The sequence below is a fragment of the Pseudomonas sp. FG86 genome, assembly GCF_057808775.1.
The window spans coordinates 57,672-115,342 of sequence record NZ_JBMDIS010000014.1 but is presented as its reverse complement, the minus strand read 5'-3'; the positions used below and the strand labels follow the sequence as shown (position 1 = coordinate 115,342).

Genomic DNA, 57,671 nt, shown 5'->3' with positions numbered 1-57,671 from the left:
AACAGACCGACAACACGAGACAGAGCGCCGGGTTCGTTCTCCAGAAGCAGGGAGATAATATGCCGCATGATTAAGTACGCTCCGTCTTGTTCAGCCACATGTCGCGCATAGAGCCGTCTTTGATCTGCATCGGGTAGACGTGCTCACTGGTATCCACCTGAATATCGATGAACACCAGACGATCTTTCATGGCGAACGCCTCTTCCATTTTCGGCTTCAGATCTTTCAAGTCAGTGATGCGCATGCCGACGTGGCCATAGGCTTCAACCAATTTGACAAAATCCGGCAGCGATTCCATGTAGGAATGGGAGTGACGGCTGTTGTAACTCATGTCCTGCCACTGACGAACCATGCCCAGCACGCCGTTGTTCAGGCAGACAATCTTCACCGGAAGACCATACTGCAGGCACGTCGACAGTTCCTGAATGTTCATCTGGATACTGCCTTCACCGGTGACGCACGCGACGTCAGTCTCCGGGAAGCTCAGTTTCACACCCATGGCCGCAGGAAAACCAAAGCCCATCGTGCCCAGGCCACCGGAGTTGATCCAACGATTGGGCTTGTCGAACTTGTAGTACTGCGCGGCGAACATCTGGTGCTGGCCCACATCGGAGGTCACAAAGGCGTCGCCCTTGGTCACTTCGCACAGGGTCTCGATCACGGTTTGTGGCTTGATGATGCTGCCGTCGCCCTTGTCGTAAGGGAACAAGCCGCGATCACCGCGCCATTCGTCGATCTGCTTCCACCAGCTGGCAACCGACTCCTTGTTTGGCGTTTCGCCGATGTCCTTGAGCGCGGCGACCATTTCGGTCAACACGCTCTCTACAGGTCCCACGATCGGCACGTCGGCCTTGATGGTCTTGGAGATGGACGCCGGATCGATGTCGATATGGATGATCTTGGCGTTCGGGCAGAATTTGCTCGCGCCATTGATCACACGGTCATCGAACCGCGCGCCCACGGCCAGGATCACGTCGGCGTGGTGCATGGCAAGGTTGGCGGTGTAGCTGCCGTGCATGCCGAGCATACCGACGAACTGACGGTCCGTCCCCGGGAATGCGCCGAGGCCCATCAGGGTGTTGGTGACCGGCAGGTTAAGCAGCTTGGCCAGTTCGGTCAGCGGTGCAGAACCGCCGCCCAGGATCACGCCACCGCCCGAGTAAAGCACAGGGCGCTTGGCCGCCAGGAGCATTTCTGCCGCCTTGCGAATTTGCCCCGAGTGCCCACGAACAGCCGGGCTGTAGGAGCGCAGCTTGGCTTTCTTGGGGAATACGTATTCGAATTTCTCAGCCGGGTTGGTCATGTCTTTCGGGATATCGACCACCACAGGACCCGGGCGACCGGACTGCGCGAGGTAGAAGGCCTTCTTCATGACTTCCGGGATTTCCGAGGCATGCTTGATCATGAAGCTGTGTTTCACGATCGGCCGGGAGATACCGATCATGTCGGTTTCCTGGAATGCATCGGTACCAACCATGGTGCTAGCGACCTGGCCGGAAATGATCACCATCGGGATGGAGTCCATATAAGCAGTCGCAATGCCGGTAATGGCATTGGTTGCGCCTGGGCCGGACGTGACCAGTACCACGCCGGCTTTACCGGTGGCACGGGCATAACCGTCAGCCATATGGGTCGCAGCCTGTTCGTGGCGGACCAGGATGTGGGTAACAGCCGGCTCCTTGAACAGTGCGTCGTAGACATGCAGCAGAGCACCACCTGGGTACCCGTAGATATAGTCGACGCCTTCGTCACGCAAAAAGCGGACGAGCATCTCACCGCCAGATAAAAGCTCCACGTTGTTCACCTCTAAAACGCCAGAATACCGTCCGTTGAAAACCGACGGGTCTTAATAGGTTTACTTCTCAACAGAGCATGAGCGACGGTGGTCGCCGACTACGTCAGCACTGACTGAGCAAGTATTGGGATCGTCCCAAGTGTTGCGGGCTTTTCCCACCCAGCGCGAGGTAACGCGTTGCGGGTGTAACAGGTCGGCGCGGATGTGCGCCTCATGATCTGCTGAGCGGGCCTGCTTCTGGCAGTCCCGATACAGCGGACTTTGGATTCTTCTGTTTCAGGCCCTTCAAGTCAAGCAATAATTGCGCTTTTTTCCAACTAAGCGCATGAGAACGCAGAAGAAAGGCCTTTGAGGAGGGATAAAACTCGCCTGAATGTCGTCAAGCGGTAGAAATGTGCGCAAGACTGCCGGAAAAGCCGGCAGCCATGCAATTAACGAGCGTCGACGATCAATTGGTCGAACTTTTTCAGCGCATTGCGCAAGCCAAGGCTCTCAAGCGGGCGATCGGCGTAAACCATCTCCGCCATCTCCAGGATCCCTGATGCATTGGGCAATGGCAGATCCTGCTCGAGGATCTGCTTCATGCGCACCAGGAAGATCCATTGCAGCCACTGGTGAAAGTCCAGCGTATCCACCGAAAAGGGCTCGACACTGCTCAGAGCCTCAGCACTGGGGGACTTTTCGTCCCACCATCCCTGCGTGCGCAATTCGCGCTCAATCAGCAATAACTGTTCGGCAATTGCTGGAAAACGCGCATCCATCAGAGGCTGACCTTGGCTTTTTGCCGAGCCTGCGCAGCGCCGGCAGCATCACCTTGTGCGGCACGAGCATCACCGATCAAGGCCCACAGGCTGGCTTGCAGGTCAGGACGACCGTTCGCCAGGGTGAGGCCACGACGGGCGAACTGCTCGGCTTGCGGTGCATCGCCCTGGGCCATGCGTACCTGGGCCAGGCGATACAGCACTTGCGGTTCGCGTGGCGCTACGCGCTGGGCACGCTCGAGGCTCGACGATGCGCCATTCAGGTCGCCACCGGCCTGTTGCTGTTGCGCGGTGGTCAGCAACGCCAGCACCGGGCCATCCAGTTGCTCGTCAGCGGACAGGCCGCCAGCGCTCGAGGACGACGGAATACCGCTTGGCGTCGAGGGCATGTTGTAGGTGCCTTGGTTGATCGGTGCCGTTTGGATCGGCGTGGAATCAATCGGCCCCGACGTACTTGGGCCAGGCGTCCAAGGTTCCGCGCTGATCGGTGCCGCCGTTGCCGCGCCGGCACCTGGCACCATCACCACCACGCCCGAATCCTGTGGGACGGCCTGGGTTGCGGCTTGTACCGGGCGCTTGGTCACGGTCTGACGGAACCCGCCATTGGCCGAGATCCGGTCGTTATTGGAAACGGCCGTGCTCGAGTCCACCACGGGAATGGAACCGCGCTGCACGCTGGAGCAGCCGCCGAGCAAAGCCAGAGCTGTAATAGCTGGAATCCACCACTTGTTCACTTGAAACCCTCTTTGCTTAATTCATCCAGCCCTTGACCCAATCCATCACCGATTCCGCGTCAGCAGGGGCACTGCCACCGCACGCAGCACCGGGTGGTGGTTCGCTGCCGCGAATATACGGCATCTGCACCGCGCCCGGACAGTTGGCATCGGAGCCCTGGCCGGTATGCGGATCAATCCAGGCCTGCACGATATTGTCCGGCTGCGGCATATTCAGCGGCAGCGGATCAGCCTTGCGCATGAAACTGGTCCAGACTTGCAGCGCACCGGTCGCACCAGTAAACGGCGTCTTGCCATTATCATCACGCCCCAGCCACACCACGGCCAGCACATCCTGGCCAAAACCGGCGAACCAGCTGTCACGGGAGTCGTTACTGGTACCGGTCTTGCCGGCCAGCGTCAGGTTCGACGGCAGCACTTTATAGACAGAGCTGCCGGTACCTTCACGCATCACACGTTGCATACCGTTCTGGATCAGGTAGATGGAGCCCGCATCGAAACGCTGCTGTATCTGGAATGGATAGCGCTTGAGCGGCTCGCCTTCGGCTGTCAGCACACTGCGAATGCCGCGCATCGGCGTATTGAAACCACCGTTGGCGAGGGTCTGGTACATGGTCGCCACTTCCATCGGCGTCATTGCACCGGCCCCCAGCAGCATCGATGGGAAGGCCGGGAATTCACGGGTAATGCCCAGGCGTGCCAGTGTCTTGAGAACATTCGGCACCCCCACTTCAAGGCCCAGCCGCGACGTGGAAATGTTGTAGGAATGCGCCAAGCCCTGGTACAGGAAGATCGTGCCATGGGAGCGGCGATCGAAGTTCTGCGGCGTCCACACCTGGCCATCGGCACCTTTGACAGACAGCGGGTCATCCGACAGCCAACTGGTCAGCGTGTATTTGCTCGGTTTTTCCAACGCTGTCAGGTAGACCGCCGGCTTGACCAGCGAGCCGATGGGGCGCACGGCATCGAGGGCGCGGTTGAAACCAGCGAAACTGGCCTGGCGACTGCCGATCATCGCCTGGACTTCGCCGGTTTCCGGGTTAGTCACGACCATGGCCGCTTCGACTTCGTCGGAGCCTTTACGGCCTGTCAGGCGTTTGAAGGTGTCGTTGACCGACGCTTCGGCCTTCATCTGCAGGATCGGATCGAAACTGGTGAAGATCCGCAGGCCCTCTTCGGTCAAGTCTTCGTCGCGGTAGTCTTCACGCAGTTGACGCTTGACCAGGTCGATAAAGCCAGGGAAGGAGCTGTCGGCCAGCTTGCCGCGAGTGGTCACACCCAGTGGCATTTTCTTCGCTGCGGCGACTTGTTCGGCCGTGGCCACGCCCTGCTGCTCCAATACATCGAGCACCAGGTTGCGGCGTTCGAGCGCGCGCTCAGGATTACGACGTGGGTTGTAGTAGGAAGGCCCCTTGACCATCCCCACCAACAACGCAACCTGATGCAGCTTCAGCTCGGAGAGTGGCTGGCCGAAAAAGAACTGGCTGGCCAGACCGAAACCGTGCACCGCGCGCTGGCCATCCTGGCCGACGAATACCTCGTTGAGGTAAGCCTCGAGGATTTCCTGCTTGCTGTAGTGCAGCTCCAGCAGCATTGCCATCATGGCTTCGGTCAGTTTGCGGGTAAGGCTGCGCTCGTTGGTCAGGTAGAAGTTCTTCACCAACTGCTGGGTCAGCGTACTGCCGCCCTGGGTCATTTTGCCGCCGGAGGTGTTGACCCAGATGGCACGGGCAATCGACTTCGGCGAGACGCCCCAGTGGCTGTAGAAATCGCGGTCCTCCACAGCGACCAGGGTTTCCAGCAGGTACGGCGGCACCTGATCAAGCTTGATCAGGATACGATCTTCAAGGTTCTTCGGGTAAATCCCGCCGATCATCAGGGGTTCCAGGCGAACCACCGGCAGTTTGGAACCATTGAGTGACGACAGCTCGGCCACGTAGTCGCCGGAAAAACGCACCCGCACCGGCTGGGCTTTTTCCAGGCCCTCATAGAACTGGAAGCCACGGGTATTCAAATCGACAGTGTTACCGCTGACGGCTGCCGCGCCAGGCCCGTTACTCACGGGTTCGCGGCGGTAGCCCAAGGCGTCGAGTTCGGTAAGGAAGTCATCCTTGCTCAGCTTCTGGCCGGTGAACAGCTCCAAGGGACGGGCATACACCTTGGCCGGGATAGTCCAACGCTTGCCGGAGAATTTCTCCTGGACCACAGCGTCGAGATACACCGCGAAGCCGGCGAGCACGACAAGGCCCACAAGGCTGAGCTTGAGCGCCCAGCCCAGCCATGGGCGCAGGCCGCGGGAAGGAGGTTTTTTACGGGAACGGGGAGATCGGGATCGAGTCATGGCGGCGGATTATACGCACTTTATTGATGATCAACATGAGCCGGACAGCGGTTTGCACGACCGTGCGTAGCGGCCATAATGCCTGCCATGAATTTCCCAAGACTCTGAAGGATCGCCCGTGAGCCAGTCCCTGATCACCGCCCTGCAAAACCCGGCCCTATACCCCCATCCAGTCGAAGCGTTTCAAGTCATCGAGACCCACATTTCATGGGTGATACTGACCGGCCCCTACGCCTACAAACTGAAGAAGCCAATGAACTTCGGCTTTCTGGACTTCACCGACCTGAAGGATCGCGGTCATTTCTGCCGGGAAGAGCTGCGCCTCAACCAGCGCCTTACCCAAGATTTGTATCTTGAAGTGTTGCCAATTACCGGCACTGCCGAAGCACCGCAATTGGGCGGTGAAGGCCCGGTGATCGAATACGCGCTGAAAATGCGCCAGTTCCCACAGAGCCAGCTGCTCAGCACCCTGCAAGCCAACGGCGAGTTGACCAGCGCGCACATCGATGAAATGGCCAAGCAAATCGCGCACTTTCATCTCACGGCCCCCAAAGTCCCCCAAGATCACCCGGCCGGCACCCCAGACGAAGTAATGGCGCCCGTACGGCAAAACTTTGAACAGATCCGCCCATTCCTCAGCGACAAGGCCGACCTGGTGCAACTTGAAGCCCTTCAAGCCTGGGCCGAAAGCAGCTTCGAGCGCCTCAAGCCCCTACTTGCACAACGCAAGCTCGATGGTTTCACCCGCGAGTGCCACGGTGATATCCACCTCGGCAACGCCACCTTGATCGATGGCCATGTGGTGATCTTCGACTGCATCGAGTTCAACGAGCCGTTCCGCTTCACCGATGTGTATGCCGACACCGCCTTCCTGGCCATGGACTTGGAAGACCGCGGCCTCAAATCCCTGGCGCGCCGTTTTATCAGCCAATATCTGGAACTGACCGGCGACTATCGCGGCCTTGAAGTGCTGAACTTCTATAAAGCGTACCGTGCACTGGTACGCGCCAAGGTTTCGCTGTTCAGCATGCCAAGCGAAGCAGACCCGGTGCGCCGCGCCACCACCCTGCGCCAGTACCGCAACTATGCCAACCTGGCAGAAAGCTATAGCACCATTCCCTCACGTTTCCTGGCCATTACCCATGGCGTGTCAGCGGTCGGCAAAAGCCATGTAGCAATGCGCCTGGTGGAAGCGCTGGGTGCCATTCGCCTGCGCTCGGACGTGGAACGCAAGCGCTTGTTTGGCGAGCAACAAGTGGAAAACACCCCACAGGCCGGCATCTATGCCGCCGATGCGAGTGCAAAAACCTACGCGCGCCTGAACGAGATGGCCGATACCATCCTGCGGGCCGGCTTCCCGGTGGTGCTGGATGCCACCTTCTTGAAGCGCGACCAGCGCGACGCCGCGGCCAAGGTCGCCGAAGCGACCGGCGCGCCCTTCCTGATCCTGGACTGCAACGCACCACAAGCCGTCATCACCAGTTGGCTGGCTCAACGTCTGGCCGATAAAAACGACCCTTCCGACGCCACCCTGGCTGTTATCGAAGAACAGCAAGCCCATCGCGACCCACTCACGGCCGAGGAGCTACTCCTGAGCAAGCGCGTCGAAACCAATGAAAGTGGGACACTGGACGCATTGGTAGCGCACATCCGTCAGCGCCTGCCGGGTTTGTAAGAAAAAATTCTTGGCTGCGTCGTCGTCTTCGGCGCGCAACCAGGGAATAGTGGCACTATAATGGCGTCATAAATCCAACAGGTATCGACATCATGAGTCAGCCGAAGCTTCTCGATACACCGCTCTACTCGCTCCTGCATAAAGACGATATCCGAGGCTTCAATCAGGAACGTCCCAAAGACGGCGTTATCGACATGCGTGGTGGCGACTTCCGAGGTTTGGACCTGCGTGACCTGAACGCCGCAGGGGTAGATTTCACCGACGCGTACTTCCGCTCTGCCGACTTGCGCGGCCTGGACTTGCGCGACTGCTCACTGGAGGGCGCCAGCCTGGCCCATGCGCAGATTTCGGGGACCTACTTTCCGCCTGAATTGACTGCCGATGAGATCCTCATGTCGGTCAACTTTGGCACGCGCCTGCGCTACCGCACCAAGTAATCCCCTGCCCCAACCCCGGCTGCGCATACAGCGTGCCGGGGCTTCACGCCTGCCCGCCGTCAAAAACCTCGCCCCATTCTTATAAGCTTTTGCGCCGTTCCTGGCCAAAGAACTACGCTTTTCCTACTGAACGCTACACTCCTTTCAGACTTGCCTGGTCACGATACCCACCGCACCATTCGGCCGTCGCAAGGAGGCTTGATGAACGATGAGCTGCAACACCTTAAAAACCTTGGCAAGACGTCGGCGCAGTGGCTGCATGCGGTGGGTATCCACAGCGCATCCGACTTGCGCCGCCTGGGAGCTGTGGATGCTTATCGAGCGGTACGCACCCGAGGGTTCCGCGCATCCAAAGTATTGCTGTATGCAATCGAAGGGGCATTGATGGATGTGCACTGGAACGACCTCCCTGCCGAGCGCAAGGAAGCGTTGAACCGTCAATTGGACGCTATTTCCACACGCCAGAAAAATTAGACCGGCAAGCCCATACAGTATCTACAGGCTTTTCGAACGCGTGTTTGAGAAAAGCACGAGAGCCAGAAAAAACAAATGTTGACTCTCAAATGAGAATCGTTATGATTATCACAACTGGTCGCGAGATCAGCCGATAACTGAAAGACCATTGGTTCGGACTCTCAGATTATCTCCTCATCAGGCTAATCACGGTTATTTGACCCGGCTTTTGCCGGGTCTTTTTTTGCCTGCGAAAAGACGCTGCCCCCCCCCGACTTCAACGCGCGATAATCAACGGATGCCCACGCTCCGGGTGGAGCTGCACCAATACATCCAAACCGAATACCGCTTTAAGCGGCTCAGGTCGCATCACCCGTGCTGGCGAGTCCAGTGCATGCGGACGCCCTTGGGACAGCAACAAGATCCGGTCACAGTAACGCGCCGCCAGATTCAGATCATGGAGAATCACCAGCACAGCCGCGCCCCGATCAGCGAATGTCCGTATCGCCTGCAAGGTCGTGTGTTGGTGCAAGGGGTCCAGCATCGACGTCGGCTCATCCAACAACAACGTCTGCCCCTCCTCGCCCGGCCATAATTGCGCCATTACTCGCGCCAAATGCACACGCTGGCGTTCGCCGCCCGACAAGGCAAGGTAGCTGCGGCCGCTCAAATGCCCGACATCCGCGGCCTGCAGCGCTGCCTGGATAATCTCCTCATCACGCACCCGTCCGGTCTGATGGGGCAAGCGCCCCATGCCTACCACCTCTTCGACGCGGAAGGCGAAGTCCAAGGTAGAACTTTGCGGCAATACCGCCAGGCGCTGGGCGCGCTGCGATCCGCTCCAGCCCTTCAGCTCCTGCTGATCCAGCCATACCTTGCCCTGGTCCGGCGGCAGTTCACCACACAACGCCCCCAGCAATGTGCTCTTGCCAGCACCATTAGGCCCCAGCACACCGAGCACCTGACCCGGCAACAGGTCCAGGCTGACGTCCGCCAGCACGATTTTGCGACCACGCCGTATCTGCAGCGCCTCCACCCGCAACATCAGGCGCGCCCTCGCAATAACAGATAAAGAAAGAACGGCGCGCCAATAAACGCCGTCACGATGCCGATCGGCAATTCAGCCGGCGCCAACGCCAAGCGGGCGACCAGATCCGCCAACAGCAGCAGGCTCGCACCTGCCAATATCGAGGCTGGCAACAACACCCGATGATCCGGCCCCGCCAGCAATCGCACCAAGTGCGGCACGACCAGCCCGACAAACCCAATCATTCCCGCTGCCGCCACGGCCGCTCCCACGCCGAGGGCCGTGCAAAACACCAATTCGCGCTTGAGGCGCTCTACATCAACGCCCAAGTGACTGGCTTCGGACTCACCAAGCAACAGCGCATTCAACGCCTTCGCCCGGCGCGGCAACCACAGCGCCACACCGGCGCTCACCAGCAGCAACGGCCACAGGCGCGAGTAGCTGGCGCCATTGAGACTGCCGAGGTTCCAGAAGGTCAGGGTCCGCAGGGTGGCGTCATCCGCCAGGTAGGTGAACAAACCCACCGCCGAGCTGGCGAGGGCTGTCAGCGCGATGCCGGCGAGCAGCATCGTCGCGACGTTAGTCTGGCCGTTGCGCCGCCCCAGCCGGTAGACCAGCGCCGTGACGCCAAGCCCACCGAGAAATGCACACAGCGATAATAGATAGGGGCCGAACGCGTCCGGCAAACCGCCGAAGAACGAACCACCGACAATGGCGATGGCCGCCCCCAGCGCGGCACCGCTGGAGACCCCGACCAAACCCGGATCCGCCAACGGGTTGCGAAACAAGCCCTGCATCGCCACGCCTGACAATGCCAGCACGCCCCCCACTGCCAGGCCCAGCAACGTCCGCGGCAAGCGAATTTGCCCCAGGATCAACTCCGCCTGCTCCAATCCCTGTGCCTCGATCGGCACGCCTACCAAGCGCAACGCCGCCTTGAGCGTATCCAACAGGGGCAAGCTGACCGGCCCCAGGGCCAATGAAAGCCAGATCGCCAGTGCACACAGCAGCGCCAGCCCGATAAACAGGGCTCGCGGCTTGACCAGGGTGGTCATGGGGCCGGTTTAGCCTGGGATGGATAGAAGCCGGCGGACAACGCCGACAGGCTTTGCGGTAAACGCGGCCCGAGCCCGCCCACCAGCAGCGTCGGGTCCAGCTCAATTACCCGCCCATTCCTGGCCGCCGGGGTGGAAGCCAGTATCGGGTTCTCCTTGAACAGCGCAGCCCGTGCCGCATCGCCGCTGAGGGCGCGATCAGCGAACACCAGCACTTGCGGGCTCAGCCCCGCCAGCGACTCCACGGAAAACGGCTTATAGCCAATATGGGTTGCCAGGTTGCGCCCACCGGCCTGCCGCAGCATCCAATCAGCGGCAGTGTCCTTGCCGGCGATCAACGGCTTGCCACCCGCATTACCGAGCAGCAGCAACACACCCGGCGCCTTTTGCGTGGCCTGCGCCTTGGCAACCCAACTTTTCTGCCGACCAAGGGCCTGCTCGTATGCGATAAACAACTCGCGGCCCTTGGCCTCAGTGCCCAGCAACGTGCCCAGGTGCTCAAGGTTAGCCTTCAAGGCAGGCAAATCCGGTTGCGCCGAGAACATCTCCACCTGCACACCCGCACCGCGAATCTGCGCCAGCACCGGCGGCGGCCCCATCTCTTCAGTGCCCACCAGGATCTGCGGACGCAGGCTGAGAATGCCTTCAGCCGACAATTGCCGCTGATAGCCAATGCTTGGCAATGCCTTGAGGGACGCCGGATGCTGGCTGGTCGTATCGACGCCCACCAACTTCGATTCACCGCCCAGGGCCACGACCCACTCAGACAAGGCCCCACCGGCACTCACCCAGCGCTGGGGCAGTTCAACGGCGCATGCCACGTGATTGACCAGCAGTCCGACAACAAGCGCAATAGCGCTGGCACTCAGTCGCATAACAGGGTTTCCTTCCAAGGGCGCGGCCACTGAGCCACTCATCGATGTGACAGGTCATCTCTGCCAGGCATCGTACTGAGCGCCCAGCCAGTCATCGTGCGAAGCTGGCATTTGATAATTGTTTGCATTTGAACGTCAAGGCACTTAAGGATTGAAATGAAGTTTCTCTGCCCTTCCGACACCCTCGCCCCCAACAGCAGCCTCGGTTTTGATATCGACGGCTGCAAGCTGTTGGCCGTGCGTCGGGACGGCGTTGCCTACTTCTACATCAACCGCTGCCCCCATCGCGGCATTCCACTGGAATGGCAGCCCGACCATTTCCTCGACGCCAGCGCCAGCCTGATCCAGTGCGCTACCCACGGCGCGCTGTTCCTGATCGAGAGCGGCGAGTGCATCGCCGGCCCCTGCGCCGGTCAAAGCCTCAAGGCCCTGGCCGGTCGAGAGGACGCACAAGGTTTGTGGGTAGAACTCTAGTCGCCAAGCAGCACGTCCAGCCGGCGGTCCACGCAAATTTCCTCGGATGTAACACGTACGCCATACGCCAGCACCTCCACGCCCGCCGCCTTGGCTTCTCGCAGGGCGGCAGCATAGGCGGCGTCGATTTCAGCGGCCGGGCGCACGGCCTCAATGCCCGAGAGATTGACGCAATACAACTGCACCGCGCGTACACCGTCCCGGGCCAAGTAGGCCAACTCCCGCAGGTGTTTCGCGCCACGCTGGGTCACTGCATCGGGAAAAGCCGCAATCGCCGAGCCGTCAAAACCCAGCGTCACGCTTTTGACTTCGACATAGGCCGCGCCATCGGGGTAATCCAGGCGAAAGTCGATACGGCTTTTCTCCTGACCGTAAGGCACCTCACGCTTCAACGCAGTAAAGCCGTTCAGTTCAGTAATTACCCCCGCACGCAGCGCCTCCTCGACCAACTGGTTGGCGCGGGCGGTATTGACGCAGGCCAGGCGGCCCTGTGGCGTTTCGGCGATTTCCCAAGTCCCGGGCAGCTTGCGCTTCGGATCATTGGAACGACTGAACCAAACCTGCCCGCCTTCCACCATGCAATTGAGCATCGAACCGGTATTGGGGCAGTGAATGGTGAGCAACTCACCGGTAACGGTTTCGATATCGGTTAGGAAACGTTTGTAACGCCGGATCAACCGAGCTTCTTCAAGGGGAGGATGAAAGCGCATCAGCCTTGCCAACTCTGCAAGCCGCGGGCGATCCGTTCGACAGCTTCCTGTAGTCGATCAAGATTTTGCGTGTAGGCAAAGCGCACATGATGGATGGCTTTATAACGGCCGAAATCCAAACCGGGCGTAAACGCGACATGCTGGGTTTCCAGGAAATGACGGCAGAACGCGAAGGCATCGCCGCCGAACGCGCTGATATCCGCGTACAAATAGAACGCACCTTCCGGTTCTATCGCAATGCCGAACCCCAACTCACGCAGTGCCGGCAGCAGAAAGTCCCGACGTCGACCGAATTCGGCGCGCCGCTCTTCCAGAATGCTCAGGGTTTGCGGGGTGAAACAAGCCAAGGCAGCGTACTGCGCCATGCTCGGTGCACTGATGTAGAGGTTCTGCGCCAGCTTCTCCAACTCGCCCACCGCATCGGGCGGCGCCACCAGCCACCCCAGGCGCCACCCGGTCATGCCAAAGTATTTCGAAAAACTATTGAGGACGAAGGCATCGTCGTCGACCTCCAGCACGCTGGCGGCATCGGTGCCATAGGTGAGGCCATGGTAGATCTCGTCCACTACCAGGTGGCCGTTACGTGCCTTGATCGCATTCGACAACCCGGACAATTCGTCACGCGTGAGGAGAGTGCCTGTCGGGTTGGCCGGAGACGCGACCAGTGCACCCACGCTGTCCTCGCTCCAGTGCCTGGCCACCAACTCGGCGGTCAATTGATAGCGAACATCGGGGCCCACCGGTACCAACTGCGCCGCGCCCTCGACCAGGCGCAGGAAGTGCCGGTTGCATGGATAGCCGGGGTCTGCCAACAGCCAGTGCTTGCCTGGATCCACCAGCAGGCTGCTGGCCAGCAACAATGCGCCGGAGCCACCAGGCGTGATCAGGATGCGCTCGGGATCGACGCTCAAGCCATAGCGTTGCTGGTAGAAGCCACTGATGGCCTGGCGCAGCTCCGGCAGGCCGCGGGCGGCGGTGTAGCGGGTCTTGCCACTGGCCAGTGCGGCTTGGCCAGCCTGGATGATCGGTTCGGCAGTGGTGAAGTCCGGCTCGCCGATTTCCAGGTGGATCACATCATGGCCAGCCGCCTGCAACTCGTTGGCTCGCGCCAGCAACGCCATGACATGAAAAGGTTCGATGGCGCGACTGCGCGCACTGTAGGGCTGAGCCATTAGCCTTCCTTAACGTTAAGAACAAAATCAGGATTCTACCGAACCCCCACGCTAAAACATGCTCTATTGCCTGCTCGGCCATTCAAGAAGAGCCCGGCAAGCGCTTGCAGAACGACTAAAATCAATATCCGAGGCGATGCACACCCAACCACGGCGGGCTGCTGCAATTTGCAACCCCTGCGCGATGGGCCTCGACAACCGGGAGTGGCGCACCCTGAATCTATCTGGTAAGTTCGCCCGCTTGCAGCCGCAGGGCCGGCAGGTGTCGGTGACGTTGCAATCCTGCGCAATGGATTAGAAGAGTGAGAGGCGGTCTATTCATGTCCACCCAAGCAAAGCAACAGAGCATCAGCGGCTTCGAACCATACGTAGAGAAGAAAGGTGAAGAGTACATGGGCGAGCCCATGCGCGAGCATTTCACCAAGATCCTTAACAAGTGGAAACAGGACTTGATGCAAGAGGTCGACCGCACCGTCGACCATATGAAGGACGAAGCAGCCAACTTCCCTGATCCGGCCGACCGTGCGAGCCAGGAAGAAGAGTTCGCCCTTGAACTGCGCGCCCGGGATCGTGAGCGCAAGCTGATCAAGAAGATCGACAAGACCCTGCAGTTGATCAAGGACGAAGAATACGGCTGGTGCGAATCCTGCGGCGTCGAGATCGGAATTCGCCGCCTGGAAGCTCGTCCAACCGCGGACCTGTGCGTAGACTGCAAGACCTTGGCTGAAATCAAGGAGAAACAGGTCGGCAAGTAATCCCTGCCGAACTGGACGAATGGGGCGTACAAACGCCCCATTTTTGTTTCTGGCGTTTACCGGTTTTCCAGTAGTATCCGGCCCATGACAGCCTCTACCTATATTGGGCGTTTCGCCCCTACGCCCAGCGGCCATTTGCACTTCGGCTCGCTGGTCGCCGCCCTCGCTTCCTACCTCGACGCTCGCGCCAATCACGGCCGTTGGCTGATGCGCATGGAAGACCTCGACCCTCCCCGCGAAGAACCCGGCGCCCAGGCGGCCATTCTCCAGGCCCTTGAAAGCTATGGTTTCGAGTGGGACGGCGAACTGGTCCGACAAAGCGATCGACATGATGCCTACGCCAAAGTGCTGAACGATCTGTTCAATCATGGCCTGGCCTACGCCTGCACCTGCTCGCGCAAACAACTGGAGCCTTACAACGGCATTTACCCCGGCCTCTGCCGCAATGCCGGGCACGACCAGCAAGATGCCGCCATTCGGTTGCGCGTCCCCGAGTTGGAATACCACTTTATCGACCGAGTACAGGGCGAATTCCGACAACACCTGGGCCGCGATGTAGGCGATTTCGTCATCCGCCGCCGCGACGGCCTCTACGCCTATCAGCTGGCGGTTGTCCTCGACGATGCCTGGCAGGGTGTTACCGATATCGTGCGCGGCGCCGACCTGCTGGACTCCACGCCGCGCCAGTTGTACCTGCAAGAGTTGCTGGGCCTGCGCCAGCCGCGCTATCTGCATGTACCGCTGGTCGTCCAGCCGGACGGTAACAAGCTGGGCAAGTCCTACCGTTCCCCGCCATTGACGAAAGACCAGGCCACGCCTTTGCTGTTAAGAGCCTTGCGTGCCCTCGGCCAGCAACCCGGCGACGAACTGCTCCACGCCAGCCCACGGGAGCTGCTGGATTGGGGCATTCAACAGTGGGATGCCTCGCTGATTCCACGCACACTCACGCTGGCAGAATCGCAGTTGCGCTGAAGGCGCTTGCAGCTTGCCAGCCATCCGTTACCATCGCCGCAGTTTTTCAATCAGAGGCCAACATGTACATCTATCGATTGGTCCTGCTGCTGGTCGTCGGGATCTACCTGTTTTCCCCCGCCATCATGGATTGGTGGATCGACGCCACGGGCGCCTGGTATCGGCCTTATCTACTGTGGCTGATCCTGATCGTCGTGACCTTTATCCTGCAGAGCCAAAAAGATGCCGATGAGCTTTAGCCTCACCCAGATGCTGCTGATCAGCGCCGCCTACCTGGCTGCCTTGTTCGCAGTGGCCTGGATCAGTGAGCGCGGAATGATTCCGCGGGCGATCATTCGCCATCCATTGACCTACACCTTGTCCTTGGGCGTCTACGCCAGCGCCTGGGCGTTCTATGGCACCGTGGGCCTGGCCTATCAGTACGGCTATGGCTTCCTCTCCAGCTACCTCGGGGTGTCCGGGGCATTTCTGCTGGCGCCGGTGCTGCTGTACCCGATCCTGAAGATCACCCGCACCTACCAGTTGTCATCCCTGGCCGATCTCTTCGCCTTCCGCTTTCGCAGTACCTGGGCCGGCGCACTGACCACCATTTTCATGCTGATCGGCGTGTTGCCCCTATTGGCCCTGCAGATGCAGGCAGTGGCCGACTCCATCAGCATCCTCACTCGCGAGCCGGTGCAACATCGCGTCGCCTTGGCGTTCTGCGCGTTGATCACCCTGTTCACGATTTTCTTCGGCTCACGCCATATCGCCACGCGCGAGAAACACGAAGGCCTGGTATTTGCGATCGCCTTCGAGTCGGTGATCAAGCTGATCGCCATCGGCGGCGTTGGCCTCTACGCGCTCTACGGCGTATTCGACGGCCCGCAACAGCTGGAACTGTGGCTGCTGCAAAACCAGACCGCTCTCGCCGCCCTGCACACGCCCTTGCAGGAAGGCCCGTGGCGCACGCTATTGCTGGTGTTCTTCGCCTCGGCGATCGTGATGCCGCACATGTATCACATGACCTTCACCGAGAACCTCAACCCGCGTTCGCTGGTCAGCGCCAGCTGGGGTTTGCCACTGTTCCTGCTGTTGATGAGCCTGGCCGTGCCGCTGATCCTGTGGGCTGGCCTGAAGCTGGGGGCCACTACCAACCCTGAGTATTTCACCCTCGGTATCGGCATCGCCGCCAACAGCCCGGCCCTGGCGCTGCTGGCCTATGTCGGCGGCTTATCGGCAGCCAGCGGGCTGATCATCGTCACGACGCTGGCACTCTCCGGCATGGCGCTGAACCACCTGGTGCTACCGCTGTACCAGCCCCCCGCAGAAGGCAATATCTACCGCTGGCTGAAATGGACACGCCGCGCACTGATCGTCGCGATCATCATGGCCGGTTACGGTTTCTACCTGCTGCTGGGTGCGGGGCAGGACCTGGCCAATCTCGGCATCGTCGCGTTTGTGGCCACCTTGCAGTTCTTGCCGGGCGTGTTGTCGGTGCTGTACTGGCCGACCGCCAATCGCCGTGGGTTTATCGCCGGGCTGCTGGCGGGGATCCTGGTATGGCTCGTCACCATGCTGCTACCGCTGGTCGGCAACTTGCAGGGTTTCTACATCCCGCTGCTGAACATGATCTACGTGCTGGATGACACCAGCTGGCACATGGCGGCGATTGCCTCGCTGGCCGCCAACGTATTGATGTTCACCCTGATCTCGCTGTTCACCAACGCCAGCCCGGAAGAAACCAGCGCCGCCGAGGCCTGCGCGGTGGACAATGTGCGGCGCCCGCAACGCCGCGAGCTGCATGCGGCTTCGCCCCAGGAGTTCGCCACACAACTGGCCAAACCGCTGGGGGCCAAGGCCGCGCAGAAGGAGGTCGAACAGGCGCTGCGCGATCTTTACCTGCCGTTCGACGAGCGGCGCCCCTATGCCCTGCGCCGACTGCGCGATCGCATCGAGGCCAACCTGTCCGGGTTGATGGGGCCCAGCGTATCCCAGGACATGGTGGAAACCTTCCTGCCCTACAAGGCGGGTGGCGAAAACTACGTCACCGAAGACATCCATTTCATCGAGAGCCGGCTGGAGGATTACCACTCACGCCTCACCGGCCTTGCCGCCGAACTCGATGCCCTGCGCCGCTACCACCGCCAGACCCTGCAGGAACTGCCCATGGGCGTCTGCTCCCTGGCCAAGGACCAAGAGATCCTGATGTGGAACAAGGCCATGGAAGAACTCACCGGTATCGCCGCACAACGTGTAGTAGGTTCGCGCCTCAATACCCTGGGTGATCCGTGGAAAGAACTGCTGCAGGGGTTTATCAACCTGCCCGACGAGCACCTGCACAAACAGCACCTGGCCCTCGACGGCCAGACCCGCTGGCTCAACCTGCACAAAGCCGCCATCGACGAACCCCTGGCCCCCGGCAATAGTGGCCTGGTGCTGCTGGTGGAAGACTTGACCGACACCCAGATGCTCGAAGACAAGCTGGTGCACTCCGAGCGCCTGGCTAGCATTGGCCGCCTGGCTGCGGGCGTTGCCCATGAAATCGGCAACCCGATTACCGGTATCGCATGCCTCGCGCAGAACCTGCGGGAAGAGCGCGAAGAAGACGGTGAAATCATCGAGATCAGCGGGCAAATCCTCGAACAGACCAAGCGCGTATCGCGCATCGTGCAGTCGCTGATGAGCTTTGCCCATGCCGGCGCCCACCAGAACCAGGACGAGGCGGTGTGCCTGGCCGAAGTGGCGCAGGATGCCATTGGGCTGCTGGCGTTGAACCGGCGTAATTTCGAAGTACAGTTCTTCAATTTGTGCGACCCGGACCACTGGGTTGACGGTGACTCCCAGCGCCTGGCGCAGGTGTTGATCAATCTACTGTCCAACGCCCGCGATGCGTCCCCTCCCCACAGTGCGGTACGCGTCAAGAGCGAGGCTTTCGAGCACACGGTCGACCTGATCGTGGAGGACGAAGGCAGCGGCATTCCACAGAACATCATGGACCGATTGTTCGAACCCTTCTTCACCACCAAGGACCCAGGTGAAGGTACCGGTCTGGGCCTTGCACTGGTCTATTCCATCGTTGAAGAGCATTATGGACAAATCACCATCGACAGCCCGGCTGACACCGAAAGCCAACGCGGCACCCGTATTCGGGTGACCTTGCCGCGTCATGTCGAAGCGACGTCCGCTGTGAACTGAGACCGTCGAGAGAATTGAATCAATGCCGCACATTTTGATCGTCGAAGACGAAACCATTATCCGCTCTGCCTTGCGTCGCCTGCTTGAACGTAATCAGTACCAAGTCAGCGAAGCCGGCTCGGTGCAGGAAGCCCAAGAGCGGTTCAGCATTCCAACGTTCGACCTGATTGTCAGCGACCTGCGCCTGCCCGGCGCGCCCGGTACAGAGCTGATCAAGCTTGGCCAGGGCACCCCGGTGCTGATCATGACCAGCTATGCCAGCCTGCGCTCGGCAGTGGATTCCATGAAAATGGGCGCGGTGGACTACATCGCCAAGCCTTTCGACCATGATGAGATGCTCCAGGCCGTGGCGCGCATCCTGCGTGACCGGCAGTCGGCCAGCAGCGCACCGACCGAACAGCGCCCCACCGGCAAGGCCGGCGGCGGTGCCGACAAGCCAGGCATCGATAACAGCAATGGCGAGATCGGCATCATCGGCTCCTGCCCACCGATGCAGGACCTGTACAGCAAGATCCGCAAAGTGGCGCCTACCGACTCCAATGTTTTGATCCAGGGGGAGTCGGGTACCGGTAAGGAACTGGTGGCCCGCGCCCTGCACAACCTCTCCAAGCGCGCCAAGGCACCGATGATTTCGGTGAACTGCGCAGCGATCCCCGAATCGCTGATCGAATCCGAACTGTTCGGCCACGAGAAAGGCGCCTTCACGGGCGCCAGCGCCGGGCGTGCGGGCCTGGTGGAAGCGGCGGACGGCGGCACACTGTTCCTCGACGAAATCGGCGAACTGCCCCTGGAAGCCCAGGCGCGTTTACTGCGCGTGCTACAGGAAGGCGAAATCCGCCGCGTCGGCTCGGTACAGTCGCAGAAGGTCGACGTGCGCCTGATCGCGGCAACCCACCGCGACCTGAAGAGCCTGGCCAAGATCGGCCAGTTCCGCGAAGACTTGTATTACCGCCTGCACGTCATCGCTCTCAAGCTGCCGCCGCTGCGTGAGCGTGGTGCCGACGTCAACGAGATCGCCAATGCGTTCCTGCTACGCCAGAGCGCGCGCATCAACCGTACGGACCTGAAGTTTGCCCCGGACGCCGAGCAAGCAATCCGTCATTACTCGTGGCCGGGCAACGTACGTGAGCTGGAAAATGCGGTTGAGCGTGCGGTGATCCTGTCGGAGAGCCCGGAAATTTCCGCCGAGCTGCTGGGCATCGACATCGAACTGAGCGATCTGGACGATGACGACTTCATTGGCCTGGCCCCGCAACAGGGCGGCGGTGGCAATACCAGCCATGAGCCGACTGAAGATTTGTCACTGGAAGATTACTTCCAGCACTTTGTCCTGGAGCATCAGGACCACATGACCGAGACCGAACTGGCCCGCAAATTGGGCGTAAGCCGCAAGTGCCTGTGGGAACGGCGCCAGCGCCTGGGCATTCCACGGCGCAAGACCGGCGTAGCCAGCGAGAGTTGAGTTGAGGGTGCGCGCCCACAGGTAACACCCTCAGATGTGAAAAAACTGTTACCGCGGATTTTTTGCGTAACAAAAGCCGGGGCTTACGGTAACGAAGCCCCGGCTTTTTTTTGCCCGCAGAAATCAAAAATCAGCTCAACCCCCCGGTTTTGCTGGTCGGTGCAAAAGTTGGCACGCACCCTGCTATATGCTTAGTACAAAAACAATAACAAGCTTTGTACAAGACAATAAAAATAAGACGAATCGACTCACGCACAATAAAAACAACACGGCGGAGGCGCAGCTAACTGATTCTTTTGGAGAGGCGTTGCATTGGGGCTTGCCCCGCAACCAGGCCGAGAACAACAAAAACTGCCCTAAGGCAGAGCCTGAACTGGTTGGATCGTAGATCAGCAACACAGCGACCAAAGCAATCCGTTTGCTCTTGACTCCCGATTGGGAGTGTCATGAAGGTGAAGCTTCATGGCGAGGGCGATCAACAAAAACAAGAAGCCCGAAATCAATAATAAAAATAGAGCACGCAACTACTTCTGGGGGAGCTTCGGCTCCCCTTGTAGTTTCTGGCATTTGGCATTTTCAAGGCTTATGGCGCAAGGCCTGTAGCTTGTTCCTACACCATCCCCTGACTAAATGCTAGAATCCCCGCCCATCATGCGGTCATTCTTCGTTATGGCCGAACATTCCTTCAAACAGTGCATCCCATGCTGAAGAAGTTGTTCCAGTCATTCCGTTCTCCCTTGCGTCGTACGCAACACAAACGCAGCACGCCTGAAGTGCTCAACAGCAGCCAACATTCGCTGCAACGCGCTCAGTTCAGCCGTTATGCAGTGAACATCGTCGAACGTTTGCAGAACGCCGGCTACCAGGCTTATCTGGTGGGCGGGTGCGTACGCGACATGTTGCTCAACATCACGCCCAAGGATTTCGACGTCGCCACCAGTGCCACGCCAGAGCAAGTGCGCGCCGAGTTTCGCAATGCGCGCATCATCGGCCGCCGTTTCAAGTTGGTGCACATCCACTTTGGTCGCGAAATCATCGAGGTCGCGACCTTCCGTGCAGGCCATCCGCAAAACGATGAAGAGGAGGACGCCAATCAGTCTTCCCGCAACGAGAGCGGGCGCATCCTGCGCGACAACGTCTATGGCACCTTGGAAGAAGACGCGCAGCGTCGCGACTTCACCATCAACGCCCTCTATTACGACCCGGTCAGTGAGCGCATTCTTGATTACGCCAACGGCGTACACGACATCCGTAACAACCTGGTCCGCCTGATCGGCGACCCGGTGCAGCGCTACCAGGAGGACCCGGTTCGTATGCTGCGGGCCGTGCGCTTTGCGGCCAAGCTGAACTTCGGTATCGAGCGACACACCGCTGCGCCGATTCGTGAACTGGCCCCCATGCTGCAGGAGATTCCCTCGGCGCGCCTGTTCGAAGAAGTGCTCAAGCTGTTCCTCTCGGGCTACGCCGCCGACACCTTCGAAATGCTCGTCGACCTGCAGTTGTTCGACCCCTTGTTCCCGGCCAGCGCCGAGGCCCTGGAATACAACCCGACGTATACCCACACATTGATCAGCGAAGCGTTGATCAATACCGATCTGCGCATCAAACAGAACAAACCGGTAACCCCGGCGTTCCTGTTTGCTGCCCTGCTGTGGCCAGCCCTGCCAAAACGCGTACTGCGCCTGCAAGAACGTGGCATGCCGCCGATTCCAGCCATGCAGGAAGCCGCTCACGAACTGATCACCGAGCAATGCCAGCGCATCGCTATCCCAAAACGTTTCACCATGCCGATCCGCGAAATCTGGGATATGCAGGAGCGCCTGCCCCGCCGCAGCGGCAAGCGTGCCGACCTGTTGCTGGACAACCCGCGCTTCCGCGCTGGCTACGACTTCCTGCTGCTGCGTGAAAGCGCTGGCGAGCAGACCGACGGCCTGGGCGAATGGTGGACCGACTACCAGGACGCCAATGACAGCGAACGCCGCGAGATGATTCGTGAGCTCGGCAGCAAAGGCGAAGGCGCCAGCGAGGGGCCCAAGAAGCGTCGTCGCAGCGGCACCAAGCGTAAACGCAGCGCCGCCGATGCCTCGGGCGCCGCGGGCGAATAAACGTGGAACGCATCTACATCGGCATGGGCAGCAACCTGGCCGCCCCGGATCAGCAATTGCGCAGCGCTATCGAGGCGCTGGCACAATTGCCCGGCACCCGCCTCGTCGGTGTGTCCTCCTTCTATCAAAGTGATTCCCTACTCCCGGGCCAACCGCGCTATACCAACGCGGTTGCGGCCCTGGACAGCAGCCTTGCACCGCTGGACCTGCTTGACGCACTGCAAGCCATCGAGAATGACCAGGGCCGCGAGCGCCTCGAGCGTTGGGGGCCGCGCACGCTTGACCTGGATATCCTGCTGTTTGGTGATCGCCTGATCGACGAACCACGCCTCAAGGTGCCGCACTACCAGATGCACGTGCGCGCGTTTGTGTTGTACCCCTTGGCCGAACTGGCCCCTGCCGACCTGCAACTGCCTGACGGCCAGACACTCAGCAAACTGCTGGCGGCCTGCCCGTTTGTCGGCTTGGAACGCTTACCCTTGTAGGCGCGGGCTTGCTCGCGAAAATCGTCAACGATAACGCGCACGCCCTGATTAAACGTGGTGCCTGCGTGTTCTTCACGAGCACCCTCGCACCTGCAATCGCGTCAGTAACAGCGGTAACATCGCGGTCGTAACAATGCGGTAACACATCCAATTGACTTCCCGTGTCCTCCTCACGACTATAGGCGTCCCGCTGCCGCCAACCCGGCGCTAAAGGGCGCAATCCAGGCCATATAAGCACTGCTTTCAAGACAGTGCGCCTGTATAAACAAAGACTCACGCGCGTTACTCGCTGTTTCCAAGCGCCTGAACGAGGACCCTTTTCATGCCAGACATTACCCTGACCACCTTGCAGAGCCTCAAGCTCAAAGGTGAAAAAATCACCATGCTGACCTGCTATGACGCTACCTTCGCCCACGCCAGCTGCCAGGCAGGTGTCGAAGTGTTATTGGTGGGCGACTCCCTGGGCATGGTTCTTCAAGGGAATGACAGCACCCTGCCCGTTACCACCGATGAGCTCGCCTACCACACCGCCAGCGTCAAGCGCGGTAACGACGGCGCCTTCATCATCGCCGACCTGCCGTTCATGGGTTACGCCACCCTCGAACAGACCTTCCAGAACGCCGGCAAACTGATGCAAGCCGGCGCGCACATGATCAAGGTGGAAGGGGCCGTCTGGCTCGCCGAATCGATCCGCCTGCTGGCTGAACGGGGTGTTCCTGTGTGCGCACACATGGGCCTGACGCCGCAGTCCGTGAATATCCTGGGTGGCTATAAGGTACAAGGCCGTAATGAGGCCCAGGCGCGCCAGATGCGTGCCGATGCCATCGCCCTGGAGCAAGCGGGCGCCGCAATGATCCTGCTCGAATGCATTCCCAGCGAATTGGCGGCGGAAATCACCCACGCCGTTAAAGTCCCGGTGATCGGCATTGGTGCCGGTTCCGCCACCGACGGTCAGGTCCTGGTGCTGCACGACATGCTCGGCCTGTCGATGACTGGCCGTGTGCCGAAGTTCGTGAAGAACTTCATGATTGGCCAGGACAGTATCCACGCCGCTTTGAGCGCCTACGTCGCTGAAGTCAAGGGCGTGACCTTCCCAGGTGCCGAACACGGGTTTTCTGCATGAACACGGTAAAAACCATACGTGAACTGCGGGCCGCCGTGGCCCATGCCCGCAACGCCGGCAAACGCATCGGCTTCGTGCCCACCATGGGCAACCTGCACAGCGGCCACGCCACCCTGGTGGCCAAGGCCGCCCAGCAGGCGGACTTCGTGGTCGCCAGCATCTTCGTCAATCCGCTGCAGTTCGGCGCCGGCGAAGACCTCGACAAGTACCCGCGCACCCTCGCCGCAGACCAGGAAAAGCTCCTGCAAGCCGGCTGCAACCTGCTGTTCGCCCCCACTGTCGAGGAAATGTACCCCGACGGCATGGCCGGCCAGACCCGCGTCAGTGTCCCGCAACTGTCTGAAGGCCTGTGCGGTGCCAGCCGTCCCGGTCACTTTGAAGGAGTGGCCACGGTAGTCAGCAAGCTGTTCAACATGGTCCAGCCGGACATGGCTGTGTTCGGGCAGAAGGACTATCAGCAACTGGCCGTGATCCGCGCCATGGTCCATGACCTGAACATGCCGATCCAGATCATCGGCGAGCCTACCGTCCGCGCCGAAGATGGCCTGGCGCTGTCCTCGCGCAACGGCTACCTCACCGAAGCCCAACGCGCGGTCGCGCCGGTGTTGTACCGCAGCCTCAGCCAGATTGCCGCCGCCATCAAAGGCGGTGACCGCGACTTCGCCAAACTGCGTGCCGAACAGGTCCAGCAGATCGAAGCCGCCGGGTTGCGCCTGGATTACCTCGAAGTGCGCCAAGGCGTGCACCTGCGCCCGGCCACGGCCGAAGATCGCGACGTGGTGATCCTGGTAGCGGCTTATCTGGGGGCCACGCGCCTCATCGATAACCTGCACCTGAACCTCGCCTGACCCCCTCTCGACACCCCGCCTGCGACCCTGCCTGATGTGCCGGTATAAAAAAGTACCGGCCACAGCGCAGACAAAGCCAAGACATATCGACACGCTAGGTTTAATGTAATCGCCCTGCGCTATGGTTAGCGCTGTCCGGCACCCAGCCCTTGATAAAAGACTGGACGTTCCGGGCTTTGAAATGTCCTAAAGGCAGTCCCCGTAATAAAAGGAAACCCGCAGCGATGGCGTACTACCGCACTCCTCATGACGTTACCGCTCTGCCCGCCTGGCAAGCGCTCAATCAACACCGCCAAGCCATGCAGGATTTCAGCATGCGCGAAGCGTTCAATGCCGATCCTCAGCGTTTTTCCCAGTTCACCTTGAGCAGCTGCGGACTTTTCCTCGATTACTCGAAAAACCTGATCACCAGCGAAACCCGCGACCTGCTCGTGGCGCTGGCCAAGGAAGTCGACCTCAAGGCCGCCATTGACGCGCTGTACGCTGGCGAGCCGGTCAACTCCTCGGAAGGTCGCCCTGCCCTGCACACGGCACTGCGCCGCCCGGTGGGTGACAAGTTGTCGGTCAACGGTGTGAACATCATGCCGGACGTGCACAAGGTGCTGAACCAGATCACTGACCTGGTTGGCCGCATCCATGACGGCCTATGGCGTGGCTACACCGAGAAGCCGATCACCGACGTGGTGAACATCGGCATCGGCGGCTCCTTCCTCGGCCCGGAGCTGGTCTCCGAGGCACTGTTGTCCTATGCCCATAAAGGCGTGCGCTGCCATTACCTGGCGAACATCGACGGCAGCGAGTTCCATGAGCTGACCATGAAGCTGCGCGCCGAGACCACGTTGTTCATCGTCTCGTCGAAATCGTTCAACACCCTGGAAACCCTGAAGAACGCCCAGGCCGCCCGTGCCTGGTACCTGGCCCAGGGTGGCTCGGAAGCGGAGCTGTACCGCCACTTTATCGCCGTATCAAGCAACAACGCGGCAGCCGTGGCCTTCGGTATCCGCGAAGAAAACATCTTCCCGATGTGGGACTGGGTCGGCGGTCGCTACTCGCTGTGGTCGGCCATCGGCTTGCCAATCGCATTGGCCATCGGCATGTCCAACTTCAAGGAGCTGCTGTCCGGTGCCTACACCATGGACCAGCATTTCCAGAACGCGCCGTTCGAGGCCAACATGCCAGTGCTGCTGGGCTTGCTCGGCGTGTGGTATGGCAACTTCTGGGGTGCGCAGAGCCATGCGATCCTGCCGTACGACCATTACCTGCGCAATATCACCAAACACTTGCAACAGTTGGACATGGAATCCAACGGCAAGAGCGTGCGCCAGGACGGCACGCCCGTGTCCACCGATACCGGCCCCGTCATCTGGGGCGGCGTCGGCTGCAACGGTCAGCACGCCTATCACCAGTTGCTGCACCAAGGGACCCAACTGATCCCGGCCGACTTCATCGTGCCGATCGTCAGCTTCAACCCTGTGTCCGACCACCATCAGTGGCTGTATGCCAACTGCCTGTCCCAGAGCCAGGCGCTGATGCTCGGCAAGACCCGCAGCGAAGCCGAAGCCGAGCTGCGCGACAAGGGCATCCCGGAAGACGACGTGCAGAAGCTGGCCCCGCACAAGGTGATCCCCGGGAACCGTCCGAGCAACACCTTGGTGGTCGAGCGCATTAGCCCCCGTCGCTTGGGCGCGCTGGTGGCGATGTATGAACACAAGGTGTTCGTGCAGAGCGTGATCTGGGGCATCAACGCCTTTGACCAATGGGGCGTTGAGCTGGGCAAGGAGCTGGGCAAAGGCGTCTACAACCGCCTGACCGGTGCCGAAGAAACCAGCGCCGAAGATGCTTCGACCCAGGGCCTGATCAACTATTTCCGCGGTCGTCACCGCGGCTGATACCGGTACGACAGGGTCAACGTCCGTTTGGACGTTGGCCTTGAACCCTCCCCCCACAGGGTGCATCTTTATGACTTGTCGCCAAAACAAGAATAAGGAGCGCTCATGTTCGATATCAGCACCTTTCCCAGCGCCGATGCCGTCCGCCAGGCTGCGCAACTCAGTCAAGAGGACTACCAACGCCTCTATCGCCAATCCATCGAACAGCCAGACACCTTCTGGGCCGAGCAGGCCAAGGCGTTTCTCGACTGGATGAAGCCGTGGCACACGGTCCAGCACTGCGATATCAACACCGGCGCCGCCCAATGGTTTGCCGGCGGCCAACTGAACGTGAGCTATAACTGCATCGACCGTCACTTGGCGCAACGCGCCGAGCAGCCCGCCTTTATCTGGGAAGGCGATGACCCGACCAAGTCCGTCAAGATCACCTACCGTCAACTGCATCAACACGTCTGCCGCCTGGCCAATGTGCTGAAAAGCCGTGGCGTGAAGAAAGGCGACCGCGTGTGCATCTACATGCCCATGATTCCGGAAGCGGCCTACGCCATGCTGGCCTGTACGCGCATCGGGGCGGTGCATTCGGTGGTGTTTGGTGGTTTCTCGCCGGATGCCCTGCGCGACCGTATTCTCGACGCCGATTGCCGCACGGTCATCACCGCCGATGAAGGCGTGCGCGGCGGCAAGCCCGTGGCACTGAAACAGAATGTCGACAAAGCCCTGGCCAATTGCCCGAATGTCAGCACGGTACTGGTGGTGGAGCGTACCGGGGCTGCCGTGAACTGGAGCGAAGGCCGCGACCTCAAGTACCGGCAAGCCCTGGACACCGCGAGCGATGATTGCCCGCCCGAGCCGATGGACGCCGAGGCCCCGCTGTTTATCCTCTACACCTCCGGCAGCACCGGCAAACCCAAGGGCGTGCTGCACACCACCGGCGGCTACCTGCTGCAAGCGGCAATGACCTTCAAGTACGTGCTCGATTATCGCGATGGCGAGGTGTTCTGGTGCACCGCGGATGTGGGCTGGGTCACCGGTCATAGCTATATCGTGTATGGCCCGTTGGCCAATGGCGCCACCTCGCTGATGTTCGAAGGTGTGCCGAGTTACCCGGACAGCTCACGCTTCTGGCAGGTGATCGACAAGCACCAGGTCAATATCTTCTACACCGCGCCAACCGCGCTGCGCGCCTTGATGCGTGAAGGCCATGGCCCGCTTGAGAATACCTCCCGCGCCAGCCTGCGCCTGTTGGGCAGCGTCGGGGAACCGATCAACCCGGAAGCCTGGGACTGGTACTTCAATGCAGTCGGCGAGCAGCGCTGCCCCATTGTGGATACCTGGTGGCAGACCGAAACCGGCGGCATCATGCTCAGCCCGTTGGTCAGCGCCCAGCGGATCAAACCCGGGTGTGCCACCCAGCCGATGTTTGGCGTACAACCCGTGCTGCTCGATGAACAAGGCAAGGCATTCAGCGGTGCCGGCAGCGGCGTGCTCGCGATCAAGGCCAGTTGGCCGGGGCAGATTCGCAGTGTCTACGGTGACCCACAGCGCATGATCGACACTTATTTCAAACCCTACCCCGGCTATTACTTCACCGGTGATGGCGCACGCCGCGATGAAGACGGTGACTACTGGATCACCGGGCGCATCGACGACGTGATCAACGTCTCCGGCCACCGCATCGGCACAGCCGAAGTAGAAAGCGCGCTGGTGCTGCATGACCAGGTCGCCGAAGCGGCCGTGGTGGGCTACCCACATGACGTCAAAGGCCAAGGTATCTATGCCTTTGTGACCCCGATGAATGGTGTCGAACCCAGCGATGCGCTGAAAAAGCACCTGCTGGACCTGGTCAGCAAAGAAATCGGCAGCTTTGCCAAGCCAGAGCTGATCCAATGGGCGCCTGCCCTGCCGAAAACCCGTTCCGGCAAGATCATGCGGCGGATTCTGCGTAAGATCGCCTGCAATGAACTGGACAGCCTGGGCGATACATCGACCCTGGCCGACCCGAGCGTGGTCGACGGTTTGATCGACAAACGCCTGAACCGCTAGGAAATCCGAGTCGCCATGGAATTTATCCGCAGCCGTATAGAAACCCAGTTGATGAGCCTCACCGGCTTGTCGCTGGGCCAACTGGACCTGGAAAACCCCAAGGGCGATCCCGGCCTGTTCGGCCCGGACTCGGTCAGTTGGCAAGTCCATGGCGACTTCAGCAGCATGCTCATCGGCGGCATCAGCGCCTTGATGCTGCAAGCCCTGCACCCCCTGGCCCTGGCCGGCGTGTGGGACCATTCGAATTTTCGCCAGGACATGCTCGGGCGTTTACGCCGTACTTCGCAATTCATCTCCGGCACCACATTCGGCTCGCGCAAAGACGCCGAGTGGCTGATCGAGAAAGTGCGCACCATTCACCTGCAGGTCGTCGGGCACGCCCCGGACGGACGGCCTTACGCGGCCAGCGATCCGGAGTTGCTGACCTGGGTACACGTAGCGGAAGTCAGCAACTTTCTCGCCGCCCACTTGCGGTATCGCAATCCGCAGCTGTCGGGGCGGGACCAGGATCGCTACTACAGCGAAATCGCCCTGGTGGCCGAACGCCTGGGTGCCCGGCAGGTTCCGCGCTCCCGGCAGGAAGTCTCGGATTATCTGGCACGTGTTCGCCCACAACTGCTGTGCGACGAGCGCAGCCGCGAAGTGCTGCGCCTGCTGCTCAATGCGCCCGCACCCAGCCACCTGGCCAAACCCTTTGGCGCGTTGATGATGCAGGCCGGGATCGACCTGTTGCCGGACTGGGCCAGCGCCATGCTCGAACACCACCAAAGTCCGCTGCAGCGCCAGATGATCCGCGCCGGGGTCAAGCGTAGCGCGCCCTTGTTGCGTTGGGCGATGCGCAATGGTTCGGTCCAACGCGCCCATCGGCGGATGGGGCTGATGTAGCCCGCGGCCCATAGCTGTTAGACTCCGCGCCCTCATTGCCCACAATTACCTAAAGCAAGGCGCGCTCCATGTCTCCCCTGAACCAGGCGCTGCGCGCCGCCCTCGATCGACGCCAGGACCTGATCAACGAACTGCATGCCCAGGGCACCGATTGCTATCGGCTGTTCCATGGTAGCCAGGAAGGCGCCGGCGGCCTGACGATCGACCGCTACGGCCCGCAGTTGCTGGTACAAAGCTTCCACCAGGCGCTGGACACCCACGACCTGCTGGACCTGCACCGGCTGATCAACCAGTACATGGGCCTGGAATTGCTGCTGGTGTACAACGACCGCTCGCGTGGCAACTCGCGCATCGACCGCGAAGACACGGTATACCGCGCCGAGCCTGCGGCGCTGGAAGACCTGGTCGGCCACGAATGGGGCCTCAACTACCGCGTGCGCGGGCGCCATGTCGGGCAGGACCCTCTGCTGTTCCTCGACCTGCGCAACACTCGCGGTTGGGTCAAGGCCCACAGCGCCGGCAAAAGTGTACTGAACCTGTTTGCCTATACGTGTGGGGTCGGCCTGAGTGCCGCCGCCGGTGGCGCACGTGAGGTGTGCAACCTGGACTTTGCCGAAGGTAACCTGGCGGTCGGTCGTGAGAACGGCCTGTTGAATCCGCAATTACCCACCATGGAATTTGTGCAGTCCGATTACTTCCCGGCGATTCGCCAACTGGCCGGCCTGCCGATCGCTCAGCGTCGCGGGCAAAAGCTGCCGAGCTATCCGCGCCTGGAGCAACGTCAATACGACCTGGTGTTACTCGACCCGCCCGCCTGGGCCAAGAGCGCCTTCGGCACCGTCGACCTGCTGCGTGACTACCAGAGCCTGCTCAAGCCGGCATTGCTGGCAACCGCCGACAACGGCGTACTGATCTGCTGTAACAACCTGGCAAAAGTGAGCATGGACGATTGGCGTGACCAGGTACTGCGTTGCGCCGAGAAAGCGGGGCGCCCGGTACGCGACTGGCGCATCATGGCGCCCGGCGCCGATTTTCCTTCGCAAGACCAACAGCCACCGCTGAAGACAATGATCCTGCAGTTATAGGACTTATCGCAAAAGGACTGGCTCTTCGGAACCGAAAACCCGTGCCATACTCCAAGGCACTCCTGTTCGACATAGATGGCGCCGCCCCCATGCCCAAAGGATTGATTCGCGCCGCTGGCGCCTTGTTGACTGCCGTAGCCCTGTACAGCTTGCTGGGCTTTCTGATTTTGCCCGGCATCGCCCTCCGCATAGCCAATCAACAACTGGCCAACTACGCCACGGTGCCAGCCCGCATCGAACGCATCGAGCTCAACCCGTTCAGCCTGGAGCTGACCGTGTGGGGCCTGCAAATCGGCGATCCAGGCAAGGAACAGGTCGGTTTCGAGCGGCTGTATGCCAACCTGCAGCTCGACAGCCTGTGGACCCGCGCCGTGCACTTGGCGGATGTGCAACTCGACAAGCCCAAGACCGAGCTGCTGTTCGACAAATCCGGCCAACTGAACCTCGCGCAACTGTTCAAGTTGCCGCCCAGCGAGCCAACCCCGGCCGATCCCAACGCCAAACCGTTCCCGTTGCGTATCGACAACATCAAGCTGGCCGGCGGCTATTTACATTTCGAAGACCTGCGCCCCAGCGAGCCCATCGAGTTCCTCTATGACAAACTCGACTTCGAGCTGAAAAACCTCAGCACGCTGCCGGAAGACAACGCCGACATGACCCTCGTGGCCGCGGGCCCCCAGGGTGGGCAGATCGACTGGAAAGGCAATTTCAGCCTGGTGCCGATCACCTCCAAAGGCACATTGAAGGTCACCGACGGCAAGATGAAAGCCTGGTGGCCGTATGTGCGGGATGCACTGCCACTGGTGCTTGAGGACGGTGTGCTCAACTTCAGTACCGACTACACATTCAGCCTGGCCAATGAGACTGCGCTGAACCTGAACAACACGGCCGCGAGCATCGCGCCTTTTGCCATCAAGGCGCCGGATGGCCGCCCACTGGTACGCTTGGAGCGCCTGGACATCAGCGAAACAACAGTGGACCTGGCCAAGCAGCAAGTGGTGGTCGGCAAGATCCGCAGCAACAAGCTGGAAACCTGGGCCGCCCGCGAAGCCGATGGGCAATTGGACTGGCAAAAACTATTCGCCAGCCAACCAGGCAAACCGGCCAAGGCACCGGAACAGGCCAGCGCACCGGCCACTGCCGACTCGCCAAAACCTGCACCGGCAGCGCCCAGCAAACCCTGGCAAGTGCTGCTCAAGGATATGCAACTGCGCAACTACCAGGTGCACCTGGCTGACCGGCAGGCTAAACCGGTCGTCGCGCTGGAGCTGGGGCCGTTGAATGTCGATATGCAGAACTTCGATAGCCTCAACCAAAGCCCCTTCACCCTCAAGATCGAAAGCGGCCTGGGCAAACAGGGCAAGATCCAGGCAACCGGCGAGGTCAACCTCAACCCCGTCAGTGCCAAGCTGAAAGTGAATACCCAGGACATCGACCTGCGGGTCGCCCAATCCTATATCAGCCCGTTTATTCGTCTGGAACTGCGTAGCGGCATGCTCGGCAGTAACCTGGATGTGAACCTCAAAAGCACAGACCCACTTAAGCTCCAGGTAACCGGCCGGGCCCAGGTGGACCAGTTGCACACCCTGGACACCCTCAAGACCCGTGACTTCCTCAAGTGGCAACGCCTGGTGCTGGAAGGCCTGAACTACCAGCATGGCGACAGCCTGTCGATCGACAAGGTCAACCTGCAGCAGCCGTATGCACGCTTCATGATCAACGATGACCGCACCACCAACGTGGACGACCTGTTGATTCCCCAGCCAGCCGACAGCGGCGCCAAAGCGGCGGCCAAGCCTGCGGCCAGCCAAGATAAGCCCCTGGGTATCCATATCGGGCAGATTGCGATCAACGACGGCTCGGCCAACTTCGCCGACTTCAGCCTCACGCCCAACTTTGCGACCGCAATACAACAGCTCAACGGGCAGATCGGCACCATCGACAGTCGCCAGGCCAAACCGGCCAACGTCGACATCAAGGGCAAGGTGGACCGCTACGCGCCAGTGACCATCAAAGGCAGCGTGAACCCATTCGACCCCATGGCAGCGCTGGATATCGCCACCAGTTTCAAACGTGTCGAGCTGACCACCCTGACCCCCTACTCGGGCAAGTTCGCCGGTTTCCGGATCCGCAAGGGCCGTCTCAACCTCGACCTGCATTACGTGATCACCAAGGGCCAGTTGAAGGCCGAGAACAAAGTGGTGGTCGAGCAATTGCAGCTGGGTGAAAAGGTCGACAGCGCCGATGCCGTGGATTTGCCGATTCGCCTGGCGATTGCCTTGCTTAAAGACAGCGATGGCAAGATCTCCATCGAACTGCCCATCAGTGGTGACTTGAACAACCCGCAATTCAGCGTGATGCCGATCGTGTGGCAGACCCTGCGTAACCTGGTGGTGCGCGCGGCGAGTGCACCGTTCAAATTCATCGGCGGATTGATTACCGGTGGAGGTTCGGAAGACTTGGGTAACGTGTCGTTCGCCGCCGGCTCGAGTGAATTGAGCAAAGAGGCTGAGGGCGCATTGAACAATCTGGCCAAGGCGCTGAAGGAACGCCCAGCCCTGCGCCTGGAAATCGAAGGCACAGCGGCGGCCAGCAGTGACGGCCCCTTACTGGCCCAGGAGCGACTGGAACGTGAATACCAGTACAACTACTACAAGATGCTGCAGCGTCGCGGCGAGAAGGTTCCAGCCCAGGCCTCCCTGCTGGAGGTTCCGGAAAGCGAGAAAGCCCCGCTGCTCGAAGGTATCTATCGCACTCGCTTGAAACAGCAGCCACCTGCGGAATGGAAAGACCTCAGCCGCGATGAGCGCACGGCGAAGCTGAAGGACGGCTTGATCAAGTTCTGGAGCGGCAGTGATGTATTGCTACGTCAGCTGGGCCAGGACCGGGCCAGCACCATCAAGGATTACCTGGTAGACAAAGGGCAACTGGAAGATGACCGGGTGTACTTCATCGACGCCAATCTGGGCCAGGCCGAGAAAGACGGTCGAGTGATCACACCAATGCATCTGGATGCCGAGTAACCCTCCACAATAGAACAGGCCCCGACACGAATGCCGGGGCCTGTAATGACCACTTCCTTGTGGCCGGTCGCATGAACACGTGAGGTGCATTGAGTGGATAACTGGCTCACTCGTTGCCGCCGCGCCTAGTTCAGGCGATGGGTTGAGCGTTACTCGGCTTTCAAGCCATCAGCCGATACTGCTTTAACGCCTTTGATTTTCTTGGTGATCGCAACAGCAGTGGCTTTCTGCGATTCAGTCACAGCAGTCGTCGAAGACAGGGAAACCACGCCTTTGTTGGTTTCGACTTTGATGTCTGTGCCAGGAATGCCTTTCTCAGTAACCAGGTCAGCCTTCACTTTGGTGGTGATCCAAGTGTCGCTGGTTGCGCCTTTGGCATCAGCGGCTGCGCCCTTGGTTTTGTCGATATTGTCTGCTTTGGTAGCGCCGCCGGCCAACAGGCCATCAGCCGAAACAGCAGTTACGCCTTTGATTTTCTTGGTGATCGCTACAGCAGTCGCTTTCTGAGAGTCAGAGATGGCAACGGTCGACGACAGGGAAACCACACCTTTGTTGGTCTCAACCTTGATGTCCGAACCTGGGATGCCTTTTTCGGTCAGCAGGTCAGCTTTAACTTTGGTGGTGATCCAGGTATCCGAGGTGGACTCCTTGGCCTTAGTCACTTCGCCAGCAGCCAGTGTCATCGGCGCTTGAGACGTTTGAGCGAAAGCAACGTTGGTCATAGCCAGTGTCAAAGCGGTAGCAGTAGCGAGAGCGAACTTCTTCATACGAGTAACTCCTGTTTTATTAAAAGTCTGCAGCGTGTGGACCTTGATGCTGCAGCGTTAACAGGGATATTGCAGGCACTGTGCCAAGTCGAAATTCAGATAAAAACCCTTTAAAAACAATGCATTAACAAATACCCATCTTTTCGGAATCGTGCAACTTGCATGAACCGCGTCGTGCCTGCGTGCAAGTTGCGGTTTTTTGGCTTGGATTAAACAACTGATTTTTCGGGCTTTTTCCGCCCCCATAAAAAAAGGACTCCGAAGAGTCCCTTTTTTCAGCGTGAAACCTGCGGGTGATTAAACGCCCGAAGCCTTGGCTGCTGCTACATCCTTGATGGACAGCTTGATACGGCCGCGGTTGTCCACGTCCAGTACCAGCACTTCCACTTCCTGGCCTTCTTTCAGAATGTCGGTCACTTTCTCAACACGAGCGTCGCTCAGCATGGAGATGTGAACCAGACCGTCTTTGCCCGGCAGGATGTTGACGAATGCGCCGAAGTCGACGATGCGTTCAACTTTACCGACATAGATCTTGCCGATCTCGGCTTCCGCGGTGATGCCCAGAACGCGCTGACGCGCGGCCTCTGCAGCTTCCTTGGTTTCGCCGAAGATCTTGATCGAGCCGTCGTCTTCGATGTCGATCGAAGCCTTGGTCTCTTCACAGATCGCACGGATGGTCGCGCCGCCTTTACCGATAACATCACGGATTTTGTCGGTGTCGATTTTCATCGCGATCATGGTCGGAGCGTTTTCCGACAGCTCGGTACGGGACTGACCAATGATCTGGTTCATCTGACCGAGGATGTTCAGGCGCGCTTCCAGGGCTTGGCCCAGGGCGATCTCCATGATCTCTTCGGTGATGCCCTTGATCTTGATGTCCATCTGCAGCGCGGTAACACCTTTAGCGGTACCAGCGACTTTGAAGTCCATGTCGCCCAGGTGGTCTTCGTCACCCAGGATGTCGGTCAGGATGGCGAACTTCTCGCCTTCTTTAACCAGGCCCATGGCGATACCGGCAACCGGTGCCTTCATCGGCACACCAGCGTCCATCAGCGCCAGGGAAGCACCGCAAACGGAAGCCATGGAGCTGGAACCGTTGGACTCGGTGATTTCCGACACCACACGGATGGTGTACGGGAACACGTCAGCAGCAGGCAGCATGGCCTGAACCGAACGGCGGGCCAGACGGCCGTGACCGATTTCGCGACGACCTGCACCGCCCATGCGACCACACTCGCCCACCGAGAACGGAGGGAAGTTGTAGTGCAGCATGAACGGGTCTTTTTTCTCGCCTTCCAGGGTGTCCAGCAGCTGTGCGTCACGGGCAGTACCCAGGGTCGCAACAACCAGCGCTTGGGTTTCACCACGAGTGAACAACGCCGAACCGTGAGTCTTCGGCAGAACGCCGACTTCGATGTTCAGCGGACGCACGGTGCGAGTGTCACGGCCGTCGATACGTGGCTTGCCGTTAACGATGTTCTCGCGAACGGTGCGGTATTCGATTTCACCGAATGCAGCCTTGACGTCGCTGGCGGAAGGCTGGCCTTCTTCGCCGGACAGCTTGGCAACAACCTGATCCTTCAGCTCACCCAGGCGAGCGTAACGGTCGGCCTTGATGGTGATGGTGTAGGCCTGGGAGATCGCTTCGCCGAACTCGGCACGGATAACGCCCAGCAGTTCGGTGGCTTCCGGGGCAGCAGCCCAGGTCCAGGTTGGCTTGGCAGCTTCGGCGGCCAGTTCTTTAACGGCGTTGATCACGACCTGGAACTCGTCGTGAGCAAACAGTACCGCGCCCAGCATCTGGTCTTCGGTCAGCTCTTTGGCTTCCGATTCAACCATCAACACGGCTTCCGAAGTACCGGCAACGACCATGTCCAGGCTCGAAGCTTTCAGTTGCTCGTAAGTCGGGTTCAGCAGGTAGCCGGTGCTTTCGTGGAAGGCAACGCGGGCAGCGCCGATCGGGCCATCGAAAGGAATACCGGAGATGGCCAGGGCAGCCGAAGTACCGATCATCGCAGCGATGTCCGGATCGGTTTTCTTGCTGGTGGAAACGACGGTGCAGACAACCTGCACTTCGTTCATGAAGCCTTCTGGGAACAGCGGACGGATCGGACGGTCGATCAGTCGGGAAGTCAGGGTTTCTTTCTCGGAAGGACGGCCTTCGCGCTTGAAGAAACCGCCAGGGATCTTACCGGCAGCGTAAGTCTTTTCCTGGTAGTGGACAGACAGAGGGAAGAAACCCTTGCCTGGATCGGCTTGCTTGGCACCTACAACGGTCACCAATACGGTGACGTCGTCGTCAACGGTAACCAGCACTGCGCCGGAAGCTTGACGGGCGATACGGCCTGTCTCGAGGGTAACGGTCGACTGACCGAACTGGAATTTTTTGATAACCGGGTTCACGGTGTCCTACCTTCTTTGTGGCTCTTGGGGAACTTGTCTTCTTACGAAATTCTTGGGCAATGTCGGGAGTCGGCCCAACCGTTGTCCAGGGGTAAAACGTGTATCCAGATAAAACTTGAGGCTGGGAGCCTGCCATGAGCCAGCGGGAATCCCACTGACACACGGCAGACAACCAACCTCTAGCGCAATCGCTGATTAGCGACGCAGACCCAGGCGACCGATCAGAGCCTGATAACGACCCAGATCCTTGCCTTTCAGGTAGTCCAGCAGCTTACGGCGCTGGTTTACCATGCGGATCAGACCACGACGGGAGTGGTGATCTTTACCGTTGGCCTTGAAGTGACCTTGCAGCTTGTTGATGTTGTGGGTCAGCAGTGCAACTTGCACTTCTGGCGAACCAGTGTCACCAACAGCTTGCTGATAGTCAGCTACGATTTGTGCTTTTTCTTGAACGTCGAGAGCCATGAGGCAATCCTTTTTTCAGGAAACTGCCCAAAGGGCAGTTTCAACAGGCCAGGGACAAATCCCTGTATCTAAAAATGAGTGTTGACCGTGCCTGTTAACAGCCACACTCGTTCGGTCATTCTGACCGAATCAGTCGACGCGGCGCGATGCGCCCGTCTTCGCTCACTTCACCGATACCGATAAAGCGACCGTTATGATCCTGTACTCGCACCATGCCAAATTTCGGGGCATCCGGGGCACGTACCGGCTGGCCATTGAGCCAATAGAACGCGCTGTGCTCCGAGAAGTGCAGCAATGGCCAATCAAGCAAACCGCTGTCCGATGGCATCAGGAAGCGATCAACCGCCTCGTTGCCGCCTTCGGCATGCACCGCCTCCAACTCTTCCAGCGTGACCGTTTGGGCCAGGCTGAAAGGTCCGGCCTGTGTGCGTCGCAGCTCTGCAACGTACGCGCCGCAACCGAGCTTCTCACCAATATCTTCCACCAGGGTCCGGATATAGGTGCCTTTGCTGCAGTCCACCGCCAAGCGGGCGGTGTCGCCTTCACAGGCGAGCAATTCCAAGCGCGCAATAGTAACAGAACGCGGTTCGCGCTCCACTACTTCGCCCGCACGTGCCAGCTTGTAAAGAGGCTGCCCATCCCGCTTGAGAGCCGAGTACATCGGCGGTATCTGACTGATTTGCCCGCGAAAAGCGGGTAAAACAGCTTCGATATCAGCACGACCAACGGTCACGTCGCGAACCTGCAGAACATCACCTTCGGCATCGGCCGTGGTAGTGGTCTTGCCCAGTTGCATCAGGGTTTCGTAACCCTTGTCGGAGTCGAGCAGGTATTGCGAGAACTTGGTGGCCTCGCCAAAGCACAACGGCAGCACGCCGGTGGCCAGGGGATCGAGGCTGCCCGTGTGCCCGGCCTTTTCGGCATTGAGCAGCCAGCGGACCTTCTGCAACGCGGCATTGGAGGTAAAGCCAATGGGTTTGTCGAGCAGAATGATGCCACTGACATTGCGACGGATACGTTTAACCTGAGCCACCGCTTACTCCTTGGCGTCTTCAGGTGTGGACGGGTGCTGATTATCTTCAGCCACTGCGCGCTCGATCAGTGCCGACAGGTGCGCACCCCGCACGACGCTTTCGTCGTAGTGGAAGTGCAACTGAGGCACGCTGCGCAGCTTCATCTCACGGGCAAGCTGCATACGCAGGAAGCCGGCGGCAGCGTTGAGCACCTTGATGCTTTGCGCGATTTCTTCGCTGCTGTCCTGGCCCATCACGGTGATGAAGATCTTGGCGTGACCCACGTCACGGCTCACTTCAACGGCAGTGATAGTGACCAGGCCAACGCGCGGGTCTTTGACTTCGCGACGGATCAGTTGAGCCAGCTCGCGCTGCATCTGATCGCCGATACGTTGGGTACGGCTGTATTCTTTTGCCATGTCTTGTTACCTGTTACTGCCACACGGTGAAATCCGTGGGGTCTGAAAGCGGCAAACGCCCGGCCTGACAAAAGCCAGACCGGGCGTTGCGTTTAGAGTCCGGACGCGGCGCGGGGCATTTGCATGCCCACACGCGGCGTGGCCCTTGAAGTGCGCGAGTTAGAGGCTGCGAGCAACCTGAACCTTCTCGAAAACTTCGATCTTGTCGCCAACCTTGACGTCGTTATAGCTCTTGACGCCGATACCGCACTCCATGCCGGCACGTACTTCAGAAGCGTCATCCTTGAAGCGGCGCAGGGATTCCAGCTCGCCTTCGAAGATAACGATGTCTTCACGCAGTACACGGATTGGACGGTTACGGTAAACGGTGCCTTCGATAACCATACAGCCGGCGATCGCGCCAAATTTCGGCGAACGGAACACGTCACGTACTTCGGCAACACCCAGGATATTTTCCCGGACGTCGCTGCCAAGCATGCCGGTAAGGGCTTTCTTGACGTCTTCGATGATGTCGTAGATGACGTTGTAGTAACGCATGTCCAGGCCTTCCTGCTCGACGATCTTGCGAGCGCCAGCATCGGCACGCACGTTGAAGCCGAACAGTACAGCGTTGGAAGCCAGTGCCAGGTTAGCGTCGGATTCGGTGATACCACCAACACCGCCACCAACAACACGCACTTGCACTTCGTCGTTACCCAGGCCGTTCAAGGCGCCGTTCAACGCTTCGAGGGAACCACGAACGTCAGATTTGAGGACGATGTTAAGCGTCTTCTTCTCTTCCTGCCCCATGTTCTCGAAGATGTTTTCCAGCTTGCCGGCGTGAGCACGGGCCAACTTGACTTCGCGGAACTTGCCTTGACGGAACAGAGCCACTTCACGGGCTTTCTTCTCGTCGGCAACCACGCTCATCTCGTCGCCAGCGTCCGGGGTACCGTCCAGGCCGAGAATCTCGACAGGGATGGCCGGACCAGCTTCCTTGATGGACTTGCCGTTCTCGTCAAGCATGGCACGTACACGGCCGTAGTTCGAACCGACCAGCACCATGTCGCCTTGGCGCAGGGTACCGTCTTGAACCAGGACGGTCGCAACCGGGCCACGGCCCTTGTCGAGGCGGGACTCAACCACGACACCGCGGCCAGGAGCCGATGGAGTAGCGGTCAGTTCCAGAACTTCGGCTTGCAACAGAACGGCTTCAAGCAATTCGTCAACGCCAGTACCCATCTTCGCGGAGACCGGTACGAATGGAGTGTCACCACCCCACTCTTCAGAAGTCACGCCGTGAACCGACAATTCGCTACGGATGCGATCGAGATCAGCGCCCGGCTTGTCGATTTTGTTCACTGCCACCACCAACGGTACGCCAGCTGCCTTGGCATGCTGAACGGCTTCGATGGTTTGTGGCATCACGCCGTCGTCCGCTGCGACCACCAGGATCACGATGTCGGTCGCCTTGGCACCACGGGCACGCATCGCGGTAAACGCGGCGTGACCTGGAGTGTCGAGGAACGTCACCATGCCGCGATCGGTTTCAACGTGGTAGGCGCCGATGTGCTGGGTAATACCGCCAGCCTCACCTGCTGCAACCTTGGCACGACGAATGTAGTCGAGCAGGGAAGTTTTACCGTGGTCAACGTGGCCCATTACGGTCACGACTGGTGCACGGGAAACGGCTTCACCTTCAAACTTCAGGGACTCGGCCAGGGAATCTTCCAGGGCTGTGTCGCTGACCAGGGTCACTTTGTGGCCCAGCTCTTCCGCAACCAGTTGGGCAGTTTCCTGGTCCAGTACCTGGTTGATGGTGGCCGGGGTGCCCAGCTTGAACATGAACTTGATGATTTCAGCTGCCTTGACCGACATCTGCTGGGCGAGGTCGCCTACAGTGATGGTCTCGCCGATCTTCACTTCACGCACGACAGGGCCGGTTGGGCTCTGGAAACCGTGGGCGTTGCGTTTTTTCAGCTTGGCCTTGCCGCGACCACCACGACGGAAGCCATCGCTTTCTTCGTCGGTAGTCCGTGGCGCAACGCGTGGCGCAGGCGCTTTCTCTTTGACCGAGGCGCGATGCGGAGCGTTTTTGCGCTCGCCATCACCACCACCACCGCGACGATTGTTATCGTCGGCACGTGGCTTGTCCGGACGACGAGGTTCGTCGCGTTTACGAGCGTCAGCAGCAGGTGCTGGTGCCGCGGCAACCGGAGCGGCCTCACGCACAGCTTCTACAGGCGCAGCAGGGGCCGCGACTGCATCAGTGGCAGCAGGTTGCGCAGCAGCAGGCTGGCGACGCGCTTCTTCTTCGGCGCGACGCTTGGCTTCTTCTTCAGCCTTCTGGCGAGCAGCATTTTCTACTGCACGACGTTCTTCCAGTTCGCGTTTACGCTCGGCTTCGATTTCTTCCGGGCTGCGCTGCACGAAGACTTTCTTCTTGCGCACTTCAACGCTAATGCTCTTGCTACCAGCAACACGCAGGGTGCTGGTGGTTTTGCGCTGCAATGTAATCTTGCGCGGTTCTTCCACTTTCGCCTTGTGGCTGCTCTTCAAGTGAGTCAGCAAAGACTGCTTCTCACTATCGCTCACACCTTCATCGGCGGCGGTGTGCGGCAGACCTGCCTCACGCATCTGCTGCAACAGGCGCTCTACCGGTGTTTTGACCTCATCGGCCAGTTGTTTCACCGTGACTTGCGTCATGCACTTCTCTCCTCAGGCCGCGCCTAATTACTCGAACCAATGGGCTCGGGCGGCCATGATCAACTTGCCGGCACGATCATCGTCAATGCCGTCGATGTCGAGCAGATCGTCAATAGACTGCTCGGCCAGGTCTTCGCGGGTAATTACGCCGCGCACCGCCAGTTCCATCGCCAAATCCTTGTCCATACCCTCAAGCGAGAGCAGGTCTTCGGCCGGATGGGCGTCTGCCAGCTTTTCCTCAGTAGCGATGGCTTTAGTCAACAAACGATCCTTGGCCCGAGCGCGAAGCTCGTTGACGGTGTCTTCGTCAAAGCCGTCGATGTTGAGCATTTCTTCCAACGGTACGTAGGCAATCTCTTCCAGGCTGGTGAAGCCTTCATCTACCAGCACCTGCGCCAGATCTTCGTCGACTTCCAACTCGTCGATAAAGTTGCGCAGGATGTCACCGGTTTCAGTTTGCTGCTTAGCCTGGATGTCCGATTCGGTCATCACGTTCAGGGTCCAGCCGGTCAGTTGGCTGGCCAGACGCACGTTCTGACCACCACGACCAATGGCCTGAGCCAGATTGTCTGCGCCAACGGCGATGTCCATTGCATGGGCATCTTCGTCAACGATAATTGCCGCCACTTCAGCCGGCGACATGGCGTTGATCACGAACTGCGCCGGGTTATCGTCCCACAGGACGATGTCCACACGCTCACCGCCCAATTCGCCCGACACTGCCTGGACGCGCGAACCGCGCATACCAATGCAAGCGCCCTGCGGGTCGATGCGTTTGTCCTTGGAGCGGACCGCGATCTTGGCGCGCGAACCCGGGTCCCGGGACGCAGCCATGACTTCGATCAGGCCTTCGGCGATTTCCGGCACTTCGATACGGAACAGTTCGATCAGCATTTCCGGCGCGGTACGCGACAGGATCAGCTGAGGGCCGCGGTTCTCGGTGCGGATTTCCTTGAGCAGCGCACGCAGACGCACGCCGACACGGAAGGTTTCGCGAGAGATGATGTCTTCACGGGCCAGCAACGCTTCGGCGTTGTTGCCCAGGTCGACGATCACGTTGTCGCGGGTAACTTTTTTCACAGTACCCGAGATGATTTCTCCCAGGCGCTCGCGATAGGCGTCAACGACTTGAGCGCGCTCGGCTTCGCGAACCTTCTGCACGATGACCTGCTTGGCGGTCTGTGCAGCAATACGGCCGAACTCGATCGATTCGATCTTTTCTTCGACAACATCACCCACCTTGGCACCAGGATGCGTTTCAGCAACCTTGCTTGGCCAGGTTTCAATGGCCGGATCATCAAGATCGGCTTCTTCGACGACCGTCCAGCGACGGAAAGTCTCATAGGCACCGGTGTGGCGGTTGATTTCCACACGCAGATCAACTTCGTCTTCAAAACGCTTTTTGGTAGCAGTGGCCAGGGCCAACTCCAGCGCTTCAAAAATCACGTTTGCCGGTACGCCCTTTTCATTGGATACCGACTCAACAACCAGCAGTACTTCTTTGCTCATCGTACGCCTCGCCTTTCGCAAGCCATTGGATCCGCGGGATCCGCGTCTCAGTCAAAACTGGGAATAATGTTGGCCTTGTCGATCATATCGATCGGCAACAGGAACTCATGGTCTTCTACCTGCACCACGACGTCCTGCTCTTCTACACCGCGCAGAAGGCCCTGAAAATTGCGTCGCCCTTCAAAGGGAGATCGCAGCTTGATCTTCACTTGTTCACCGGCAAATTTTGCAAACTGATCAATAGTGAACAGTGGGCGTTCCATGCCTGGCGAGGAAACTTCGAGGGTGTATTCAACGGCGATTGGATCTTCAACATCCAGGACACCGCTGATCTGACGACTGACAATGGCACAATCGTCCACCAGCACGCCGCCCTCTTTATCGATATAAACGCGCAACATTGAGTGGCGACCTTGAGCCGAAAACTCAATACCCCAGCATTCATAGCCTAGGGCCACGACCACCGGGGCCAGCAAGGCCTGCAACTCTTCTAGCTTGCTCGACACCTGAACCCCCTCGTGCATGTATGTGCATGCTGTGCAAAATAAAAAAATGGGCGAAACGCCCATCCTTGAAACGCCGTCGAACAGCGGCGTTGAAAGTGTCCAGCTAACAAAAAGCCCCTTAAAAGGGGCTCCGCTAAAACTGGTTGCGGGGGCCGGATTTGAACCGACGACCTTCGGGTTATGAGCCCGACGAGCTACCAGACTGCTCCACCCCGCGACAAAGCTGGGGCGGAAGTATACGACCGATCCCTTACAGGGTCAATGTAACCTTCCACCTACAAGAAAGCCCGCAACAGCGGGCTCTCCTGATAATTGGTACCGAGAAGGGGACTCGAACCCCTACACCCTATGGGCACAACCACCTCAAGGTTGCGTGTCTACCAATTCCACCACCTCGGCAATACAGCGTTTACAACCCTTCTTACTTCTGCTCTTGAGCTGGAGGTACGTCAGTCGCTGGAGTAGCAGACTTTTGCTCTTGAAGCACCGGGACATCATCAGAAGCCGGTTTTGCTTTTGGCACTTCCAACACCGCTGGGTTTGGGAGACCTACTTGAGTCAGCACATGAGCTTTCTCTTTAGCAAAGTAACCTAACCCCAAGCTGGTTATGAAGAAACCGGCGGCAAGTATAGCAGTAAACTTACTAAGAAAGGTAGAGGAACCTTGGCTTCCGAATACAGTATTTGAAGCACCTGCACCGAAAGACGCACCAGCATCCGCACCTTTACCCTGTTGCAACAAAACCAGGGCAACTACGCCCAGGGCAGCCAACAGATGAAAAACGACTACGACTGTTTCCAGCATTTTTTCAGTTTCCCGCGGCGCGACAAATCGCACCGAACTCATCTGCATTCAGGGAGGCTCCACCAATGAGCCCCCCATCGATATCCGGCATGCCGAACAGTTCGACCGCATTGGCCGCCTTCACGCTGCCGCCGTATAGAAGACGCACACCTTGTGCGACTTCAGAATTCTCTGCCGCCAACTGCGCGCGGATGGCTGCGTGCACATCCTGCGCCTGTTGCGGTGTAGCAGTCAGCCCGGTACCAATGGCCCAGACCGGCTCGTAAGCAATTACTGCCCTTGCAAATGCACCAACACCCAACTCTTCAATGATGCTGCCCAGCTGACGCGAGACAACCTCAAGAGTCTTACCCGACTCACGCTGCTCAAGGGTCTCCCCTATGCACAACACTGGAATCAGGCCACAAGCCTGTGCTGCCGCGAACTTGCGGTTGAGCGTTCCATCACGCTCACCCATCATCTGACGGCGCTCGGAGTGCCCGACAAGCACGTAGGAACAACCCGCATCGACCAACTGACTTGGTGCAGTTTCACCCGTCAGAGCACCTTGCATGGCTTCCACTGCAGAATTCTGCGCGCCGACCTGAATCGACTTACCTTTCAAGCCATCAACCACTTGGGTGATATGCAGGCAAGGCGGGAAAACCGCAACATCAACACCGCTAGGCAAGGCCAAGTGACGAAGGCCATTGATCAGCTCAGCGACACTGGCGCGGGTACCGTGCATCTTCCAGTTACCAGCTACCATAGTGCGACGCATGCTGTACCTCGTCGGTCAAAGTGGGCGCAGATGTTACCCAACCACATCATCACTGGCAAGCCGAATTCAGGCGCAAACTTCAGTTACCAGTTTTGCCAGGTCTTCGGCGTGCCCCCGAACCTGTGTTTCATCCTCGCCTTCGACCATAACGCGCACCAAAGGCTCCGTACCGGACTTGCGTAGCAATACGCGACCACGTCCCGCCATCGCCAGGGTCACGCGCTCGCAGGCCTCTTTGACAGCAGGGTGCTCGATCGGATTATCACCACCGGAAAATCGCACATTGAGCAACACTTGCGGACATTTGCGCAGGGCTTGACGCGCCTGGGCAAGACTCTCGTCGCGTCGACGCAATGCCAGCAGCACTTGTAGCGCGGCAATAATGGCGTCGCCCGTAGTCGTGTGCTGGAAGCACACCACGTGCCCCGAGTTCTCGCCACCCACCTGCCAATTACGCTCCTGCAATTCGGCGATCACATAACGGTCACCCACATTGGCACGAACAAACGGAACCCCCAGCTCGGCCAAGGCCAGCTCAAGCCCGAGATTACTCATCAGCGTGCCAACGACGCCGCCTTGCAGCTTGTTACGTTCATGCAGGTCGCGAGCGATGATGAACAGCAGGTCATCGCCATCAACCACGGTACCGGTGTGATCAACCATCAGGACACGATCACCGTCGCCATCAAAGGCGATACCCAGGTCGGCATGCTCAGCCAGAACGGCTGCCTGCAGTTGCTCCATATGGGTCGAGCCGCAGTTTTCATTGATGTTCAGCCCGTTAGGCTGAGCCGACAGCACGGTAACCTGCGCACCCAATTCCTTGAATACACTTGGCGCCACCTTGTAGGTCGCACCATGGGCGCAGTCGACAACAATCTTCAACCCCGCAAAATTGGTACTACTTGGCACACTGCTCTTGCAGAATTCGATATAACGGCCAGACGCGTCATTGATTCTCGACACCTTGCCCAGCTTACTGGATTCGACCACCGTCATCGGCGCATCCAGAAGCTCTTCGATCATCAACTCGATCTCGTCAGGCAGCTTGGTGCCCTGCCCCGAGAAAAACTTGATGCCATTATCGTCATGGGGATTGTGCGAAGCACTGATCACGATACCGGCTTCAGCGTGGAAAGTACGCGTCAGGTATGCGATCGCCGGAGTCGGCATCGGCCCCAGCAGCATAACGTCAGCACCGGCAGCGGACAGACCCGCCTCCAGTGCCGATTCAAACATATAACCCGAGATACGGGTGTCCTTGCCCACCAGGATGCGGCATGCGCCCATGCTACGGAACGCCATACCGGCCGCCCAACCCAGCTTGAGCATGAAATCAGGAGTAATCGGATATTCGCCGACCCGACCACGGATACCGTCGGTGCCAAAGTATTTTTTAGTCATAAGTGCTCCATCATTCTTATTCGGCTGATTCTACAGCGGCGATCATTCGCACCACATCGACGGTCTCGGCGACATCATGCACGCGCAAGATACGCGCGCCCTTGGTTACCGCAAGCGCCGCAAGTGCAAGGCCACCGTACAACCGCTCACCCACCGGACGATTCAAGGCGAGCCCTATCATGCTCTTGCGCGAAACCCCAACCAACAGGGGCCGACCAAGGGCATGCAAAGCTTCCATATGCTTGAACAGGCTTAAATTGTGCTGCAAGGTCTTGGCGAACCCGAACCCGGGATCAAGGATGATCTTCTCAGGCGGGATGCCAACAGTGGCGCACTGGGCGATCCGTGCAGCAAGGAACCCACTCACTTCACCCACCAGGTCGTCATAGTGAGGGCAGTCCTGCATGTTGCCGGGCTCGCCCAACATATGCATCAGGCACACTGGAAGGCCGGACGCCGCCGCCGCATCCAAGGCACCGTCACGCTGCAGCGAACGCACGTCATTGATGAGTCCCGCACCCAGGCGCGCTGCCTCACGCATCACCGCTGGCGTGGATGTATCAACCGATATGATGACATCCAGTTCACGAGCAATGCGCTCGACAACCGGCGCCACGCGCTCCAGTTCCTCCAACGGAGAAACAAAGCGAGCGCCAGGCCGAGTGGACTCACCACCGACATCAATCAGGGTCGCTCCTGCAGCCACCATCGACTCAGCATGACGCAACGCTGCGTCCAGCTGGCTGAAGCGGCCGCCGTCAGAAAAGGAATCAGGGGTGACATTAAGAATGCCCATGACATGTGTCTGGGCCAAATCAAGAACCCGGTTGCCGCAAGGCAACCGGGTAGAGGACAACGCAAAAGTCATTTCAAACCTTAGTGGTCAGCTGCGGGGCCGCCGATCGGGGTTTCAGGGCGTTCATTCTGCACCACTGGCGGAGTACCCGAGGTACCTGAACCACCTTCCCAATCGCGAGGCTCACGCGGTGTACGGCCAGCCATGATGTCGTCGATCTGATCGGCATCGATGGTTTCGTACTTCATCAGCGCATCAGCCATCGCATCCAATTTGTCGCGATTGTCGGTCAGGATCTGCTTGGCCGTACCGTAGCACTGGTCAATGATGCTGCGCACTTCGGAGTCGATCAGCTTGGCTGTCTCACCAGAGAAGCTGGCGCTCTGACCGCCACCACCACGACCCAGGAATACTTCACCCTCTTCCTCGGCATACATCAACGGACCGAGTTTTTCCGACAACCCCCACTTGGTCACCATGTTCCGTGCAATCTGGCTGGCACGCATGATGTCGTTGGAGGCACCGGTGGTCACCCCGTCGAAGCCCAAGGTCATCTCTTCAGCGATACGACCGCCGTACAGCGAACAGATCTGGCTGATCAGCGCACGCTTGGAGAGGCTGTAGCGATCCTCCTCCGGCAGGAACATGGTGACACCCAGCGCCCGACCACGAGGAATGATCGAAACTTTATAGACAGGGTCATGCTCAGGCACCACACGCCCTACAATGGCGTGGCCAGCTTCGTGATAAGCGGTGTTTTGCTTCTCTTTCTCGGACATGACCATGGATTTGCGCTCAGCGCCCATCATGATCTTGTCTTTCGCCAGCTCGAATTCTTTCATTTCAACGATGCGCTTGCCGGTACGGGCCGCAAACAGCGAAGCCTCGTTTACCAAGTTGGCCAGGTCAGCACCCGAGAAACCTGGGGTACCACGGGCGATCACGGCCGGAGCCACGTCGTCACCCATCGGCACTTTACGCATGTGGACTTTCAGGATCTGTTCGCGACCACGGATATCCGGCAAGCCAACCACCACCTGGCGGTCGAAACGACCTGGACGCAGCAGCGCAGGGTCCAGCACGTCCGGACGGTTGGTCGCGGCGATTACGATGATGCCATCGTTCATCTCGAAACCATCCATCTCAACCAGCAACTGGTTGAGGGTCTGCTCACGCTCATCATGACCGCCGCCCATGCCAGCGCCACGATGACGACCTACGGCATCGATTTCGTCGATGAAAATGATGCACGGTGCGTGCTTCTTGGCCTGCTCGAACATATCGCGAACACGGCTGGCACCGACGCCGACAAACATCTCGACGAAGTCAGAACCGGAAATGGTGAAGAATGGCACTTTGGCTTCACCGGCAATCGCCTTGGCGAGCAAGGTTTTACCGGTACCTGGAGGACCAACCATCAGCACCCCGCGAGGAATACGGCCGCCCAGGCGCTGGAACTTGCCTGGGTCGCGCAGGAACTCTACAAGTTCACCGACTTCTTCCTTGGCTTCGTCGCAACCAGCAACGTCAGCCAGGGTGGTTTTCACCTGGTCTTCGGAGAGCAGGCGCGCCTTGCTCTTGCCGAAGCTCATCGGCCCGCCCTTGCCTCCCGCACCACCTTGCATCTGGCGCATGAAAAACATGAACACGGCGATAATCACCAGGATCGGGAAGCTGGCGACCAGCAACTGGGTCCAGATGCTCTGCTGCTCAGGCTGCTTGCCTTCAACAACCACGTGGTTATCCACTAGGTCGCCGATCAAACCGTTGTCCTGAATTGCCGGACGAATGGTCTTGAAGCTGTCGCCATCGTTGCGTTTGCCGGTGATCACGTAGCCATCAACCGCTACGCGCTCGACCTTGCCATCCTTAACTTGCTGGATGAAGTCGGAATAGTTGAGGGTCTGCGGCTCGTTAGGGCTGGAGAAGTTGTTCATCACCGTCACGAGGACAGCCGCGATGATCAACCACAGGATCAGATTCTTTGCCATATCGTTCAATTAACTACCCTCTGAAGCAAGCTCCGCTACTGGCGCGCGCTTCGCATGATATTCACCGGCCTAACTTACTACATTACCTACAACTCTGGCAGGCGCCGTCTGTAACCCTTTGTGAAACTTTGACTACACAATATTCGTAAAGCTTCGTGACGAAAGCGATATAAAAAAACCTATCGCCCTCCTCGAATTCCTCAAAAACGCTCTTCACTCGCCGCGCCTTCGACACCACGGAAGCCGCGGCACAGCAAGTATTGCTCTCTGGACCTGTCCCGGGAAGAGTCAGGCTTACGCGTCTGCACCTTGTCGAACAACTTGCGGATGTTCTTGTGGTACTCGTCAAAACCTTCTCCCTGGAACACCTTCACCAGGAAATCGCCACCAGGACGCAACACCCGACCCGCCAGATCCAGCGCCAATTCGCAAAGGAACATGGCCCGCGGCATATCAACGGCCGGTAATCCACTCATATTGGGGGCCATGTCGGAAATCACAAGGTCTACCTGCGAATTTCCCACAGCCTCGAGGATCTGGGCGAGCACGGTGTCCTGGGTAAAGTCGCCATGAACGAAGGTCACGTCCGGGATGCTGTCCATTTCGAGGATGTCGGAAGCGATCAGGCGACCTTGACCACCAATCAGACGACTGGTCACCTGGGACCACCCACCAGGGGCCGCACCAAGATCGATAACGCTCATGCCTGGACGAATCAACTTGTCCTTGTCCTGGATCTCCAACAGCTTGTAGCTGGCCCGGGAACGATAGCCATCCTTTTGCGCCTTTTTGACGTAAGGATCGTTGAAATGCTCTTGCAGCCACTTAAGGCTAGTTTTGGAACGGGCCACGGGCCACCTCGAAAATAAAACGGGTCGTGATTAACTGGGCGGTCCCGGACTCGCTCGGGTAAACTGGCCGCCGCTTTTTACAAGATCAGACGCAGGGGTCAGATTATGCCGCTCACTCAAGAGCAGAAGAAACAGTACAAATCCATTGGCCACCATCTGAAACCAGTTTTGATTGTGGCAGACAACGGTTTGACTGAAGGTGTGTTAGCCGAACTTGAACGCGCACTGGGCGATCACGAACTGATCAAGATCAAGGTCAACATCCTTGACCGCGAAGCGCGCCTGGCCGCCATTGCAGAACTGTGCAAGGTGGGCAAGGCGGACCTGGTTCAGGTCATCGGCAAGATGGCGCTGCTGTATCGCAAGAACTTCAGCGTCAACAAGCAACTGTCGAACGTTCATCGCTTCAAATGACAACAAGGGTCACGGGCGCGCCTCGCGCGCCCCGCCACTCCACCCGGGCGCCGGCTGCATGACCAGCACCAGGCCGGAAAACCCTAGCACAAGATAGCTGAATAACTGCCAGCGCAACGCTTCCGGCAGCCATACACGCACCACGCAAAACATCGCGCATGCATACAGCGCCATCAACAGCAGTTGCCCGCGAATATCCCGCCACAAACTCCCCAAGCCTTCGGCCTTGATCAGCACCAGTGCCTGAAGCGTCACGCACGCCGCTGCGAAACTCACCAGCAACGCGCTCAATAATCCATCGATTTCATCGATCAGCAACGGCGCCAGACCAATCAGACCCAGCGCCGGTACCACGCCAATGTGCAACAGCCACAGGCCACCCACCCAAAGCATCTGGGCAAGCTGCCAAAGCATAGCGCCCGCACGAAGCGGGCGCCGCCTTTCAGATATGGCGGACTTCAACAATCTCGTACTCGATCACGCCGCCAGGCGTCTTGACCGCCACCACATCACCCTCTTCCTTGGCAATCAAGGCGCGAGCCAGTGGAGAACCAACGGAGATCTTGCCGAGTTTGAAGTCAGCTTCGTCCTCACCCACGATGTGGTAGACCACGCTTTCGTCTGTCTCGACGTTAGCGATTTCCACTGTTGTGCCGAAAATCACTTTGCCAGTATGCGGGATGGTCGTGACGTCAATGATCACCGCATTCTGCATACGGCCTTCGATGTCACGGATCCGCGCCTCGACCATACCCTGCTGCTCGCGAGCAGCGTGGTATTCGGCGTTTTCCTTCAAGTCACCCAGCTCGCGGGCCGTACCGATGTCCTGGCTCAGCTTTGGACGTACGACCTTGGTCAGATGGGCGTGCTCCTCTTCCAAGGCCTTCGCGCCTTGGACGGTCATTGGGTATTTGGTCATGCCTTCAATCCTGCGTGTAGATCCTGCAAGCGACGCACGGTCTTTTCCGGACCGAACTTGAGCGCTTCGCAGATAGCTTCGCCAGCAGCAATGGTAGTGGTGCAGTAGATCTTATGCTGCAAGGCGTTACGACGAATGGAGTAAGAGTCCGCAATCGACTGGCGACCTTCGGTGGTGTTGATGATCAGGGTGACTTCGTCATTCTTGATCATGTCGACCACGTGCGGACGGCCTTCCGTCACCTTGTTCACGCGACGCACTTTCAGGCCGGCAGCTTCGATCAGCTTGGCGGTCCCGGCGGTGGCCACGATTTCGAACCCCAAGTTGATCAGATCACGGGCCACGCCTGCAACCAGTGGCTTGTCATCATCACGCACGCTGATGAAAGCAGTACCGCCGGTTGGCAACACTTCGCTGGCGCCCATTTGAGCCTTGGCGAAAGCTTCGCCGAAGGTATCGCCCACACCCATCACTTCACCGGTGGACTTCATCTCTGGGCCCAGGATCGGGTCCACGCCAGGGAATTTGGCGAATGGGAACACCGCCTCTTTCACGCTGTAGAAGTTCGGAATGATTTCCTTGGTGAACCCGATTTCCTTCAGGGTCTTACCTGCCATCACACGCGCAGCGATCATGGCCAGGGACACGCCGATGCACTTGGACACAAACGGCACGGTACGCGAGGCACGCGGGTTGACTTCGATGACGTAGATGTCTTCGCCCTGCAGCGCCAACTGTACGTTCATCAGGCCGACCACGCCCAACTCCAGGGCCATTTTCTTGACCTGTTCGCGCATCTCGTCCTGGATGTGCGCTGGCAACGAGTAAGGCGGCAGCGAGCATGCTGAGTCACCGGAGTGAACGCCCGCCTGCTCGATGTGCTGCATGATTGCGCCGATGACCACGTCGGTACCGTCGCAAACAGCATCCACGTCCATCTCGATGGCGCAGTTGAGGAAGTGATCCAGCAGCACCGGGCTGTCGTTGGATACTTTCACCGCATCACGCAGGTAACGCTTGAGTTCTTCTTCTTCGTAGACGATTTCCATCGCACGGCCGCCCAGTACGTAGGAAGGACGCACCACCAACGGGTAGCCGATCTTGCTGGCTGCACGGATGGCTTCGTCTTCGCTGCGTACAGTGGCGTTTGGCGGCTGACGCAGGTTCAGGCGCTCAACCATTTGCTGGAAGCGCTCGCGGTCTTCTGCACGGTCGATAGCGTCCGGGCTGGTGCCGATGATCGGCACGCCGGCAGCTTCAAGGGCACGTGCCAGTTTCAGCGGGGTTTGGCCGCCGTACTGGACGATCACGCCTTTTGGCTTCTCGACGCGCACGATTTCCAACACGTCTTCCAGGGTCACTGGCTCGAAGTACAGACGATCGGAGGTGTCGTAGTCAGTGGAAACAGTTTCCGGGTTGCAGTTGACCATGATGGTCTCGTACCCGTCTTCGCGCAGGGCGAGAGCGGCGTGTACGCAGCAGTAGTCGAACTCGATACCTTGGCCGATACGGTTTGGACCGCCGCCCAAGATCATGATCTTGTCGCGACCCGACGGCGCCGCTTCGCACTCTTCCTCGTAAGTGGAGTACAGGTAGGCAGTGTCGGTGGAGAACTCGGCCGCGCAGGTGTCAACGCGCTTGTAGACCGGGAAGATTTCCAGTTTGTGGCGGTACGTGCGCAGGTTTTTCTCAGTCACACCCAGCAGCTTGGCCAGGCGCTGGTCGGAGAAGCCCTTGCGCTTGAGGCGGAACATCATGTCGCGATCGATGCTGGCCAGGCCCAGGGTCTTGACCTTCTCTTCTTCCTTGATCAGGTCTTCGATCTGCACCAGGAACCACGGGTCGATCATGTTCATGCCGAAGATGTCTTCGACGGTCATGCCGGCGCGGAAGGCGTCAGCGACGTACCAGATACGCTCAGCCCCAGGCACAGTCAGCTCGCGCTTGAGCACACTCATGCTTTCCGGGTTGCTCAGGTCAAGTTTTTCGTCCAGGCCGCAAACACCCACTTCCAGACCACGAAGGGCTTTCTGCAGGGATTCCTGGAAGGTCCGGCCGATGGCCATGACTTCACCCACCGACTTCATCTGGGTGGTCAGGCGCGCGTCAGCCTTGGCGAATTTCTCGAAGGCAAAACGTGGCAGCTTGGTCACGACGTAGTCGATGGACGGCTCGAAGGACGCCGGGGTCTTGCCGCCGGTGATGTCGTTCGACAGTTCGTCCAGGGTGTAACCCACGGCCAGTTTGGCCGCGACCTTGGCGATCGGGAAACCGGTAGCCTTCGAGGCCAGGGCCGACGAACGGGACACACGCGGGTTCATTTCGATAACGACCATGCGACCGGTGGTCGGGCAGATGCCGAACTGCACGTTAGAACCGCCAGTCTCCACACCGATCTCACGCAGCACCGCCAGGGAGGCGTTACGCAGGATCTGGTATTCCTTGTCGGTCAGGGTCTGTGCTGGAGCCACGGTGATCGAGTCACCGGTGTGCACGCCCATCGGGTCGAAGTTTTCGATGGAGCAGACGATGATGCAGTTGTCCTTCTTATCGCGGACAACCTCCATCTCATATTCTTTCCAGCCGATCAGGGATTCGTCGATCAGCAGCTCTTTGGTCGGAGACAGGTCCAGGCCACGGGCGCAGATTTCTTCGAACTCTTCACGGTTGTAAGCGATACCGCCGCCGGTGCCGCCCATGGTGAAGGAAGGACGGATGATGCACGGAAAGCCCAGGGTCTCGAGGACCGCGTTAGCTTCTTCCATGCTGTGAGCGATACCGGAACGTGGGCACGCCAGGCCGATGGACTTCATGGCCTTGTCGAAGCGGGAACGGTCTTCAGCCTTGTCGATAGTGTCGGCATTGGCACCGATCATCTCTACGCCGAATTTCTCCAGGACGCCTTCGCGCTCCAAGTCCAGGGCGCAGTTCAGGGCGGTCTGGCCGCCCATGGTTGGCAACAGTGCGTCCGGACGCTCTTTCTCGATGATCTTGGCAACGGTCTGCCACTTGATCGGCTCGATGTAGGTGGCGTCGGCCATGGCCGGGTCAGTCATGATAGTGGCTGGGTTGGAGTTCACCAGGATGACGCGGTAGCCCTCCTCGCGCAGCGCCTTACAGGCCTGGGCGCCGGAGTAGTCGAATTCGCAGGCCTGGCCGATTACGATCGGGCCAGCGCCGAGAATCAGGATGCTTTTTATGTCAGTACGTTTTGGCATGGGTTTGTCACTCAAATCCGCAGGTCAGTCGGCAAGCCGTCTTGAACAATCCTTGAAGAGCCTGCGGGGGCCACCGACATTCGGGGCCGCCCGCAAGCCACTCAGTCAGCGTCGCTTGGCCATCTCATTGATGAAACGGTCGAACAGCGGCGCTACGTCGTTCGGGCCCGGGCTCGCTTCAGGGTGGCCCTGGAAGCTGAACGCACTCTTGTCGGTGCGCTCGATGCCTTGCAGGGAGCCGTCGAACAGCGACTTATGAATCGCGCGGACATTACCCGGCAAAGTCGCTTCGTCCACCGCAAAACCGTGGTTCTGGCTGGTGATCATCACAACGCCAGTATCCAGGTCTTGTACGGGGTGGTTGGCGCCGTGATGGCCATGCCCCATTTTCAAGGTCTTGGCGCCAGAGGCCAGGGCCAGCAGTTGATGCCCCAGGCAGATACCGAACACCGGAATGTCGGTCTCCAGAACGTCCTTGATGGCCTTGATGGCATAGTCGCATGGCTCAGGGTCACCGGGGCCGTTGGACAGGAACACACCATCCGGTTGCAGGGCCAGCACGTCACTGGCTGGGGTTTGCGCCGGCACCACGGTCACGCGGCAACCACGCTCGACCAGCATGCGCAGGATGTTGTACTTGATGCCGTAGTCATAGGCGACCACGTGATACGACAGATCAGCCGCGTCGATGGTCGCGTGGCTGTCGGTCTTCAAGTCCCAGACAGTGGAGCGCCACTCGTACTGTTCCTTGGTGCTGACGACTTTCGCCAGGTCCATGCCCTTGAGGCCAGGGAAACCTTGCGCTGCGGCGATCGCTGCTTCTTCGGAAATATTGTCACCGGCCATGATGCAGCCGTTCTGCGAACCTTTTTCACGCAGGATGCGTGTCAGACGGCGCGTATCGATACCGGCGATCGCCACAACATTGTTGGCTTTCAGGTAATCGGATAGCGACATCGTATTACGCCAGTTGCTCGCAACCAGAGGCAGGTCACGAATCACCAGGCCCGCCGACCAGACACGATCAGACTCGACGTCTTCCGGTGTAGTACCGGTGTTGCCGATGTGCGGATAGGTCAGGGTCACGATCTGTTGGGCGTAGGAAGGATCGGTAAGGATTTCCTGATAGCCGGTCATGGCAGTGTTAAACACTACCTCTCCAACGGTTTGACCGTCGGCTCCAATGGCTTCGCCGCGAAAAATGCTGCCATCAGCAAGGGCGAGTATGGCTGGCTTAGTCAAGAAGACCTCCCGTAAATAAAGCCTGAAAGGGCGATCGCAGGTTGTAAAAAAGCGGAGTGACGTATGGACACGTCACCCCGCTTCTTCACTGAATTATTCTGCGCGCTTTTAGTGGACACACTAAAGCTGTAGCTTACAGAAAAAGGCTTTTTTGGTCCACCGCTAATGAGCCTTAAAGGCAGGAGAATGCGACAGGACGTCGCTTAGCGGGTAAAACGGGACCTCAGGATAATCCTGAAGCCCCGTTTTAGCTATCGATTAGTGCAGATCCAGCACATCGCGCATGTCGTAAAGCCCCGGCTCGCGACCGTCCAACCAGAGCGCAGCACGTACCGCCCCCTTGGCAAACGTCATGCGACTGGACGCCTTATGCGTGATTTCAAGGCGCTCGCCTTCAGATGCGAACAACACAGTGTGATCGCCAACTACATCACCACCGCGAACGGTAGCGAAGCCGATGGTGTCACGCGCACGCTCGCCGGTATGACCTTCACGGCCGTATACCGCCACTTTCGACAGGTCGCGACCTAACGCATCGGCAATAGCCTCCCCCATACGCAACGCGGTGCCCGAGGGCGCATCGATCTTGTGCCGGTGATGGGTCTCGATGATTTCGATATCCGCCTCATCCCCCAGCACGCGAGCTGCGAGATCAAGCAGCTTGAGCGAAAGGTTCACACCCACACTGAAGTTAGCGGCAAACACGATCGGAATATCCTTGCCCGCCGCCACCAGCAACTGCTTCTGCTCGGCACTCAAGCCCGTCGTACCGATCACCATGGCCTTGCCTGCCTTGCGACAGAACGCCAGGTTCTTCAGCATCACGTCCGGCAGGGTGAAGTCGATCAGTACGTCGAACTCATCAGCCACCTGCTCCAGATTGCCGGACAACGACACACCAATGCGCCCCAACGAGGCCAATTCACCCGCATCCGCACCAATCAGCGTGCTGCCAGGGCGAACGATCGCCGCCGTCAACCCGGAGGCCGGCGAGCGCTGCTGCACCGCCTCGACCAGCGTCTTGCCCATGCGCCCGGCAGCGCCCATTACGGCTATACGTCGCATACTCAACTCCTTACAGGTCGCCGAAGAAGCGCTTCACGCCATCGAAGAAGCCCGTGGTCTTCGGCGAATGGGAGTCATCACCTTCCAACGAACTGCGAAACTCTTCCAGCAACTCTCGCTGACGACGACCCAGGTTGACCGGAGTTTCCACCGCCACACGGCACATCAAGTCACCGGCACCACCACCACGCACCGGCGCAACGCCCTTGCCACGGATACGGAACTGCTTACCGGTCTGCGTCCCCTCAGGAATCTTGAGCTTGACCCGACCATCCAGCGTCGGAATCTCCAACTCACCACCCAGGGCTGCATCGACAAAGCTGATCGGCACTTCGCAGAACAGGTGCTTGCCGTCGCGCTGGAAGATCGAGTGCTCGCGCACATTGATCACCACATACAGGTCGCCCGTCGGACCACCCTGGGTCCCCGCCTCGCCTTCGCCCGACAGACGAATGCGATCGCCGGTATCCACGCCTGCAGGCACCTTCACCGACAGCGTCTTGTACTCTTCGACGCGGCCTTCGCCGTGACAGGAGTCGCACGGGTCGGAAATGATCTTGCCCTGCCCATGGCAACGCGGGCAGGTCTGCTGCACCGAGAAGAAGCCCTGCTGCATGCGCACCTGACCGATACCGCCACAGGTCGGGCAGGTGATCGGCGAGGAGCCTTTCTTAGCCCCCGAACCGTCGCACGGCTTGCAGTTGACCAGCGTCGGCACGCGGATATTGACGCTGGTGCCGCGCACGGCTTCTTCCAGGTTCAGCTCCAGGGTGTAGCGCAGGTCGCTGCCCCGCTGGGCACCACCCCGCTGGCCACCGCGGCCACCGCCGAAGAAGTCACTGAACACATCGCCGAAAATATCGGAGAAGTTCTGACCGCCGAAGCCGGCTCCGCCGCCACCCATGCTCGGGTCGACGCCGGCGTGACCATACTGGTCGTAGGCCGCACGCTTGTTGGGATCACACAGGCATTCGTAGGCCTCGTTGGCCTCTTTGAACATTTCTTCGGATTCTTTGTTATCCGGATTACGGTCCGGGTGGTGCTTCATCGCCAGGCGACGGTAAGCCTTTTTCAGGTC

The 57,671-nt window shown here is 59.3% G+C and carries 49 protein-coding genes and 2 tRNA genes (2 of these 51 cut by a window edge); 19 read left to right on the top strand and 32 right to left on the bottom strand.

What is annotated here, in order from left to right:
• The 5 genes from ilvN to mrcB all read right to left on the bottom strand — a co-directional run.
• Positions 1-68 carry the 5' end (the start) of an acetolactate synthase small subunit gene (gene ilvN, locus ACODSV_RS12380; protein WP_003176102.1) on the bottom strand. The gene continues 424 nt to the left of window position 1, outside the view, so 68 of the gene's 492 nt are visible here — the first part of the coding sequence; its start codon is at positions 66-68; the stop codon falls past the left edge of the window.
• A 2-nt stretch (positions 69-70) separates the two neighbouring features.
• Positions 71-1,795 carry an acetolactate synthase 3 large subunit gene (locus ACODSV_RS12375; RefSeq protein WP_041161297.1) on the bottom strand — a complete coding sequence of 575 codons (1,725 nt, stop codon included), beginning with the start codon at positions 1,793-1,795 and terminating at the stop codon, positions 71-73.
• Between the two features lie 431 nt (positions 1,796-2,226).
• Complete coding sequence (locus ACODSV_RS12370) at positions 2,227-2,556, bottom strand: YqcC family protein (protein ID WP_024077407.1); 330 nt, start codon at positions 2,554-2,556, stop codon at positions 2,227-2,229.
• Complete coding sequence (locus ACODSV_RS12365) at positions 2,556-3,290, bottom strand: tetratricopeptide repeat protein (RefSeq protein ID WP_024077408.1); 735 nt, start codon at positions 3,288-3,290, stop codon at positions 2,556-2,558. The genes ACODSV_RS12370 and ACODSV_RS12365 overlap by 1 nt, the downstream gene beginning before the upstream one ends.
• 16 nt (positions 3,291-3,306) lie before the next feature.
• Positions 3,307-5,631 carry a penicillin-binding protein 1B gene (gene mrcB / locus ACODSV_RS12360; protein WP_024077409.1) on the bottom strand — a complete coding sequence of 775 codons (2,325 nt, stop codon included), beginning with the start codon at positions 5,629-5,631 and terminating at the stop codon, positions 3,307-3,309.
• Between the two features lie 118 nt (positions 5,632-5,749).
• On the opposite strand from mrcB, the gene ACODSV_RS12355 reads away from it, so the two are divergent.
• The 3 genes from ACODSV_RS12355 (at position 5,750) to ACODSV_RS12345 (ending at position 8,217) form a co-directional block, all read left to right on the top strand.
• Positions 5,750-7,306: a bifunctional aminoglycoside phosphotransferase/ATP-binding protein gene (locus ACODSV_RS12355; protein ID WP_102623716.1), complete on the top strand. Its 1,557-nt coding sequence runs from the start codon at positions 5,750-5,752 to the stop codon at positions 7,304-7,306.
• 92 nt (positions 7,307-7,398) lie between these two features.
• Complete coding sequence (locus ACODSV_RS12350; protein WP_024077411.1) at positions 7,399-7,743, top strand: pentapeptide repeat-containing protein; 345 nt, start codon at positions 7,399-7,401, stop codon at positions 7,741-7,743.
• A gap of 201 nt (positions 7,744-7,944) precedes the next feature.
• A complete protein-coding gene (locus ACODSV_RS12345) occupies positions 7,945-8,217 on the top strand; it encodes a TfoX/Sxy family protein (protein ID WP_024077412.1) in 273 nt (90 codons plus the stop codon).
• Positions 8,218-8,473: 256 nt separating this feature from the next.
• Here ACODSV_RS12345 and ACODSV_RS12340 read toward each other — a convergent pair whose 3' ends face one another.
• The 3 genes from ACODSV_RS12340 to ACODSV_RS12330 are packed head-to-tail and all read right to left on the bottom strand — an operon-like array spanning position 8,474 to position 11,153.
• Positions 8,474-9,241 carry a heme ABC transporter ATP-binding protein gene (locus tag ACODSV_RS12340; RefSeq protein WP_150055265.1) on the bottom strand — a complete coding sequence of 256 codons (768 nt, stop codon included), beginning with the start codon at positions 9,239-9,241 and terminating at the stop codon, positions 8,474-8,476.
• Positions 9,241-10,278: a FecCD family ABC transporter permease gene (locus ACODSV_RS12335; RefSeq protein WP_024077414.1), complete on the bottom strand. Its 1,038-nt coding sequence runs from the start codon at positions 10,276-10,278 to the stop codon at positions 9,241-9,243. The genes ACODSV_RS12340 and ACODSV_RS12335 overlap by 1 nt, the downstream gene beginning before the upstream one ends.
• The gene (locus ACODSV_RS12330) at positions 10,275-11,153 is read right to left on the bottom strand and encodes a heme/hemin ABC transporter substrate-binding protein (RefSeq protein ID WP_150055264.1); all 879 of its coding nucleotides are present in this window, start codon (positions 11,151-11,153) and stop codon (positions 10,275-10,277) included. Before ACODSV_RS12330 ends, ACODSV_RS12335 begins: the two co-directional genes overlap by 4 nt.
• Before the next feature lie 156 nt (positions 11,154-11,309).
• Between ACODSV_RS12330 and ACODSV_RS12325 the strand changes: the two genes are divergently transcribed.
• Positions 11,310-11,627, top strand: coding sequence for a Rieske (2Fe-2S) protein (locus ACODSV_RS12325; protein WP_150055263.1), 318 nt, complete (start codon positions 11,310-11,312; stop codon positions 11,625-11,627).
• On the opposite strand, the gene sfsA is transcribed toward ACODSV_RS12325, so the two are convergent.
• Together sfsA and ACODSV_RS12315 are read right to left on the bottom strand one after the other, a co-directional pair.
• Positions 11,624-12,337, bottom strand: coding sequence for a DNA/RNA nuclease SfsA (gene sfsA / locus ACODSV_RS12320; protein WP_069077020.1), 714 nt, complete (start codon positions 12,335-12,337; stop codon positions 11,624-11,626). The two genes, ACODSV_RS12325 and sfsA, sit on opposite strands and share 4 nt — an antisense overlap.
• Positions 12,337-13,509 (bottom strand): pyridoxal phosphate-dependent aminotransferase, encoded by a 1,173-nt coding sequence (locus tag ACODSV_RS12315; RefSeq protein ID WP_150055262.1) that lies wholly within the window; start codon positions 13,507-13,509, stop codon positions 12,337-12,339. The genes sfsA and ACODSV_RS12315 overlap by 1 nt, the downstream gene beginning before the upstream one ends.
• Before the next feature lie 320 nt (positions 13,510-13,829).
• On the opposite strand from ACODSV_RS12315, the gene dksA reads away from it, so the two are divergent.
• The 14 genes from dksA to ACODSV_RS12245 all read left to right on the top strand — a co-directional run bounded on the left by dksA (position 13,830) and on the right by ACODSV_RS12245 (position 33,361).
• Positions 13,830-14,264, top strand: a complete 435-nt coding sequence (gene dksA / locus ACODSV_RS12310; RefSeq protein ID WP_041161025.1) for an RNA polymerase-binding protein DksA — start codon at positions 13,830-13,832, stop codon at positions 14,262-14,264.
• A gap of 84 nt (positions 14,265-14,348) precedes the next feature.
• Positions 14,349-15,236 (top strand): tRNA glutamyl-Q(34) synthetase GluQRS, encoded by an 888-nt coding sequence (gene gluQRS, locus ACODSV_RS12305; RefSeq protein ID WP_024077420.1) that lies wholly within the window; start codon positions 14,349-14,351, stop codon positions 15,234-15,236.
• A 62-nt stretch (positions 15,237-15,298) separates the two neighbouring features.
• Positions 15,299-15,475 (top strand): hypothetical protein, encoded by a 177-nt coding sequence (locus ACODSV_RS12300; protein ID WP_003176118.1) that lies wholly within the window; start codon positions 15,299-15,301, stop codon positions 15,473-15,475.
• Positions 15,459-18,413: a sensor histidine kinase gene (locus tag ACODSV_RS12295; RefSeq protein ID WP_024077421.1), complete on the top strand. Its 2,955-nt coding sequence runs from the start codon at positions 15,459-15,461 to the stop codon at positions 18,411-18,413. Before ACODSV_RS12300 ends, ACODSV_RS12295 begins: the two co-directional genes overlap by 17 nt.
• A 22-nt stretch (positions 18,414-18,435) precedes the next feature.
• A complete protein-coding gene (locus tag ACODSV_RS12290) occupies positions 18,436-19,875 on the top strand; it encodes a sigma-54-dependent transcriptional regulator (RefSeq protein ID WP_024077422.1) in 1,440 nt (479 codons plus the stop codon).
• Positions 19,876-20,576: 701 nt separating this feature from the next.
• Positions 20,577-21,980: a polynucleotide adenylyltransferase PcnB gene (locus tag ACODSV_RS12285; RefSeq protein WP_150055259.1), complete on the top strand. Its 1,404-nt coding sequence runs from the start codon at positions 20,577-20,579 to the stop codon at positions 21,978-21,980.
• A 2-nt stretch (positions 21,981-21,982) separates the two neighbouring features.
• Entirely contained in the window at positions 21,983-22,465 is a 483-nt protein-coding gene (gene folK, locus ACODSV_RS12280; protein WP_024077424.1) for a 2-amino-4-hydroxy-6-hydroxymethyldihydropteridine diphosphokinase, read from the top strand.
• A 322-nt stretch (positions 22,466-22,787) separates the two neighbouring features.
• Positions 22,788-23,588 (top strand): 3-methyl-2-oxobutanoate hydroxymethyltransferase, encoded by an 801-nt coding sequence (gene panB, locus ACODSV_RS12275; protein ID WP_150054187.1) that lies wholly within the window; start codon positions 22,788-22,790, stop codon positions 23,586-23,588.
• Positions 23,585-24,436: a pantoate--beta-alanine ligase gene (panC, locus tag ACODSV_RS12270; RefSeq protein ID WP_150054186.1), complete on the top strand. Its 852-nt coding sequence runs from the start codon at positions 23,585-23,587 to the stop codon at positions 24,434-24,436. The genes panB and panC overlap by 4 nt, the downstream gene beginning before the upstream one ends.
• 224 nt (positions 24,437-24,660) lie before the next feature.
• Positions 24,661-26,325, top strand: coding sequence for a glucose-6-phosphate isomerase (pgi, locus tag ACODSV_RS12265; protein WP_024077427.1), 1,665 nt, complete (start codon positions 24,661-24,663; stop codon positions 26,323-26,325).
• A 105-nt stretch (positions 26,326-26,430) separates the two neighbouring features.
• Positions 26,431-28,368 (top strand): acetate--CoA ligase, encoded by a 1,938-nt coding sequence (gene acs / locus ACODSV_RS12260; protein ID WP_150054185.1) that lies wholly within the window; start codon positions 26,431-26,433, stop codon positions 28,366-28,368.
• Between the two features lie 15 nt (positions 28,369-28,383).
• The gene (locus tag ACODSV_RS12255; RefSeq protein WP_024077429.1) at positions 28,384-29,253 is read left to right on the top strand and encodes an oxygenase MpaB family protein; all 870 of its coding nucleotides are present in this window, start codon (positions 28,384-28,386) and stop codon (positions 29,251-29,253) included.
• Positions 29,254-29,321: 68 nt separating this feature from the next.
• Entirely contained in the window at positions 29,322-30,338 is a 1,017-nt protein-coding gene (locus tag ACODSV_RS12250; protein WP_102623720.1) for a class I SAM-dependent rRNA methyltransferase, read from the top strand.
• An 89-nt stretch (positions 30,339-30,427) separates the two neighbouring features.
• Complete coding sequence (locus ACODSV_RS12245) at positions 30,428-33,361, top strand: DUF748 domain-containing protein (protein ID WP_150095451.1); 2,934 nt, start codon at positions 30,428-30,430, stop codon at positions 33,359-33,361.
• Between the two features lie 149 nt (positions 33,362-33,510).
• Here ACODSV_RS12245 and ACODSV_RS12240 read toward each other — a convergent pair whose 3' ends face one another.
• From ACODSV_RS12240 to rlmE, 16 genes are all read right to left on the bottom strand, one after another.
• Positions 33,511-34,128: a BON domain-containing protein gene (locus tag ACODSV_RS12240; protein ID WP_024077432.1), complete on the bottom strand. Its 618-nt coding sequence runs from the start codon at positions 34,126-34,128 to the stop codon at positions 33,511-33,513.
• A 297-nt stretch (positions 34,129-34,425) separates the two neighbouring features.
• A complete protein-coding gene (gene pnp, locus ACODSV_RS12235) occupies positions 34,426-36,531 on the bottom strand; it encodes a polyribonucleotide nucleotidyltransferase (protein ID WP_150095452.1) in 2,106 nt (701 codons plus the stop codon).
• 195 nt (positions 36,532-36,726) lie between these two features.
• Complete coding sequence (rpsO, locus tag ACODSV_RS12230; protein WP_003176135.1) at positions 36,727-36,996, bottom strand: 30S ribosomal protein S15; 270 nt, start codon at positions 36,994-36,996, stop codon at positions 36,727-36,729.
• A gap of 115 nt (positions 36,997-37,111) precedes the next feature.
• A complete protein-coding gene (truB, locus tag ACODSV_RS12225; RefSeq protein WP_010562682.1) occupies positions 37,112-38,029 on the bottom strand; it encodes a tRNA pseudouridine(55) synthase TruB in 918 nt (305 codons plus the stop codon).
• A gap of 3 nt (positions 38,030-38,032) precedes the next feature.
• Positions 38,033-38,428 carry a 30S ribosome-binding factor RbfA gene (rbfA, locus tag ACODSV_RS12220; protein ID WP_024077434.1) on the bottom strand — a complete coding sequence of 132 codons (396 nt, stop codon included), beginning with the start codon at positions 38,426-38,428 and terminating at the stop codon, positions 38,033-38,035.
• Positions 38,429-38,587: 159 nt separating this feature from the next.
• A complete protein-coding gene (infB, locus tag ACODSV_RS12215; RefSeq protein WP_024077435.1) occupies positions 38,588-41,113 on the bottom strand; it encodes a translation initiation factor IF-2 in 2,526 nt (841 codons plus the stop codon).
• A 27-nt stretch (positions 41,114-41,140) separates the two neighbouring features.
• The gene (nusA, locus tag ACODSV_RS12210) at positions 41,141-42,622 is read right to left on the bottom strand and encodes a transcription termination factor NusA (RefSeq protein ID WP_150054183.1); all 1,482 of its coding nucleotides are present in this window, start codon (positions 42,620-42,622) and stop codon (positions 41,141-41,143) included.
• A 47-nt stretch (positions 42,623-42,669) separates the two neighbouring features.
• A complete protein-coding gene (gene rimP / locus ACODSV_RS12205; RefSeq protein WP_032865935.1) occupies positions 42,670-43,128 on the bottom strand; it encodes a ribosome maturation factor RimP in 459 nt (152 codons plus the stop codon).
• 140 nt (positions 43,129-43,268) lie between these two features.
• Positions 43,269-43,345 (bottom strand) — tRNA-Met (locus ACODSV_RS12200).
• A gap of 96 nt (positions 43,346-43,441) precedes the next feature.
• A tRNA-Leu gene (locus ACODSV_RS12195) sits at positions 43,442-43,527 on the bottom strand.
• Positions 43,528-43,549: 22 nt separating this feature from the next.
• Positions 43,550-43,933, bottom strand: coding sequence for a preprotein translocase subunit SecG (secG, locus tag ACODSV_RS12190; protein WP_010206600.1), 384 nt, complete (start codon positions 43,931-43,933; stop codon positions 43,550-43,552).
• 4 nt (positions 43,934-43,937) lie between these two features.
• Positions 43,938-44,693, bottom strand: coding sequence for a triose-phosphate isomerase (gene tpiA, locus ACODSV_RS12185; RefSeq protein WP_150054435.1), 756 nt, complete (start codon positions 44,691-44,693; stop codon positions 43,938-43,940).
• Between the two features lie 66 nt (positions 44,694-44,759).
• Positions 44,760-46,097: a phosphoglucosamine mutase gene (glmM, locus tag ACODSV_RS12180; protein ID WP_150054434.1), complete on the bottom strand. Its 1,338-nt coding sequence runs from the start codon at positions 46,095-46,097 to the stop codon at positions 44,760-44,762.
• 16 nt (positions 46,098-46,113) lie between these two features.
• Complete coding sequence (folP, locus tag ACODSV_RS12175; RefSeq protein WP_024077438.1) at positions 46,114-46,965, bottom strand: dihydropteroate synthase; 852 nt, start codon at positions 46,963-46,965, stop codon at positions 46,114-46,116.
• An 8-nt stretch (positions 46,966-46,973) separates the two neighbouring features.
• Positions 46,974-48,884, bottom strand: a complete 1,911-nt coding sequence (gene ftsH / locus ACODSV_RS12170) for an ATP-dependent zinc metalloprotease FtsH (RefSeq protein ID WP_032803717.1) — start codon at positions 48,882-48,884, stop codon at positions 46,974-46,976.
• Positions 48,885-49,084: 200 nt separating this feature from the next.
• Positions 49,085-49,735, bottom strand: a complete 651-nt coding sequence (gene rlmE / locus ACODSV_RS12165) for a 23S rRNA (uridine(2552)-2'-O)-methyltransferase RlmE (RefSeq protein ID WP_015885924.1) — start codon at positions 49,733-49,735, stop codon at positions 49,085-49,087.
• Between the two features lie 105 nt (positions 49,736-49,840).
• Between rlmE and ACODSV_RS12160 the strand changes: the two genes are divergently transcribed.
• On the top strand, positions 49,841-50,149 hold the full coding sequence (locus ACODSV_RS12160; protein WP_017139256.1) for a YhbY family RNA-binding protein: 309 nt from the start codon (positions 49,841-49,843) through the stop codon (positions 50,147-50,149).
• A 9-nt stretch (positions 50,150-50,158) separates the two neighbouring features.
• Here the strand turns inward: ACODSV_RS12160 and ACODSV_RS12155 are convergent, their stop codons facing one another.
• The 6 genes from ACODSV_RS12155 to dnaJ all read right to left on the bottom strand — a co-directional run.
• A complete protein-coding gene (locus tag ACODSV_RS12155; RefSeq protein ID WP_069077027.1) occupies positions 50,159-50,563 on the bottom strand; it encodes an MFS transporter in 405 nt (134 codons plus the stop codon).
• A gap of 28 nt (positions 50,564-50,591) precedes the next feature.
• Positions 50,592-51,068: a transcription elongation factor GreA gene (greA, locus tag ACODSV_RS12150; RefSeq protein WP_024077441.1), complete on the bottom strand. Its 477-nt coding sequence runs from the start codon at positions 51,066-51,068 to the stop codon at positions 50,592-50,594.
• Positions 51,065-54,286 (bottom strand): carbamoyl-phosphate synthase large subunit, encoded by a 3,222-nt coding sequence (gene carB, locus ACODSV_RS12145; RefSeq protein WP_024077442.1) that lies wholly within the window; start codon positions 54,284-54,286, stop codon positions 51,065-51,067. Before carB ends, greA begins: the two co-directional genes overlap by 4 nt.
• Positions 54,287-54,391: 105 nt before the next feature.
• Positions 54,392-55,528, bottom strand: coding sequence for a glutamine-hydrolyzing carbamoyl-phosphate synthase small subunit (gene carA, locus ACODSV_RS12140; protein WP_024077443.1), 1,137 nt, complete (start codon positions 55,526-55,528; stop codon positions 54,392-54,394).
• A 258-nt stretch (positions 55,529-55,786) separates the two neighbouring features.
• Positions 55,787-56,593, bottom strand: coding sequence for a 4-hydroxy-tetrahydrodipicolinate reductase (gene dapB, locus ACODSV_RS12135; protein WP_024077444.1), 807 nt, complete (start codon positions 56,591-56,593; stop codon positions 55,787-55,789).
• Between the two features lie 10 nt (positions 56,594-56,603).
• Positions 56,604-57,671, bottom strand: the 3' portion of a protein-coding gene (dnaJ, locus tag ACODSV_RS12130) for a molecular chaperone DnaJ (RefSeq protein ID WP_024077445.1). Its footprint extends 57 nt past the window's final position; the window shows 1,068 of its 1,125 coding nt (coding positions 58-1,125); its start codon lies off the right edge, out of view; its stop codon occupies positions 56,604-56,606.

Bases quoted from the DNA above. Each gene is read 5' to 3' on its own strand.
- ACODSV_RS12330 (WP_150055264.1), bottom strand. From the start codon at position 11,153: ATGCGACTGAGTGCCAGCGCTATTGCGCTTGTTGTCGGACTGCTGGTC.
- ACODSV_RS12160 (WP_017139256.1), top strand. From the start codon at position 49,841: ATGCCGCTCACTCAAGAGCAGAAGAAACAGTACAAATCCATTGGCCAC.
- rbfA (WP_024077434.1), bottom strand. From the start codon at position 38,428: ATGGCAAAAGAATACAGCCGTACCCAACGTATCGGCGATCAGATGCAG.
- ACODSV_RS12155 (WP_069077027.1), bottom strand. From the start codon at position 50,563: ATGCTTTGGCAGCTTGCCCAGATGCTTTGGGTGGGTGGCCTGTGGCTG.
- gluQRS (WP_024077420.1), top strand. From the start codon at position 14,349: ATGACAGCCTCTACCTATATTGGGCGTTTCGCCCCTACGCCCAGCGGC.
- carB (WP_024077442.1), bottom strand. From the start codon at position 54,286: ATGCCAAAACGTACTGACATAAAAAGCATCCTGATTCTCGGCGCTGGC.
- glmM (WP_150054434.1), bottom strand. From the start codon at position 46,097: ATGACTAAAAAATACTTTGGCACCGACGGTATCCGTGGTCGGGTCGGC.
- greA (WP_024077441.1), bottom strand. From the start codon at position 51,068: ATGACCAAATACCCAATGACCGTCCAAGGCGCGAAGGCCTTGGAAGAG.
- dapB (WP_024077444.1), bottom strand. From the start codon at position 56,593: ATGCGACGTATAGCCGTAATGGGCGCTGCCGGGCGCATGGGCAAGACG.
- ACODSV_RS12285 (WP_150055259.1), top strand. From the start codon at position 20,577: ATGCTGAAGAAGTTGTTCCAGTCATTCCGTTCTCCCTTGCGTCGTACG.
- panB (WP_150054187.1), top strand. From the start codon at position 22,788: ATGCCAGACATTACCCTGACCACCTTGCAGAGCCTCAAGCTCAAAGGT.
- pgi (WP_024077427.1), top strand. From the start codon at position 24,661: ATGGCGTACTACCGCACTCCTCATGACGTTACCGCTCTGCCCGCCTGG.
- rpsO (WP_003176135.1), bottom strand. From the start codon at position 36,996: ATGGCTCTCGACGTTCAAGAAAAAGCACAAATCGTAGCTGACTATCAG.
- panC (WP_150054186.1), top strand. From the start codon at position 23,585: ATGAACACGGTAAAAACCATACGTGAACTGCGGGCCGCCGTGGCCCAT.
- ACODSV_RS12255 (WP_024077429.1), top strand. From the start codon at position 28,384: ATGGAATTTATCCGCAGCCGTATAGAAACCCAGTTGATGAGCCTCACC.
- infB (WP_024077435.1), bottom strand. From the start codon at position 41,113: ATGACGCAAGTCACGGTGAAACAACTGGCCGATGAGGTCAAAACACCG.
- secG (WP_010206600.1), bottom strand. From the start codon at position 43,933: ATGCTGGAAACAGTCGTAGTCGTTTTTCATCTGTTGGCTGCCCTGGGC.
- ACODSV_RS12300 (WP_003176118.1), top strand. From the start codon at position 15,299: ATGTACATCTATCGATTGGTCCTGCTGCTGGTCGTCGGGATCTACCTG.
- mrcB (WP_024077409.1), bottom strand. From the start codon at position 5,631: ATGACTCGATCCCGATCTCCCCGTTCCCGTAAAAAACCTCCTTCCCGC.
- nusA (WP_150054183.1), bottom strand. From the start codon at position 42,622: ATGAGCAAAGAAGTACTGCTGGTTGTTGAGTCGGTATCCAATGAAAAG.
- sfsA (WP_069077020.1), bottom strand. From the start codon at position 12,337: ATGCGCTTTCATCCTCCCCTTGAAGAAGCTCGGTTGATCCGGCGTTAC.
- ACODSV_RS12335 (WP_024077414.1), bottom strand. From the start codon at position 10,278: ATGACCACCCTGGTCAAGCCGCGAGCCCTGTTTATCGGGCTGGCGCTG.
- ACODSV_RS12350 (WP_024077411.1), top strand. From the start codon at position 7,399: ATGAGTCAGCCGAAGCTTCTCGATACACCGCTCTACTCGCTCCTGCAT.
- ACODSV_RS12315 (WP_150055262.1), bottom strand. From the start codon at position 13,509: ATGGCTCAGCCCTACAGTGCGCGCAGTCGCGCCATCGAACCTTTTCAT.
- ACODSV_RS12345 (WP_024077412.1), top strand. From the start codon at position 7,945: ATGAACGATGAGCTGCAACACCTTAAAAACCTTGGCAAGACGTCGGCG.
- folP (WP_024077438.1), bottom strand. From the start codon at position 46,965: ATGACTTTTGCGTTGTCCTCTACCCGGTTGCCTTGCGGCAACCGGGTT.
- dksA (WP_041161025.1), top strand. From the start codon at position 13,830: ATGTCCACCCAAGCAAAGCAACAGAGCATCAGCGGCTTCGAACCATAC.
- ACODSV_RS12295 (WP_024077421.1), top strand. From the start codon at position 15,459: ATGCCGATGAGCTTTAGCCTCACCCAGATGCTGCTGATCAGCGCCGCC.
- ACODSV_RS12240 (WP_024077432.1), bottom strand. From the start codon at position 34,128: ATGAAGAAGTTCGCTCTCGCTACTGCTACCGCTTTGACACTGGCTATG.
- ftsH (WP_032803717.1), bottom strand. From the start codon at position 48,884: ATGGCAAAGAATCTGATCCTGTGGTTGATCATCGCGGCTGTCCTCGTG.
- ACODSV_RS12325 (WP_150055263.1), top strand. From the start codon at position 11,310: ATGAAGTTTCTCTGCCCTTCCGACACCCTCGCCCCCAACAGCAGCCTC.
- tpiA (WP_150054435.1), bottom strand. From the start codon at position 44,693: ATGCGTCGCACTATGGTAGCTGGTAACTGGAAGATGCACGGTACCCGC.
- acs (WP_150054185.1), top strand. From the start codon at position 26,431: ATGTTCGATATCAGCACCTTTCCCAGCGCCGATGCCGTCCGCCAGGCT.
- ACODSV_RS12245 (WP_150095451.1), top strand. From the start codon at position 30,428: ATGCCCAAAGGATTGATTCGCGCCGCTGGCGCCTTGTTGACTGCCGTA.
- ACODSV_RS12290 (WP_024077422.1), top strand. From the start codon at position 18,436: ATGCCGCACATTTTGATCGTCGAAGACGAAACCATTATCCGCTCTGCC.
- ACODSV_RS12340 (WP_150055265.1), bottom strand. From the start codon at position 9,241: ATGTTGCGGGTGGAGGCGCTGCAGATACGGCGTGGTCGCAAAATCGTG.
- ACODSV_RS12250 (WP_102623720.1), top strand. From the start codon at position 29,322: ATGTCTCCCCTGAACCAGGCGCTGCGCGCCGCCCTCGATCGACGCCAG.
- ACODSV_RS12370 (WP_024077407.1), bottom strand. From the start codon at position 2,556: ATGGATGCGCGTTTTCCAGCAATTGCCGAACAGTTATTGCTGATTGAG.